The following is a 56,642-nucleotide window of genomic DNA, read 5'->3' as shown; positions in this document are numbered from 1 at the left end:
TGCACGCGCTGGCCTCGCAATCGCGGGAAGCCGCGCAGCCGGTGGGCCGCCGCGCGCCAAGCCCGGCAGACCTGGCCGCCGCCGCGTTCAAGGTGCCGGAACGGCGCCGCAGCGTGCGCGAACGCAGCGTTGGCGTGCCACCGTTGAAACTGTTCATCCGCCAGCCGTTCACAGAGTCCGATGCGCGGCAGCAGCGCATGATTGCAGACATCCTGACCCTGATCGATACGGCCAACGGCATTCCGTACCCGTTCCGCTACCTGACGGGGACCGAAGCGGAAAGCGCGGACACGTTCCGCTCCTCGTTCGAGCGCAATTATAACCAGCCGTTTACGCCGAAGAACTTCCGCCGTCACCGCCTGGCGCTGCTGGACCAGGCCGACGTCATGATCAATATCCGCGTCGGCATGAGCGAGTCCAGCGCGTTCGAGCTGGCGTATCACATCTTCAAGGGACGGCGTACGCCGGTGCTGTTCCTGGTGTGGAAAGGGGCGCCCATCAAGACCACGCTGCTGCGCGAGCTGGGCGACATGGTGGACGTCACCTACATCGAGTTTGACGAAGTAGAAGAGCTGAGGGGGGCAATCCACCGCTTCTTCAGTGGCAAATCCCTGCAAGTCCTCGAGGCTTGCAGCTAAAACAAGGAGTAAGAAATGCTGGCAAATTTCAAGATCAAGAACCTGGTGATCGGCGCACTGGGATTCCTCAGTGTGCTGATGCTGGTGATGGGCGTGATGGGTATCTATGGCGCCAATAAATCGGTGGCCATGCTCAATGATGTGACGCTCAATGACCAGCACAACACGACCGAGCGTACCGCGATCCGGCTCGACATGGAAACCAACCGCAGCCAGATCCTGCAGGCGCTGCAGCATAATCCCGGCTTCGACTGGTCCAAGCTGCATGACCATCCGCTGACGAACCACTGGACCATCATCGACACCACGTCGGCGCGCCTGGCCAAGAACTGGGACGCTTACCTGGCCGGCATCAAATCCGAAGAAGAGCGCAAGCTGGCGCAGGAGTGGTATGCGAAGAGCGCGAGCCTGGGCCTGGAACACATCAAGGCCGCCGCCGCCGCCATCAAGGCGGAGCAATGGGATGACGCGGAAATGGTATTGATCAAGAAGATCAATCCGACCTACCGCGTGGGCGACGAAGCCCTGAAAGCGTTCACCGCGTTTTCCGACAAGCGGGCGAAGGAAAATGAAGAAGCCGTGCAAGCGAGCCTGGCGTCGACCCGCAACACCATGATTGCCGTGGTGATCGTGGGCGCCTTGCTGGGCCTGTTTGCCGGCGCCGCTGTCGTGGGCGCGATTTCCGCACCGCTGAAGCAGGCGATGGACGTGGCGCACCGTGTGGCGGAAGGCGACCTGACGGGCAAATCGGAAGTGGTCAGCGACAATGAAATCGGTTCGCTGCTGCGGGCGCTGGACAAGATGAAAGCCAACCTGGCCGACATCGTGGGTGAAGTGCGCGGCAGCACCGACGTGATTTCCAGCGCATCCGGCCAGATCGCGGCCGGCAACATGGATTTGTCGAACCGCACCGCGCAGCAGGCGGCTTCACTGGAGGAAACCGCGTCGTCGATGGAAGAGTTGACGGGCACCGTCAAGCAGAACGCCGAACACGCGCGCCAGGCCAACCAGCTGGCGCAGTCGGCATCGGAAGTGGCCAGCCGTGGCGGCCAGGTGGTGTCGCAAGTAGTCGACACCATGGGTTCCATCAACGATTCGTCGAAGAAGATTGTCGACATCATCGGCGTGATCGACGGCATCGCATTCCAGACCAACATCCTGGCGCTGAATGCCGCCGTGGAAGCGGCGCGTGCCGGTGAACAGGGCAGGGGCTTTGCCGTGGTGGCGTCCGAAGTGCGTTCGCTGGCGCAGCGTTCCGCCGCGGCGGCCAAGGAAATCAAGGCGCTGATCGACGATTCCGTCGACAAGGTCGATTCCGGCGCCAAGCTGGTTGACCAGGCTGGCGCGACGATGGAAGAAATCGTCACCAGCATTGGCCGCGTGGCGAGCATCATGAGTGAAATCACGCAGGCCAGCCAGGACCAGACGGCGGGCCTGGACCAGATTCACTCCGCCATCAGCCAGATGGATGGCCTGACCCAGCAAAACGTGGCGTTGGTGGAAGAAGCGTCGGCAGCCGCCGATTCGCTGTATGAACGGGCTGCCGGTTTGCAGCAGGTGGTCAGCGTGTTCAAGGTGGACAATGCGCCGCAGCAGCTGGCCGCGCCACGCGCACCGATCAAAGCCAAGCCTGCCGCAAAACCCGCCGCCAAGGCCAGCGCTGTGCGCCAGATCGCCGGCCGTTCCGGCAAGCCAGCGCCGGCGCCGAAGAAAGCCCCGGTGGCCAGCGGCGCCAACGACGACTGGGTGGAATTCTGACCGTGTCTCCTCCGGCTGCCTCCCCCGGTGGCCGGTTTCACGGCTGCGCGCTCCCCGCGCAGCCGTTTATTTTTTTAGCGCTTCAATTTATGGCGCCAGCTGTTCCCAGGCCACCTGCCAGTAACCGTTGCGGGTGGCCGTCTTCGCCTCCAGCACGGCGGCCGGCAACTTGACGTCCAGCGCGGCGATGCGGTCCGGGTCGAGCAGGACGGTGGGCTTTTCCTGGCGCAGGATCGGCAGCAGATCCGGCTTGGTGTGGAATTTCAGGATCTTGGCGGCCTGCTGGCCGGCCAGCGCACCCACCTTGCCGAATTCCGCGCCCACGTACAGCGCCGCGCCGGGCACGCGCACCATGGCCAGGGTCACCACCGGCACCTTGTTTTCCTTGCCGTATTCGCCCAGGTCGATGGCCGCTTCATAGCGGTGCAGGCCGTAATACGTGTCGAGCGGGACGGCGAACATGTCGACGCCGTTGCCGCCTTCGTGCAGCGCCTTCAGCGACGGGATGATGCTGTCGGTCTTGGCCACCTGTTTTGCTGTCACGGCCATGCCCAGCGGTTTGGCGCCGACGGCGGCGGCCGCCACGTTGGCCACGCCGTTTTCATCGTCGGTGTGGATCATGCCGATCTTGCTGGCGTTGGGGAAGATCTTTTGCACCATCTTCAGCGAATCCTGCATGCTGGTGTACAAGGTCGATCCCGTCACACCGGGACCGCCGTCCACCAGCGACACGCAGCCGGCGTCCTGCGGGTGGGCCACGGCCGTGAAGACCACGGGGACCTTGGCGTCTTCCAGGATGCCCCGCGCATACTTGGTGGCGGGCGTGCCGATGGTCAGCACCAGGTCGGGCTTGACGGCCGCCATGCGCACGGCTTCCTGCCGCACCTTCATCAGCGCGCCGACGCGGTTCCAGAAGCCGCCCCGCTCGATGTCGAAGTCCACCTTGACGCGGTTGACCTTGAGGTTCTTGCCGGCCGCGATACCTTGCTCTTTCAGCGTTTCCAGGAAGCCGTTGTACGCTTCCTGGTACGGTTCGATATCCGTCACCTGCAGCACTTCGACGCGGTATTCATGGGGCGTTTCCATGGTTTCCAGCGGCAGCGGCTCGATGGCGAAAGAAGGGGCGGCGGCAAAGGCGGCTGCCACGGCCAGGGACACGGCGAAGGGAAGGGCGAGTTTTTTCATGGTGCGGTTGCGGTGAATGTCGATGCCTTATTTAAGCAGGAAACAATGTATTTTCTGCAAGTATCGACAGACTTCGCGAGCCAAACTGCATTCCAGCCCGGCCACCGTTGTATTCATGACGCAGGCGCCGGCGCCTCCAGCAATTCCCGCATGATGCCGAGAAACACCTGCAACACCGGCGACGCATCGTCCTTGCGATAGGTGGCGTACAGCGTGGTGGACGGTGCGCCCTGCGCCAGCGGGCGGTACACCACGCCTGCGTGGCCGAACTGGCCCGTCGATTCCGGCAGCAGGCCGATGCCCAGGCCCGCGCGCACGAGACTGAGCAACGTCTGCACTTCCACCACCTGCTGGTAAATGGTCGGCGTGAAGCCCGCCTCGATGCAGCTCTGGTACAGGTAATGGGCGAACTGCGACTGGTCCAGCTTGAACGAGATAAAGCGTTCGCCCGCCAGGTCGCGCAGCGCGATACGCGACCGGCGCGCCAGCCGGTGGCCTTGCGGCAGCACCACTGCCACCGCTTCGGTCGACAGCGGTTCGCTGACCAGTTCCGCGTCGGTCTGGCCCATGCGGTAAAAACACAGGTCCAGCCGCCGTTCCTTCAGCGCCGCCTGCTGCGCGGCCGGCTGCATTTCGTGCAAGGTCCACTTGACGTCCGGATAGCGGTCCTGGAAGGTGCGCAGCGCCTGCGGCAGGATGCCGACCATCAGCGAACTGATCATGCCGATCTCCAGCGTGCCCCAGTGTCCGCGGCCCGCCTGCCGCGTCAGGTCGATGGCGCGCTCCATTTGCTGGAACACCAGCGCGGCCTGCGCCTTCAGCGCCTGGCCGGCCGCCGTCAGTTCCACGCGGCGCTGCGTGCGCAGGAACAGCGGCGTGCCCAGTTCCGCTTCCAGCAGGCGGATTTGCTGGCTCAGCGGCGGTTGCGACATGTGCAGCCGGGTGGCGGCGCGGCCGAAATGCAGCTCGTCGGCCAGCACGGAAAAGTAGCGCAGCAGGCGTAAATCCATATTCTCTGAATATCAATCAATGCTCAAGAATATATTGTACAAATGATTCGCCGCTAACGATACTGGATTCCACAGTCATCAAATAATAAGGAGGAGACGATGGAACTCAATGTCAACGGCCAGCCGCACACGGTGGCCGCCACGCCGGACACACCGCTGCTGTGGGTGCTGCGCGAACAGCTGGAACTGACGGGCACGAAATTCGGCTGCGGCGCGGCGCTGTGCGGCGCCTGCACCGTGCACCTGGACGGGGAACCGGTGCGCTCGTGCAGCACGCCGGTATCGGCCTGCAAAGGGCGCCAGGTCACAACCATCGAAGGCTTGTCGGCGCAGGGCGACCACCCGCTGCAGCAGGCGTGGGTGGCCGAGGACGTGCCGCAATGCGGCTATTGCCAGTCGGGCCAGCTGATGTCGGCCGCCGCGCTGCTCAAGCGCACGCCGCGTCCCACCGATGACGACATCCTGAACGCCATGTCGGGCAATATCTGCCGCTGCGGCACCTATGAACGCATCCGCCGCGCGATCCATGCCGCCGCCACGATGCAAGCGGCCGTATAAGGAGAACGCCATGGCCCCAATGTCCCTGCGTTCTCCAAAGTACCCGAACCTGTCGCCGCTGTCGCAGCGCCGCCGTGGTTTCCTGAAATCCGCCGCCGTGCTGGGCGCCGGCCTGGCCGTCGGCCTGCGCCTGCCGGGCGCCGCCGCCCAGCAGGCGGCGTCCGGCGCGCTCCAGCCCAACGCATGGGTGCGCATTTTCCCCGACAACAGCATCCGCTTGGTGGTGCACAAGCACGATTCGGGGACCGGCACGCGCACGTCGCTGGGCCTGCTGCTGGCCGAAGAACTGGAAGTGGATTTGCAGCAGGTGGAAATCGTCACGCCGGAACACCCGTTCTTCAAGGATTACATGCACCCGCAGTGGCACGTGTTTTCCACCGGCGGCAGCACCAGCGTGATGCTGGAATACGAACCGCTGCGCAAGGCTGGCGCCACCGCCCGCGTGCTGCTGGTGCAGGCGGCGGCCAACCGCTGGCAGGTGCCGCTGTCCGAATGCCGTGCGCAGGGCGGCCAGGTGGTGCATGGGCCCAGCGGCCGCGCGCTGCGCTATGGCGCGCTGGCGGGCGACGCGGCGCAATTGCCCGCGCCGAAGGACGTGCCATTGAAGGCGCCGTCGGAATTCCGGCTGATCGGCAAGCTCAATCGCAAGCTCGATGCGCAGGCCAAGGTCACGGGGCGCCACCAGTACGGCATCGACGTGAAATTGCCCGGCATGCTGGTGGCGGTGATCCTGCACGCGCCGGTGGTGGGCGGCAGGGTGCGCAGCATCGATGCGAAGAAGGCGCTGGCGACTCCCGGCGTGCGGCAGGTGATCAAGGTACCCGCGTCGCCACCCGGCCTGCTGGGCGGCAACCAGGAAGGCGTGGCCGTGCTGGCCGACGGCTACTGGGCCGCAAAAAAGGGGCGCGACGCGCTGCGCGTGCAGTGGGTCGATGGCGCATTCGCCCGCTTCAACAGCAAGGACGTGCCGGCGCAGCAGCGCGCGTTCCTGGCGCGTCCCGATGCGCCGCTGGTGCGCACCATCGGCATCGGCGACGCGGCGCAGGGGCTGAAACAGGCGGCCAGGGTGCTGCACGCTGAATACACGATGCCGTACAAGGCGCAAAACCCGCTGGAACCCCAATGCGTGGTGGTGGAATTGCGCGACGGGCAAATCCATTACTGGGGCGGGCTGCAAGTGCCCAGCAACGTGCAGTTGGCGGCGAAGGAAATCGCGGGCCTGGCCGAAGACAAGGTAGTGCTGCACGAATTGACGGGCGGCGGCAGCTTCGGCGCCCGCGAAGCGCGCCACTGGCTGCTGGAAGCCACGTTCCTGGCCAAGGCGGCGGGACGGCCCGTCAAGCTGATGTACAGCCGCGAAGATGAAATGCGCCAGCTGTTTTACCACGCGGCCAGCTACGGCAAGCTGTCCGGCGGCCTGGATGCGGACGGCAACCTGCTGATGCTGGCGATGCGCGCCGTGTCGCCCGCGTCGCCGGAAGAGTGGGAGCCAGGCTACAACGAGCGCAAGGACAAGATGGATTACAGCACCACGGAATCGATCTGCATCTGGGATTACGCCTACCGCGCGCCGCACATGGACATCGGGTGGGTGCGGCATGAAACGTCGATGCCAACTGGCTGGTACCGCGCCGTGAGTTTCATCCCGAATGTGTTTGCCACGGAAAGCTTCATCGACGAACTGGCCCACGCGGCGGGCAAGGATGCGCTGGCATTCCGCATCGCGCACATGCAAGAGCGCCCGCGCCACGTGGCCGTGTTGGAACAGGCTGCGCGCAAGGCCGGCTGGGGACAGGCGTTGCCACCCAACCGCGCACTGGGGATCTCGACCAACCAGGCTTACAACAGTTACATCGCCATCGTGGCGGAGCTGGAAAAGCAGGGTGGCGCGGTGACGGTGCGCAAGATCACGTGCGTGGCCGATTGCGGTCTGGCCGTGCATCCGGGCAGCGTGCGCGAACAGCTGTATGGCGGCATCCTGTGGGGCCTGGGCCACGCGCTGTATGACCGCATCGATATCGACAAGGGGAAAGTCGTGCAGTCGAACTTCGGCGATTACCCGGTGATGCGGATGTCCGACATGCCGGACATCGACATCACCATCGTGCAGGGCGACGTCAACAAGCCCAGCGGCGTGGGCGAATTGTCGAACCCCGGTGTGGCGCCCGCCATCGCCAATGCGCTGTTCCGCCTGACGGGCAAGCGGCAGCGCAGCACGCCGTTCACCTTCACCGCCTGAGGAGCGCGCCATGGCGAAACGGCTGGTGGTGGCGCTGACCGGCGCCAGTGGCGCCATCTACGGCGTGCGGATGCTGGAAGCGCTGCGCCGGGCGGACGGGTGGGAAAGCCACCTGGTGATATCGCCGTCCGGCGCGCTGACGGCCATGCACGAACTGGGGCTGCACCGCGCGCAGATCGAGGAACTGGCCGATGTCGTGTACAGCGCCAGGGATATTGGCGCCGCGATTGCCAGCGGTTCCTTCCTGTGCGAAGGCATGGCGATCGCCCCGTGCTCGATGCGCACGCTGGCCGCCGTGGCGCACGGCATGGCGGACAACCTGGTGACGCGCGCGGCCGACGTGATGCTCAAGGAACGCCGCCGCCTGGTACTGCTGGCGCGCGAAACGCCGCTGAATCTCGCGCACCTGCGCAACATGACCGCCGTGACGGAACTGGGCGCCATCGTGTGCCCGCCCGTCCCGGCCTTTTATACGAAACCGCAATCGCTGGAAGAGATCGTGGCCCACACCGTGGGCCGCACGCTGGACCTGTTCGGCGTGCCGCACCAGGACATGGTACGGCGCTGGCAGGGTATCACTGCATAACAATGGAGACAAAATGGATCACAATGACATGATGCATGGCGCCGTTGGCGCAGCAAGCCCCTTTGCAGCAAAACCCTCGCAGATTCCCGTCACCATCCTGACGGGCTTTCTCGGCGCCGGCAAGACCACCTTGCTGAACCATATCCTGACGGCCCGGCATGGCATGCGTATCGCCGTCATCGAAAACGAATTCGGCGAAGTGGACGTGGATTCCGACCTGGTGGAAACGTCCAGCGAAGAAATCTTCCAGATGACCAACGGCTGCATCTGCTGCGTGGTCGACGTGCGCACGGACCTGGTGCGCATCCTGCAAACGCTGCTGGCACGTCCGGAAAAATTCGACGCCATCCTGGTGGAGACCAGCGGGCTGGCCGACCCCATGCCGGTGGCGGCCACGTTCTTCATGGACAACGACGTGGCGCGCCAGGTGCGGCTCGACGGCGTGGTGACGCTGGTCGACGCGCTGCACGTGGAAAGCCACCTGGACGACCCGCAACTGAAGGGAATGGACAACCAGGCGGTCGACCAGATCATCGCGGCCGACCGCATCGTCATCAACAAGACGGACCTGGTCGACATGGCCGATATCCGGCGCCTGCAGCAGCGCATGCGCGACATCAACCAGGGCGCGCAAATCCTCGTGTCGTGCCATGCCCAAGTGGACTTGGGACAGATCCTCGGCATCGGCGGCTTCGAATCGGGCGTCGCGCTGGCCGATGATCCGCTGTTCTTCGGCAGCCATGACCACGGCCACGAACTTGAGCACGAACATGACCATGCCTGCGACGAGCATTGCGCCCATGACCACGAACATGGGCGCGGCGCGCCGGCCAGCGTTTGCGAACAGACGGCCGCGCCGGGACACCAGCACGACCCGTCGGTGTCGTCGGTTTCGCTGACGTTTGCCGCGCCGTTCGACCGCTGGCACTTCGATATCTGGCTCAAGCAATTGCTCGATGCGCAGGGCGACGACCTGTTCCGGCTGAAAGGCATCGTCGCGTTCGCGGGCGAGAGCCGGCGCCACGTGCTGCAGGCCGTGCACCGCATTGTCGACCTGCGCCCGGCCGATGACTGGCGCGCGGACGAAGCGCGCATCGGCAAGCTGGTCTTCATCGGGCGCAACCTCGACGCCGACACGCTGAAAGCGGGGCTGGACTGGTGCCTGGCCGCGCCGGTGCACGCCGCGCACGAGCATCGTTTGCTGGAGGCCGCGACATGAGCAAGAACACGAGCACGAACACGAGCATGCGCGCAATCCACCACCACGCTGGTCCGCGCCTGGAGCTGCGCGGCATCAGCAAGGCCTATCCCACCGTGGTCGCCAACGACGATATCGACCTGGTGGTGATGCCGGGAGAAATCCACGCGGTGCTGGGGGAAAACGGCGCCGGCAAATCCACGCTGATGAAAATGATCTACGGCGTGACGCAGCCAACTGCGGGCACCATGCGCTGGGAAGGGACGGACGTGCGCGTCACCAGTCCCGCCCATGCGCGCAGCCTGGGCATCGGCATGGTATTCCAGCACTTCTCGCTGTTCGACACGCTGACCGTGGTGGAAAACGTGGCGTTGTCGCTGCCGGGCAAGCCGGACCTGGCCGACCTGGCGCGCCGCATCAGCGCCGTGTCGGAGCGCTATGGCTTACCGGTCGACCCGGCGCGGCTGGCCTACGGCCTGTCGGTCGGGGAACGGCAGCGCGTGGAAATCATCCGCTGCCTGCTGCAAAACCCGAAGCTGCTGATCATGGACGAACCGACGTCCGTGCTGACGCCGCAGGCGGTGCGCACGCTGTTTACCACGTTGCGCCAGCTGGCGGACGAAGGTTGCAGCATCCTGTACATCTCGCACAAACTCGATGAAATCAGGGAACTGTGCCACCGCGCCACCGTGCTGCGTGCCGGTAAAGTCAGCGGCGGCTGTATTCCGTGCGATGAAACGCCGGCATCGATGGCGCACCTGATGATCGGCAAGGAATTGCCGGCCTGCCAGCGCGGCGGGGGGCAATCGGACGGCGAGGTGCGGCTGCAGGTGACGCGCCTGTCGCGCCAATCGGCTGATCCGTTCGGCGTGGCCTTGCGCGACGTGTCGCTGGAAGTGCGGGCCGGTGAAATCGTCGGCATTGCCGGCGTGTCCGGCAACGGGCAGCAGGAATTGCTGGCGGCGCTGTCCGGTGAAACCACCTGCGCCGACGCGCGCACGGTGCGCATTTGCGGCGTGGCGGCGGGCCGCATGGGTCCCGCCGCCCGGCGCCGCCACGGGCTCGGCTTCGTGCCGGAAGAGCGGCTGGGACGGGGCGCCGTGCCGCGCATGTCGCTGGCCTGGAATGGCTTGTTGACGGCGCACGCGGGCGGCTTGCTGCGGCGCGGCATGGTGCGCCTGGGGGCGATGCGCGAGCTGGCGCAGCGCTGCATCGCGGCCTACCACGTCAAGTGCGGCGGGCCGGACGCGCCGGCCAACTCGCTGTCCGGCGGCAACCTGCAAAAGTTCATTGTCGGTCGCGAAATCATGCAGCAGCCGAAATTGCTGGTGCTGGCGCAGCCGACGTGGGGTGTCGACGTGGGCGCGGCCGCGTTCATCCGGCAGTCGCTGCTGGACTTGCGCAGCGCGGGGACGGCCATCCTCGTGGTCTCGGAAGAACTGGACGAATTGTTCGAGATCAGCGACCGGATCGCCGTGATTGCCGGCGGCAGGCTGTCGCCGGCCGAACCGGCGCAGGACACCAGCGTCGAGCAGGTGGGCCTGCGCATGAGCGGCATGTGGGCCAGCGAAGAGGCGCCGGCGCTGCCGACCGCGCATGAAGATTGCCACGCGCATGGCCACGCGCATTGTCCTGATGAGGTGCACCATGCTGCATGACTGGTCCGTCCAACTGGAAGCGCGTCCCGCCGCGTCGGCCCGCATGCGCTGGCTGTCGCCGCTGGCGGCCGTGTCCCTGACACTGGCGTGCAGCCTGCTGTTGTTCGCCGCGCTGGGCAAGGACCCGGTGGCTGGATTCACGGTGTTCTTTATCAACCCGTTGAAAGACGGTTACGCGCTGTCCGAGCTGTTGCTGAAGGCGGCGCCGCTGATGCTGATTGCGACCGGGCTGGCGATCGGCTACCGCGCCAACATCTGGAATATCGGCGCCGAAGGTCAGTTTATCGCCGGCGCGATCGCCGCCACCGGCGCCGCGCTGGCGGCCGGGGAGCAGCCGGGACCTTGCATGTGGGTGGTGATGATGGTGGCCGGCGCGCTGGGCGGCATGGCGTGGGGCGCGCTGCCCGCGCTGTTGCGCACGCGCTGCAATGCCAATGAAATCCTCGTCACCCTGATGATGGTGTATATCGCGCAACTGGTGGCGTCGTGGCTGGTGCACGGCCCGTGGAAAAACCCGGAAGGGTTCAATTTCCCGCAAACGCGCTTGTTTGCCGACGGCGAACTGTTGCCGATCCTGGTCGACGGCACACGGCTCAATGCCGCGCTGCCGGTGGCGCTGACGGTGCTGGCGGCGGGCTACGTGTTCATGGAGCGCAGCTTTTACGGCTTCCAGATGCGGGTGGCGGGCGAGGCGGAAGCGGCGGCGCGCTATGCTGGCTTTTCCGCCCATGGCGCGGTCTGGGCCGGCATGCTGGCCGGCGGCGGCATGGCGGGCATTGCCGGCATGGCGGAAGTGGCGGGACCGATGGGCCAGCTGACGGAATCGATTTCCAGCGGCTACGGCTTTGCCGCCATCATCGTGGCCTTCGTCGGCCGCCTGCATCCGCTGGGCATCGCGCTGGCCAGCCTGCTGATGGCGCTGCTGTTCCTGGGCGGTGAACAGGCGCAGCAATTCATCAACCTGCCGGCGTCGATCTCCAAGGTGTTCCAGGGGATGCTGCTGTTCTTCCTGCTGGGCGCGGACCTGTTCATTGCCTACCGCCTGCGCATCGTGCGCGGCGCCACCCCCGGAGGCCGGATATGGAAAACATGCTGATCACATCGATACTGGCCGCGACCATCGTGTCGGGCACGCCGCTGATCCTGGCGGCCATGGGCGAGCTGGTGACAGAAAAGGCCGGCGTGCTGAACCTGGGGGCCGAAGGCATGATGTCGATCGGCGCCGTCACGGCGTTTGCCGTCGTGTATTCGGGCGGCAGCCCGGCGCTGGGCGTGGTGGCGGCCATGCTGGCGGCCTGCGCGATGGCGCTGGCGTTCGGTTTCCTCACGCTGACGATGCTGGCCAACCAGGTGGCGTCCGGCCTGGCACTGGCGCTGTTCGGCGTGGGCCTGGCCGCGTTCATCGGCAAGCCGTTCGAAGCGGCGCCGCTGCCGCACATCGCGCCGCTGGCGATTCCGCTGTTGGACCGGATTCCCGTGATCGGCCCGGCGCTGTTCCGCCAGCAATCGATGGTGTACGTGTCGTGGCTGGTGGTGGCTTGTGTGCTGTGGTTCCTTTACCGCAGCCGCTGGGGCCTGGTGCTGCGCGCTGTCGGCGAATCGCCGTCGTCGGCCCACGCGGTCGGCTACCGCGTGATCGCGCTGCGCTATGCCGCCGTGGCTTTTGGCGGCGCCATGGCCGGCATGGGCGGCGCGTTCATGTCCGTGTTTTACACGCCGCTGTGGGCCGAAGGCATGGTGGCGGGGCGCGGCTGGATCGCGCTGGCGCTGGTGGTGTTCGCCACGTGGCGGCCGATGCGGGTAGTGGCCGGCGCTTACCTGTTCGGCGGCGTCATGGTGGCCCAGCTGTTTGCCCAGGGCGCGGGCCTGAAACTGGACGTGCCGTCGCAACTGATGTCGGCGCTGCCCTATGCCGCCACCATCGCGGTGCTGGTGATTATTTCGCGCAACGCCAGTGCGATCCGGCTGCATTCACCCGCATCGCTGGGCCAGCCGTTCCGCGCCGACGCCTGACGGCCACGCGCTGTTCCGTACCGCTTGTTTCACCGCTGTTGTCATACCACACCTATAAGGAGACGCAACATGTCGTTTGAAGCCCGCAGTCCGCTCTACCAACGCAATGTCATACGGCTGTCCGCCGCAGTGGCGCTTGCCGCCCCGGCCGCGCAGGCCGGCGCAGCCGAACCGCTGAAGACGTGCTTTTTGTATTCCAACCCGATCGGCGAAAGCGGCTGGACCTACCAGCACGAACAGGCGCGCCGCGCGCTGGCTTCCGCCATGGGAGACCGCATCGTCACGCGCTACGTGGAAAACGTGGCCGAGGGCCCGGATGCGGAACGCGTGATCCGCAACTTCGTGCAGGAAGGCTGCAAGCTGATCTTCACGCCGTCGTTCGGCTTCATGGAACCGACCATCAAGGTGGCGCGGCAGGCGCCCAAGGTCATCTTCATGAACGGTACCGGATATAAAACCGCGCCCAACGTGGGCGCCTACAACGCCCGCTATTACGAGGGACGCTACCTGGAAGGCGTGCTGGCCGGGCACCTGAGCCGCAAGGGGCTGGCCGGCTACGTCAGCGCCTTCCCGATTCCCGAAGTGCTGCAGGGCGTGAACGCGTTCACCCTGGGCATGCGCAGCGTGAATCCCAACGCGCAGGTAAAGCTGATCTGGGTCAACGCGTGGTACGACCCGGGCAAGGAACGCGACGCGGCCAATACGCTGGCGACGCTGGGCGTGGACGTGCTGACGTACGACACGTCGTCGGTGGCGGTGGTGACGGCCGGCGAGGAAAAGGGCATCCCCACGTTCGGCTATTACTCGGACATGTCGCGCTTCGGCCCGAAAACCAACCAGACGTCCGTGGTGCAGACGTGGACCGGCTATTACACGCAAGTGGTGGAAGACGTGCTGGCCAACCGCTGGAAGCCGGGCCATACGGTGGGGGGATTGCGCGAAGGGATGATCAGGATGGCGCCGCTGAACGCCAGCGTGCCGCAGGACGTGCGCGACAAGTTTGCCGCCGCGGAAAAGGATATCGCGGAAGGGCGGCTGCATCCGTTCGCCGGTCCCATCGTCGACCAGGCGGGCAAGCAGCGCGTGGCGGCCGGGCAGGTGCTGGCCGGCGCGGACCTGGACCGCATGAATTACCTGGTCAGCGGCATCGATGGCGCGCCGCCCAAATGAAAGGCTGCCCATGAACAAACAATTTCTCATCAAGGATGCGCACGCCGTGCTGACCGGGGCGGCGGGTGATGCCGCGCGCAGCCCGGCCACCGATATCCGCATTGCCGATGGCGTCATCACGCAAATGGGATGCGGGCTGTTGCCGCAGCCCGGCGAGCGGGTGCTCGATGCGCGCGACTGCGTGGTTTATCCAGGCTGGGTCAATACCCATCACCACTTGTTCCAGTCGCTGCTCAAGGGCGTGCCGGCCGGGATCAACCTGACGTTGAGCCCGTGGCTGCAGGCGGTGCCGTTCATTTACCGCAAGGCCTTCGACGAGCGGCGGCTGCGGCTGGCGGCGCGTATCGGACTGGTGGAATTGATGCTGTCCGGCTGCACCACGGTGGCCGACCACCATTACATCTATTACCCGAACATGGGGTATGACGCGTCGGCCGCGTTGTTCGACGAAGCGGACAAGCTGGGTGTGCGCTTCATGCTGCAGCGGGGCGGCGGCACCGTCACGCGCAAGCTGGAAGCGGACCAGTCTACCTACGTGGAACCGGAAACCCTGGACGGCATGATGGGCGACGTGGAACGGCTGGCCGCACGCTACCACGGGCGCGGCGCCCGCCCCATGACGCGGGTGGCGCTGGCGCCGACCACGGCTACCGTGTCCGTGCCGCGCGGCGAATTGCGGCAGATCGCCGGCGCGGCGCGCCGCCTTGGCATCCCGCTGCATACGCACATGTCGGAGACGGTCAGCTTCATGGAGCACTGCCGCGCGGAATTCGGCTGCCTGCCGATCGAATACCTGGCCGAACACGACTGGCTGGGCAAGGATGTGTCGCTGGCGCACCTGACGCACCTGACGGATGGCGAACTGGCGTTGCTGGCGCGGACCGGCACCGGCATGGCGCACTGCCCGCAAAGCAATGCCCGGCTGGCCGATGGCGTGGCGCGCGCGCCGGACTTGCACCGGCTGGGTGGCGCCGTGTCGCTGGGCGTCGACGGGGCGGCGTCCAACGAGGCGGCCGACATGCTGTCGGAAGTGCATTTCTGCTGGCTGATGCACCGCGCCCACGCGGGCGCCGCCACGCGGCCCCGGCCCGACGGCGCGGGCGAGGCGGGGGCCGACAGCGTATCGGTGGAACAGGTGGTCAACTGGGCCAGCGATGGCGGCGCGCGCGTGCTGGGATTCGACGGCGTGGGCGTATTGGCGGTGGGGCAGGCGGCCGACCTGGCGGTATACGACCTCGACTCGCCCCGTTATTTCGGCTTGCACGACATGGCGATCGGGCCGGTGGTCGCGGCGGGCAGGCCGCGCCTGAAATGGCTGCTGGCGGCGGGACGGGTGGTGGTCGAGGACGATGCGATTCCCGGTGTCGACATGGCCGCGCTGCGCGCCGAGGCGGCGGCCGACGTGCTGCGGCTGGCAAGGGAAGTGTAAGGGAGGTGCAATCCTAAAAAAATGTGTTGACAGTAGTATGAGATAAACAGTATAAATAGTTTTAATCAAGTGGGTAGAAGCGTTCAGTTCCCGGGTTGCGCAGTCAGGCGCCGGGAGCAGGAGATTGCCCGCTGGCGGAAGCACCGCCAGTGGCCATTCGCGAACGCTCAGGTAAGTGGCCCTGGCAGTGCTCCGGCAAGCGTAGCGCACAGCAATGTGCGTCTTCCCAACCTGTAGCATTGTGAGGAGCATTCCCATGATCATCGACACCAGCTGCTATCCGACCAACCTGGTCGACCTGGCCTGGCGCCACGATGGCGAACCATTCACCGGCGAACGCCTGATCCAGATGATGGACGGCCCGTACATGGTGAACGGCAAACCCCGCCGCATCGACAAGGCCTTCATCCAGCCGCCGCAAGGCAATACCATCTACACGTGGACCGACGGCGAAAAGACCGGCCGCGAATCCATCGACGCCTACATGGCGTACACGCTGGAACTGGTCCAGCGCTATCCCGACCGCCTGATCGGCTGTTTCGTCTACAACCCCCGCTGCGGCGTGCAGAACGGCGTGGAAGCCATCGAACGCTATGTCAAGGAGCATGGTTTCAAGATGGTGCAGTTCCAGGCCAACATGCACGCTTACCGTCCGGACCGTGCGCTGGACTGGCTGCGCCCCGCGCTGCAAAAGTGCGCGGAACTGGGCGTGCTGGTCAAGCTGCACACTGGCGACGGCCCGTACAGCATCCCCACCGAGTGGGTGCCGATGATCAAGGAATTCCCGACCGTGAACTTCATCATGGCGCACTTCGGCGTGCAGACGGGCGGCGTGTATTGCTTCGAACCGTTCCAGCTGGCGATGGACTTGCCGAACGTGTATTGCGAATCCGGCTGGTGCCTGCAATCGCGCATCGTGGAATTCGCCAAGGTCTTGCCCAAGCGCAAGATCCTGTACGGCTCCGATACGCCGCCGAATGAACCGGGAATGTGGCTGCGCCTGCTGGAAGTGCTGTGCTTCGAGCCGCCGCAGGGCCTGAACCTGGACGAAGACACGCTGGAAGAGTACCTCGGCAACAACGTGGCGCGCATGGTGGGCCTGGAAACCAGCCCGCCGCCCCGCAGCGTCGACGAAGCGCAAGCCTACCTGCGCGCCCACCGCACCAACAACCATGACACCCGCTAACCGGAGTACCGCACTATGATCATCGATACCCACCTGCACCCCACCAACCTGGTCGACGAAGCCTGGCGCCACACGGGCGAACCGTTCACCGGCGAGCGCCTGCTGAAAATGATGGACGGCCCCTACATGATCAACGGCAAACCGCGCCGTGTCGACATGGGTTTCATCCAGCCGCCGCCCGGCAATACCGGCTACCGCGATGGTAACCGCCGCGGCCGTGACGGCATCCGCGATTACATGGCGTACATCGCGGACCTGTGCCAGAAGTACCCGGACCGTTTCATCGGCAATTTCACGTTCAATCCCCGCTGGGGCCCGGAAGAGGGCGCGCTGGAACTGGAATTCCACGTCAAGGAATACGGCTTCAAGATGCTCAAGCTGCACGCCAACATGCACGGCTACCGCCCGGACCGCGCGCTGGACTGGCTGCGCCCCGCCATGAAGATGTGCGCCAAGTACAACATCGTCGTGCTGATCCACACGGGCGACGGCCCGTACACGATTCCGACCATGTTCTATCCGATCATCCGGGAATTCCCGATGGTGAACTTCATCATCGGTCACTTCGGCATCCAGACCGGCGGCAATTATTCGTTCGAAGCGTTCTGGATGGCGATGGATACGCCGAACGTCGTGTGCGAATCGGGCTGGTGCTTCCAGTCGCGCATCGTGGAATTCGCCAAGCAGCTGCCGCGCAACAAGATCGTGTTCGGCACGGATTCGCCGCCGAACGAGCCGGGCATGTGGCTGCGGGAACTGGAAGTGCTGTGTTCCGCGCCGCCGCACGGCATGGGCCTCGATGAGGACGGGCTGGAAGACTACATGGGCAACAACATCGCCCGCCTGGTCGGCATCGAAACCACGCCGCCGCCGCGCACGCAGGACGAAGCGCTGGCGCGCCTGAAGGATACCTATGCGGGACTGAGATAGTCATACTGCCGGTAGGGCGGGCTGTAGGGCGGTAAGCCGCAGGCTTGCCGCCATTGCATGCGGACCAGTGCTGCTGGCGCCAGCGGCGGCGCATGCATGGCGGCTTCCGCGAAGCGGAAACCGCCCTACGTGTGTGGCACGTGGATTGCAGTGGCGGCAGCCACCAATCAAGGAGAACAAGATGACGAATTACCATGCGGCCGCCGGCCAGGATTTTCACCGCTTCCTGGACTGGTACCGCGAACTGTACGCCGATGACGTGCTGGCGGTGAAGGAGGAACTCGGCGCCGACCAGGATGCCACGGCGCTGGTGTGGCAACTGGCGGCGCAGGGCCGCCATCCGCTGCTGTGGTGCGACAACGTGCGCGGACTGGGCGCGCGGCTGGCGACCAACGTGTTTGCCTGCCGCACCCGCGTGGGGCGCATGCTGGGCGTGCCGCCGGAAGGCATCCATGCGGAATACCAGGCGCGCAGCCGGCGCCTGCTGGAACCGCGCATCGTCGGCAACGGCCCGGTCCTGGACAGCGTACAGACGGAGGGCATCGATTTGCGCACGTTGCCGATGCTCCGGCACTTCGCCACCGACCGCGGCCCGTACATCACCAACGCGATCTTCATCGCGGAACACCCGGATACGGGGGCCGGCAACATGAGTTACCACCGTTCGATGCTGCATTCGCCAACGGAAATCGCCACCAGCCTGCATTCGCGGGGACACTTGTGGCGCCTGCTGCAACTGGCGAAGGAGCGGGGCAGGCCGCTGCCGGTGGCGATGGTGATCGGCGCGCATCCGCTGTTCATGCTGGCCGGCGCGGCCAGGGTGCCGTTCGGTGTCGACGAGCGCCACGTGGCGGGCGGCTTGCTGGGCGCGCCGCTGGACGTGGTGCGCACGCCGGTGCACGGGCTGGCGGTGCCGGCCCACGCGGAAATCGTGCTGGAAGGCGTGATCGACCCGGACGCGCAAGTGGAAGAAGGGCCGTTCGGCGAATTTTCCGGCTATTCGTCCGACCGCTCCACCAATAACCTGTTCCGCGTGCAGGCCGTGCTGCGCCGGCGCGACGCCATCCTGGTCGATGTCGTGGGCGGCAATTCCGCCGAACACTTGAACCTGGGGCGCATTCCCCGCGAATCGGAAATGGTGGAAAAACTGCGGGAACGCTTTCCGAGCGTGACGGCCGTGCACTACCCCAGTTCCGGCACGCACTTCCATGCCTACGTGGCGGTGAAGCAGATGCGGCCCGGCGAAGCGCGCCAGGTGATGCTGGGATTGCTGGGCTGGGACCCGTACCTGAAAACCGTGGTGGCGGTGGACGACGACGTCGACGTCACGCGCGACGAGCAGGTGTTGTGGGCCATGGCCACGCACATGCAGCCGCACCGCGACGTGGTGGTGGTCGACGGCTTGCCGGGCAGCGCGCTCGATCCGTCCGCGTCCGGCATCGGCACCACGTCGCGCATGGGCATCGACGCGACCCGGGGGGCGGACTTCGATGGCGTCCGCGCGCTGGTCGGCGCCGACGCGATGGCCAGGGCGGCGGCCATGCTGGCGCGCCACCTGTAACCGTGGGTAAATTTGCAACAGTGTGGGGCCCGATCTGGTAGCATGCGGGGTTTTCCGGGCGGCGTATCCCGCCGCCTGGCGCGACCCGATACCAACAGGAGCTTCCATGCATTTCATCACTTCGCTGGCCGGTGCGGCCGTTATTTCCCTGGCGGCCTTTGCCTCCGCGACCGCCGGCGCCACGGCACCGGCGGCGCCGGCTCCGGCCGCCGCGCCCGATGCGGCCGCCGTCAAGGCTGCACAGGAGTTATTGGCCGCCATGCAGGCGGAAAAACTGGTGCGCTCGGTGGCCGGCGCCAGCCGCTTCCCGAACGAGCAGGCCCGCGTGGCCGCCATGGCCAAGGTGGACAAGCTGACGCAGACGCCCGCCAATGTCTACCAGCGCCTGTCCGCACCCATCGCGAAATTGCTGTCGGCGGACACCGTGACGGAAATGACGCGTTTCTACCAGTCGTCGTATGGCCAGAAAGTGCTCAAGGAAAAGTACAACAGCCATGCGCGCCTGGGCGGCGAGACGGCGCCGGAAGCCACCAAGGAAGAGAAGGCGGCGCTGAAGAAGCCCGCCTACCTGAAGGCGAGCAAGGAGTTCGACGCGGCCGAGCCGGCCATCCGCCATGAAGTGTTCGTGCTGGTGAAGAGCGCGCTGGCGTCGGCATGACGGTCCTGCCCACCACGGAAGCGCACTGGCCGCAACTGAAGGCGACGCGGCTGGCCGCGTTGCTGGATGCGCCCACGGCGTTTGGTGTCACGCATGCGCAGTCGTCGGCCAACACGGACGACGACTGGCGCGCCCACGCGGCGGGCCGCAAGGGCATCGCATTTTTCCTCGCATGGGACGGCGAAGACGCGGTGGGCATCGCGGGTGGTGTGACCGGCGGCGATGGCCGGTACCAGCTGATCGCCATGTGGGTGCGGCAAGACCATCGGGGTTCCGGCGTCGCGGCGCAACTGGTCGATGCCGTCAAAGCCCACGCTGTCGCTGCGGGGCATACGCGCGTGGCGCTCGATGTGTCGCCGGACAATGCGCCGGCGGCGCGGTTTTACCAGAAGCAGGGTTTTGTGTTCCTGCCACAGTGGGAGCCGCTGGCCAGCCACCCGCACATCCAGGTGCAGGCGATGGCGTGGATGGCGAACTGACTGACGGTCAGACCGCCATCGGCGCCGTGATCGGCGCGTGGTGCTGGTAGCCTTCCAGCGAAAAGTCGGACGGCTCCACTTTTTCCAGCCACTCCGGCTGGTATTTCCCCGTCTTGGCAAAATCCGGCACGCGGTCGGAGATCACCAATGTCGGCGCCGGGAACGGTTCGCGTTTGAGCTGTTCCCGCACCATGTCCAGGTGGTTTTCATAGATGTGGGCATCGCCGATGAAGTAGCTGAACCAGCGCGGCGTGTAGCCCGTCAGGCGGCCCACCAGCGCCAGCAGCGCGGCGCCCTCGGCCAGGTTGAATGGCGTACCGAGGCCGATGTCATTGCTGCGCACGTACAGGCACAGGGAAATCTCTTTGGTGGTGGCGTTCGGGATGAACTGGTAGAGCAAGTGGCAGGCCGGCAGCGCCACCTGGTCCAGCACGGCCGGGTTCCAGCCATGGAACAGGATGCGGCGGCTGCCCGGGTTGTTGACGATGGTGTCCAGGCATTCGCGCAACTGGTCGATGGCCTTGTACATCAGGACTTTATCCACGCCGTCTTCCGTCAGCGGCGCCACGATACGGAAGCCGTTCTTTTGCGCGTCGGCGATTTGCGCCTCGGCGGCGGCGTCGAGCAGCTTGTAGCCAGGCCACTGGCGCCATTGTACGCCATAGACCGGGCCCAGGTCATCGGTGCCGGTGCGGTGCGGATTGTCCAGCCACTGCTGGTTTTCATTGGCGTTCTGGTCCCATACCTTGCAGCCCAGTGCGCGGAAGTCCGCTGCACTGCGCGACGCGCGCAGGAACGCGCACAGTTCGCCGACCACGGATTTGAATGCCAGCTTCTTGGTCGTCACTGCCGGAAAACCATCCTTTTGCAGGTCGAACCGCATCATGGCGCCTGGCACACTGAGGGTGCGGATGCCGGTGCGGTTGTCTTGCCAGCTGCCGGTGTCGAGGACGGTGCGGATCAGGTCCAGGTATTGCTGCATTCAAATCTCCAACGGGTGCGAAATGTTCCAGTAAGCCTGCGATTGTAGCAGGTGGCGCTGACGGCTGTTTAACGCTTGGGGCGCTTGCCGCCGTCGCGCGCGGTGGCCTTGGCCGCCGCTTTGGCGGCGGATTTCGCGCCCCGTCCACCGGTGACGACCACCGCGCCTTTCGGTGCGCCGCCTGCCGCGTTGCTGGCGCCACGCGGACCTCCGGCGCGTGCCGGGCCATTGACCGGCCGTCCGCCCTGTCCGGACCGGCCTTGCGCTGGTTTTGCCGCGCGCGGTGTCGATGCGGAAGCGGGAAAGTCGCCATCGAGGTCGTTGCGGAAGCGGGGATCGGCGCTCAGTGGCTGGTCCGGATCGGCATTGAGTTTGGCGGGCGCCTTGCGCTGCGCGGCGCCATCCTTCTTCGCCGGCTTGGCGGCCGCCTTGGGCGCCGGCGCTGTTTCCGGCACGCGGTGCTCCGCTTCAAAGCCCGCCACCTCGGTACGGGGCAGGATTTGCTTGGTGAGTTTTTCCAGCGCGCGCAATGGTTCGACTTCGTCGGCGCACACCAGCGACAGCGCTTCGCCCTCCATGCCGGCCCGGCCCGTACGGCCGATGCGGTGCACATAATCTTCCGCCACGGTCGGCAAGTCGAAATTCACCACCAGCGGCAGCGCTTCGATATCGAGGCCGCGCGCGGCCACGTCGGTGGCCACCAGCAACTGCACCTGGCCCGCCTTGAAGCGTTCCAGCGCGCGCAGGCGCGCATGCTGGGCCTTGTCGCCGTGGATGACATCGGCCTTGAAGCCCTGCGATTGCAGTTGCTCGACCAGCACGTCGGCGCCCTTGCGGGTTTTCACGAACACCAGCACCTGCTCCCAGTCTTTCTTTTTCAGCAGGTGCACCAGCAGGGCCGCCTTGCGGCGCTTGTCGGTGGTGATGGCCCACTGGCGCACGGTGGCGGCGGCCTTGTTGCGCGGGCTGGCCTGGATCGTGACGGGATCGTTCAGCAGCACTTGCGCCAGGTCGCGGATCACTTGCGGGAACGTGGCGGAAAACAGCAGGGTTTGCCGGTCGTCCGGCAGCGCCAGCAGGATCTGTTCGAGGTCGTTGGCGAAACCCAGGTCCAGCATGCGGTCCGCTTCGTCCAGCACCACCGCCTGCAACTGGTCGAACTGCACTTCGCCCTGGCCCATCAAGTCCAGCAAACGGCCCGGCGTGGCCACCAGTACATCGAGGCCCTTGCGCAGCTTGGCGATCTGCGGTTCGATCGGCACGCCGCCATAGGCAACAAAGGCGCGCATCGGGATATTGCGGCCATAGCTGCGGAAGCTTTCGAATACCTGTTCGGCCAGTTCGCGGGTCGGCGTCAACACCAGGCAGCGCACCATGCCGGGCGCGGCGCGCTCGCCCTCGGTGGCCAGGCGCTGCAGCAGCGGGATGGCAAAGCCGGCGGTCTTGCCGGTGCCGGTCTGCGCGGCGGCCAGTACGTCGCGGCCTTGCAGGATGGCGGGAATCGCCAGTTGCTGGACCGGCGTCGGTTCGGTATAGCCGACCGTGGCCAGCATGCGCAGCAACGGGTCGATCAGTTCAAGTGAAGCAAAAGTCATAGGGTCTTTCAGAGTTCGTTACACCACAGTGTCAGGGCCTCGTGCAGGCGCGTATCGTCCAGCGCCAGCAGGTTGTCACCCACGTACCATTCGGTGACGCTGTGGCCCGGCAATTGCGCGTGGCCGGCGCGGTTGAACAGCCACACGCCGTGCTGTTCCGCCACCTTGATACGCAGCCCGACGGCGCGGTCACGGCTGATGGGCATGTGCACGTGCAGCATGTTGGCCTGCGGCGCGGCGGGATTCGGCGTCAGTTGCGGGAAGGCGCGCAAGGTTTCATACAGCGCCCGCGTGCGGCGGAAGTAATCCGGCATGGCTGCCAGGCGCGCATCGAGCTGCATGGCCGCCGCCACGATATACGGCGAGCGGTGGATCACATTGCCGCCGGAGCGGCGGAACCATTCCGCCGCCACACCGACAAACGATGGGCTTCCCAGCAGCACGGCGCCGCCCAGGCCGCCGATACCCTTGTACATCGACACATAGACGCTGTCGAAACCCGCGCAAATGTCGTGCAGCGACTTGCCATACGCGGCGGCGGTTTCCCACAGGCGCGCGCCATCCATGTGCAGGTGGATGCCCTGCGCGCGGCAATACGCCTTGATGGCTTCCAGTTCGTCCCAGCCCGGGCACTGGCCGCCGATTTCGCGGGCCGGCAATTCCAGCACCACGGCGCCCAGCTTGTCGGGAATGGCTTTCAGGTCGTCCAGCGTCCACGGGCGCTGCGGGTCGCCGATTTGCAGCGCATCGAAGTGGCCGAGCAACTGATGGTTGCCCCGTTCATGCCTGAAGATGTGCGCGGTGGGATGCAGCGCCACCAGCCGGCTGCCCCGCTCGGCGCATGCCAGGCGCAGCGCCGTCACCTGCGTCATGGTCCCGGTGACGCAGAACACCCCCGCGTCAAAACCCAGCAGCGCCGCGATTTTCGCTTCGAACGCCTGGATCAGCTCCCCCTCGCCGTAGACGTCATGCGTCACGTTGTGCTGAGCACACCAGGCGCCCATGGCGGAAAACAGTTCGGCAGGGGTTTGCTGGCGGTGGCCGGGCAGGACGGTATGGCAGCGCAGGCGCAGTTCGGCGTCGGTCACGGGAGTCTCCTGAAAGGATGGCATTGTACCCGACGGCACTGTGGTTAAGTCCCGGTTACTTCCTGTGTCTTTAAGTTACACCTGTTTTATATTTTCTTTAAATCAAGTAACATTAACTTAAAGAAACAAATATTTTTACAATTCTTACAGGGGTTATGATGAAAAACGTTGTCAGGGCGGTATTGTTTGCTTCGCTGGCTTTCTCATGCGCCGCACAGGCGATGGTGGTGCGCGGCACTGGTTCGGGCGCATTGCGCGGCGGGGATTTGACCGACCCGGAAAACAATGGCAACGCATCGTCCTACCTCAATTACAACGCGACGTTCCGCTCCAGCGTGGAACCGTTCTTTTACAGCGAAGGCGCCTTCAATGTGTTCGACAACGTGGTCGGCGGCGGCGATGCCAAATGGTGCTGCGACGCCGGCAATGTCTGGGTCGAGGCGGATTTCGGCACCAAGCGCTACGTGCTGACGGGTTTTACGGCAACGTCCGGCAACGATGCGACGGACCGCGATTCGGATAACTGGAAAATCCTGGGCTCGAATGACGGCGTCAATTACACGACGATCTTTGCGTACGACAAGCCAGGCGTGTCGGCGTGGGGCAATACCCGCCTGCAGGTGAATGAATACCTGGCCAACGTGGACTTCGTCACGCCGGCCGCCTACAGCATCTTCCGCTACCAGTCGACCCACACGGTGGGCAACTACATGCACCAGATTAATGAACTGGAATTCTTCGGCAACCAGGCAACGGTGCCGGAACCGGCAACCTTTGGATTGCTGGGTCTGGGACTGGCGGGCATCATCGCGGCGCGCCGCCGCAAAGCTAAGCAGGTTTGAGCGAAGAAGGCGCGCGGCGCGACAGCGCCAGCAAGCCGGCAATCCCGCCGGCTGTCATCGCCAGCGCGATGGCTTCCGCCTGCGTCGCATGGAAAACGCCAAAGTCCAGCACCGGATTGACGCGGATTTGTTCAATGGCCAGGCGCTCAAGTCCCGCCAGCACCAGGTACAGGGAAAACAGCCAGCCTTGCCGGAACGCGTGCCTGCGCAACGCCCACAGCAGCAGGAAAGCGCCCAGCGCCATCACGATTTCATAGACGGGCGCCGGATAGACACCCGGCGCGGCAATGACTTCGCCGAAAATATTGTTGGTGTAAGTCTGGGCCCAGAACCACGTCGGCAACCAGTCCGGTTTCAACGCCATGTCCGCCACGCGGCCCCAGTCGCCATCGCCGGAAACCTGGCAGCCGATGCGGCCGATCGCATAGCCCAGCATCATGGCCGGGGCCACCGCATCCAGCATCGGCCGCGCGGGCAAGTGCCAGCGGCGGATAAACCACAGTCCCGCGACGGTGCCGAACAGCAGTCCGCCCAGTACGCTGAGACCTGAGCGGCTGAAAATCATGTCCGATGGGTTGACGGCAAAGCTGTCCAGGTGTTCAAAAATATGGAACACGCGGGCGCCGGCCACGCCGGCAAACATGGCCAGCAATGTGAGGTTGGGGACGACGTCGTGCGGTGCCATGCGCAGCGTCACGCCGCGCTGCGCGCGCCAGGCCATGGGCAGCATGCCAGCGCCGTGCAGGCGCCGCATTTCTGCCGACAGACAACTGGACGCGTCCAGCAGGGCCACTGCCACCATCAGGCCGAAGGTGGCGAAGGGCAGCGGTAGTTGGTATCCGGTGAGGGCAAAGACGACGTCGCTGAGGTAGGGATAGGACATTATCCGGTGCTCAGTGCACCACTTGCACGTTATGGAACTGCAGTGCCGCCAGATTCGCATAAATGCCACCCAGCGCCACCAGGGTCGCGTGGTTGCCGGTTTCCACGATCTTGCCGTCTTCCATCACGATGATGCGGTCGGCGCGCTGCACGGTGGCCAGGCGGTGCGCGATGATGACGGTGGTGCGGCCTTTCATGGCCGCTTCCAGCGCGCCCTGCACCAGGCGTTCCGATTCCGCGTCCAGCGCGCTGGTGGCTTCGTCCAGCAACAGCAGCGGGGGATTTTTCAGCAGCGCGCGGGCAATCGCGATGCGCTGGCGCTGGCCGCCGGACAGGCGCACGCCGCGCTCGCCGAGGAACGACTGGTAGCCGTTCGGCAGGCGCTCGATGAATTCGTGGGCGGCCGCCATCTTCGCGGCCTGGATCACTTCCTCGTCGGTGGCGTCGGCGCGGCCATAGCGGATGTTTTCCATCGCGTCGGTCGAGAAGATCACCGTATCCTGCGGCACGATGCCGATGGCATTGCGCAAGGTATGCAAGTCCAGCTGGCGGATGTCGACGCCATCGAGCTTGATCGAGCCCAGTTGCGGGTCGTAGAAGCGCAGGAACAGCTGGAACAGCGTGGTCTTGCCGGCGCCGGACGGGCCGACCACGGCGATGGTTTCGCCCGGCTTGATGTCCAGCGACAGGTGCGCCAGCGCCGCCGTGTCGGGACGCGACGGATACGAGAATGTCACGTCGGCCAGCGTCAGCGCGGCGCCGTTGGCGGCGCGCGGGGGCAGCGCCAGCGGGTGGGCAGGGGACTGGATGTCCGATTTCACGGACATCAGTTCCAGCAGGCGCTCGGTGGCGCCGGCCGCGCGTTGGGCTTCGCCCATGACTTCGGACAGGGCGCCGATGGCGCCCGCCACCGTGGTGGCGTACAGGATGAACTGGCCCAGCTCGCCGCCTGTCATGGCGCCTTCCAGCACCGCATGGGCGCCCAGCCACAGCACGAACACGATGGTGCCGAACACCAGCACGATGGCCAGCATGGTCAGGAAGGCGCGGGCGCGGATGCGTTCCATGGCCGTCTTGAACGCGCTTTCCACGGACGCGCCGAAGCGGTCCGTCTCGATCTTTTCATGGGTGAACGCCTGCACGGTCGGCATCGCGTTGAGAATTTCACCGGCGACGGCGGACGCGTCGGCAATCCGGTCCTGCGACGCGCGCGACAGCTTGCGCACGCGGCGGCCGAACATCACGATCGGCACCACGGTCAGGACCAGCAATCCGATAATGATGGACGACAGCTTGGCCGACGTCACGAACAGCATGGCCAGGCCGCCCAGGAACAGCAACACATTGCGCAGCGCCATCGAGATACTGGTGCCGACCACCGCCTGGATCAGCGTGGTATCGGTGGTGATGCGGGACAGCACTTCGCCGGTCTGCGTGGTTTCAAAGAATTCGGGGCTTTGCGTGACGACGTGACGGTACACGGCGCTGCGGATATCGGCCGTGACGCGCTCGCCCAGCCACGACACCGTGTAAAAGCGCGCGGCAGTGGCCAGCGCCAGCACGGTGGCCACGCCGAACAGCGCCAGGAACACGGCGTTGACATGCTCGATATGGTTGCCCGCGGTACCAGCCGCGCCAAAGCCCATGTCGATCATTTGCTTGAACGCGACGGGAATCGCCAAGGTCGCACCGGCGGCCACCACCAGCGCCACGCCCGCCATGGCGAATTGTTTCTTGTAGGGGCGCAGGAAGGGCAGCAAGCCTTTCAGGGCGGCCAGGCTGCCTTTTTTCATGTCGCGCGCGTCGGAATTGGCGGGGGCCGGCGCCGTATTGGAACTGTCGGCCGGGGTGGAGTTGCTGTTGCCTGCGATGCTGTTATTCATTGGAATTTCTAGTCTTTACAGTTTCATGGGCCGTACATAGCCTGTCAGCTCCAGGTAGCCTTTGCCCACCTGGGCGCCATCGCGCCGCACCGTCACGGCGCCTTCCCAGTACACCGCGCCCGTGCTGCGGCGCGAATCGAGCTCCTGGTCGTCCTGCAGGGGCGCGATCTGCCACAGGATATCGCCTGTGGCAAGCTGGGTGGCAACGGGATACTCGGCATTGGTGCGGGGCGAACGCCACCGCCTTTGCGGGGTAAAGCTGACCTGGTCCTGCGCGTAATGCGTGATCTTACCGGATGCGTCACGCCATGTCGCGTGCGCCCACAGTTTACCACCTGTCTTGCTACGCATATGAAAGCCCATCAGAGCGCCGCCGTCGTCCAGGTTGATGCCGACCCAGTCCCAGCCCGCCGCGTCCTGGTCCAGGTAGGCGCTCGACCATTCGTGGTCCAGCCACGTGACGCCGGTGACCGCCATCGGCACGGCTTTGGCGCCGCCCCGCGCGGCGGTGACGGTGATGGTGCCGGTGGTGTCCAGTTGCGGTTCGCTATAGTAATAGCTGGCGCTGAGCGGATCGGGGCTCTTGCGTGAAAAGCCGTTTTCCCCCTGCAGCATGACGCTTTGGCGCGGACGCAGCGTCAAATCCAGCGTAAAACCGGTGGCGGGAAGCTTGACGTGATACGCCCCGTCCTGTGTCCGCACCATGCGCCAGTCGTCCAGCTTCACGTCGGTGTCGCCGGCTTTCGCGTAGGCCAGGCCAAAGCCTTCGCGGGCGGAGCGCTGGTCATGCCGCAGCTTGCCCACTGCGGGATCGGACAGCGCCGCGTGGCCGATGATCAACTGGTGCGGTGCGAAGCGGCTGGGATTGGCCGTGTCGTGCGGCGGCGCGGCGCGGAAGAACGTGACCTGGTAGCCCAGTTCCTTGCCGTCCGGCGTTTTCACCCAGCCGGTCGCGTACCACCATTCGGTTTTATAGGCGGGATGGGCGCCATAGTCGCGGGGGAATTGCAGCGTTTGGCCGGGGGGCAGGGGCGTGACCGGCGGATAGACGGGCGGCGCCGCGTGTGCGGCAAGGCCTGCCGATGCCAGCAACATGGCGGTTACGGCATGTAAAACCCGCTTCATCACCAATCCTCCCTGACGGCCCGGATCGGCGCCCCGGACAGCGCCCGCCGCCCCGACGCCAGCGCCGTCAGGGCGGACGCGGCCAGCAGCGCGGCGGCCACGCTGCCCAGCAAGGTCCACGGCAAGTGCAGTTGCATGGTCCAGTGGAACGATTGCGGATTGACGATAAACACCAGCACCAGGCTGATGACCCAGCCCAGCACGAAACCGGTGGCGATGCCCAGCCCCGTCAGCGCGCCGCCTTCGATGGACAGGATGGCGAGGATTTGCCGGCGCGTCACGCCGATATGGCGCAGCATGCCGAATTCGCGGGCGCGCGCAAAGGTTTGCGCGGAAAAGGTGGCGGCCACACCCACCAGGCCGATGACAATGGCGATCAGTTCCAGCAGATACGTGATGGCAAAGCTGCGGTCGAACAGTTTCATGCTGAGGGTGCGGATTTCAGACAGTTCATTCAATTCCAGGGATGCGCCGAACGGCAATGCCTTCAGCGCGCGCTTCAATTCGTCCATGCGGGCGCCGCCGGCAAGCCACAGCGCCACGTTGTTGATATCCATGTCGCCCGTCAGCGCCTGGTAATCCGACAGGCGGATCTGCACGGCGCCGTGCGTGCGCGCATAGTCGCGCCAGATGCCGGCCACGAAGAAATCGCGGGGTACGCCAGCCAGCGGCAACGTCAATGTGGCGCCAGGGTGCACGTTATACAAGTCCGCCATCGGTTCCGATATCCACGCGGGTAAACGGCCCGCCGGGACAGGCAATGCGGGACCGGCCATGGCCAGCACGGATTCCGGCTTTGCCGCATCGACGTTGCGGGCCATCAGCAGTACGGGCGGACGGGCCGGATCCAGCTGCAAGGGTTTGGCGCGCAGGAAATCCGCCTTGGCGATGCCGGGCAGCGAGCGCATTTGCTGCTGTTCGTCCGGTGTCAGCCCCGCGGTGCCGCCGCCGGTGGCGCTGGCCGCATACAGGTCGGCCGGCAGCACGTCGAGCAGCCACTGGTCGACCGACACGCGGAAGCTGGCCACCATGATGGCCATCGCCACCATCAGGCTGAAACTCGACAGCACGCCGCCCAGCGCCATGCCGGCCTGGCCCGGTGCGTTGGCGAGGCGGGACAGGGTCAACGCCATCACCGGCGACGACTGGTCGTTACGGCCCGGTCCCCGCTGCCACACCGACGCCAGCTGGCGGAACACCAGTCCCGCCAGGCGTGGCATCAGGGCAATGGCGCCGACCAGCATCAGCGCGATCGACAGGTAGCCGAAAATCGGCAATTCCCACAGCGGCGGCAATTGCGACAGCAGCGCCGCCAGCGCCAGGCACACGAGACCCGGCCAGGCCGGGGCGAAGCGCGCCAGCGCCGCTTCTTCCGCACCGGCTTTCAGTGCAATGGCGGGACGGGCACGCGCCGCTTCCATGGCCGGCGCGGCGCTGCCCAGCACCGAGACACCGACACCGAGCGCGAAATACACGAGGGCCGCCACCGGCGTGAATTGCACTTCCGGCTGCACGCCGGAAAACAGGCCCGCCCCCAGGTCGCCGCCGAACAGTTGCAGCACGCCGGCCGCCAGCCCGTAGCCGGCCGCCACGCCCAGCACACTGCCGGCCACGCCCAGCGACAGGCCTTCCACCATCACCTGGCGCAGCAACTGGCCCCGTTCCAGTCCCAGCACGCGCAACAGCGCGAACTGGCTGCGGCGCCGGATCACCGACAGCGCCTGCGTGGAAAACACGAGGAAGGCGCCCGTGAACAAGGCCACCAGCGCTAGCACGGACAGGTTGACGCGGTAGGCGCGGCTCATGTTGTCGTTGCGGCTGTTCTGGTCATCGTCGTTCGGGCTGCCGACGTGGAAGCGGCCCGGGTACGCGCGCTCCAGGTCGCGCGCCAGCGCTTCCTTGAACGTGGCGCGGGCGACGCCGTCGCGCAGTTTCAAATCGATGCGGGTCAGTTTGCCCAGCCGGTTGAAGCGCCACTGCGCCGTCCCCAAGTCCATCACGCCCAGCCGCTGCCCGGCGCGGGCGCGGGCCAGGGGGCCCGCCACCCGCAACGTCAGCGGCTGCGTGCCGGCCTGCAGGCGCACCGTGCCGCCGGGTGGCGCATTGAGCCACGTTTGCGCGGCGGCCGACAGGAACACCGTGTCGTCGGCCAGCGCATCCATCGGATGGTCTTCCGCCGGGATGCCCATCAAGTCCGGCGTGATCGATCCGGCGCGGAACATGTCGATGCCGAGGATTTCCAGCGGCGTGCGCTGGCCGGGCACCGACGCGTGGATTTGCAGCACCGGCGATGCGACGGCCACGCCATCCCGTTGCGCCAGGGTGGCGTAGATCGCTTCGTCGAAATTGCTTTCCGTGCCGCTCACTTGCACGTCGGCCTGCCCGGACAGGCTTTTCACGGCGGTCGAGAATTCATTGAAGGCGGCGGCATTGATCAGGTGGATCGCGAAACCCAGCGACACGCCGATGGCGATCGCCACAATGGCGGTCAGGGCCCGTATCGGGTGCGAGCGCCACTCGCCAAACAGCAACCAGCCAGCCAGGCGCCGGCGCTGCACGCCGCCGCGGCTTACAGGGGAATCCGTCATCAGCCCGGGCACTCCAGCGCCAGCTTGTCGGCGGCGCGCTGGGCACGCGTCTTGGCGCGGTCCAGGTTTTGCACCAGCGCACCGCGCACTTCGTCATCGGCCCATTTCTTTTCCAGTTTCAGCTTCGCGCACTGCTTGTGGCGCGCCTGCGCCGCGCGGGCCGCCTGTTGCTGGGCGCGGTCGTCGGCTGCTTCGCGCTTGTGGCGTTCGCGTTCCAGCGTGCTGGCTTCCTTTTGCATGCGTTTCAAGTCGGCGGCCGCATTGGGATTGGGCTGCGGGGCTTCGGGGACGGCAATCACGGCCGCCGTGCCGGCCTGGCACGGCTGCTCCGTGTACGTGACCTTGCCGTCCACCGTGCATTTGTGCACGGTTTGCGCGTGGCTGGCGCCACCGGCCAGGAGGATCAACAGCAGGGCGGTGCGCGGCAGCTTCACAGGATTTTCCCCGGGTTCATGATGTTGTGCGGATCGAGCGCCTGCTTGATGGCTCGCATCAGGTTCAGTTCGAGCGGCGATTTGTAGCGCGCCAGTTCGTCGCGCTTGAGTGCGCCGATACCGTGTTCGGCGGAAATCGAGCCGTCGAAATGGTCGACCGCATCGTGCACCAGCCGGTTGACTTCGGCCTGGTTGGCCAGGAAGGCATCATGGCCGATGCCATCCGGCGGCGCCACGTTGAAATGCAGGTTGCCGTCGCCCAGGTGGCCGAAGCACACCAGCTGGCAGCCGGGAAAGGCTTGCTGCAGGCGCGGCGCCGTCTGCGCGATAAAGGCCGGAATCGACGACACGGGCAGTGAAATGTCGTGCTTGATGTTCTTGCCGGCCTTGGCCTGCGCCAGCGGGATATGTTCGCGCAATTGCCACAGCGATTGCGATTGCGCGATGGACGTGGCCACCACGGCGTCGGCGATGATGTGGCGCTCCAGCGCCGCGCCAATGGTATGTTCCAGCAGCGCCACCGCGTGGGTTTCCGATTCGCTGCTGGACAATTCCAGCAGCACATATTGAGGATGGGCCGCCGTGAACGGCTGCGGCAACTGGGGAAATTGCGTGCGCACCAGGTGCAGGCAAAACGCCGACATCAGTTCAAAACCGGTCAGGCTGGCGCCGCAGCGGTCTTGCGCCAGTTTCAGTAAGTCCAGCGCCGCTTCCGGCGACGGCAGCGCGGCCAGCGCCGTGATGCACGCTTTCGGCTGCGGATACAGCTTCAGCACCGCGCCAGTGATAATCCCCAGCGTGCCTTCCGCGCCGATATACAGGTCGCGCAAGTCATAGCCCGTGTTGTCCTTGCGCAGCGCGCGCAAGCCATCCCACAGTTCACCCTGCGGCGTCACGACTTCCAGCCCCAGACACAATTCGCGCATATTGCCATAGCGCAGGACGGCGGTGCCGCCCGCGTTGGTGGCCAGGTTCCCGCCGATGGTGCAACTGCCTTCCGCCGCCAGCGACAGGGGGAACAAACAGCCATGCTCTTGCGCCGCCTGCTGAACGATTTGCAGGATGCAGCCGGCATCGACGGTGATGGTGCGGTTGAACGGGTCGACGTTGCGGATGCGATCCAGCCGCGCCAGCGACAGCACGATGGCGGTTCCCGTGCCGTCCGGCACGCTGCCCAGCACCAGCCCGGTTTTGCCGCCCTGCGGCACGATGGGCACGCGCCACTGGGCGCAAGCCCGCACCGTATCGGCGACTTGCTGCACGGAACCCGGCCGCAGCACGGCCAGCGCGCTGCCGGTGAAACGTCCCCGCCAGTCCGTCAAATAGGGCTCCATTTCACCGTCACGCGTCAGCACGTGCGCATCGCCCAGCAAGGTACGGCAGTGGGCCAGGAAGGCGTGGGCGGCGGCGGTCGGCAGGGCGGTGGCGTGGGTCATGGTGTCATTTTGCAGTCGTATTGACCTTGTCCAGCAAGTCCTTGGCGATCTTGCGGGCCGCCTGCTTGTAGGGGCGCACGTACATGACGGCGCAAATGAAGTACACGATGACGATGGCGGCTTCGCCCCAGCCCAGCCACGACGACGTGGCGCCGAGGTCGCTCCAGCCCCGCACCACGCCTTCCGCGAAGTACAGCAAGACCATCATCGATGTCCATTGCAGCGTATAAATGTCGCGTTTCAGGATGCCGGCCAGCGGGAACAGCAGCGGCGCGGCTTTCAGCGCCAGCCACGAACCACCCGGCTTCAGCGGCGCGATCAGGGTTTCCCAGGCGACGCACCACAGGATCAGCAATCCCATGCTGGCGACCGCGCCGATATGGAAGAACTTCTGCTTGTTATCGTTCATTGGCTTGATTATCGGGTCGGTCATGATGCGCTCCGCAATTTCCAGGCGGTTTCCGCCAGCCGCTTGCCCTGCGATACGGCGAGCTTTTTCTCATCATCCGTCAGCGTCCGCTTGCCGTCCAGTCCCGCCCAGTGCGTGGCGCCATACGGCGAGCCGCCGCTGGACGTCGTCATCAGTTCGGGATTGGTATAAGGCAAGCCCATCACCATCATGCCGTGGTGCAGCAGCGGGATCATCATGGTCAGCAACGTGGATTCCTGGCCGCCGTGCAGGCTGCCGGTCGACGTGAAGACACAGGCCGGTTTGCCTGCCAGCGTGCCGGACACCCACTCGGCCGACGTGCCATCCCAGAAATACTTCATGGCCGACGCCATGTTGCCGAAGCGGGTAGGGGAGCCCAGGGCCAGCCCCGCGCAATCCCTTAAATCGTCCAGTTCCACGTAGGGGGCGCCGTCATCCGGCACATTCGATGCCGTTGCTTCCGCTACACTGGACACGGCCGGCACGGTGCGCAGGCGCGCTTCGCAGCCCGGCACACTGTCGATGCCTTGGCCGATCAGCTCGGCAAGACGGCGGGTGGCGCCATGGCGGGAGTAATATAAGACAAGAATGATGAGGTCTGGTGTGGTCATTGCATTATTATATGGGCCACACGATTTTTAGACAGCTTCATGGTTAACAAGATTATCTCCCCGTTGATTTCCCCCTTGCTGGCGTCGGTCTCGCGCAATGTGCAAGATGGCGTCGGCGCCGTCCGTTCGCTGTCATGGCGCGAAATCCGCGACATGCTGCGCTTTGCAGGCCGGCGCCTGCGCGAAGAAAGCTTGCCGCAGGTGGCAGGCAGCCTCACCTTTACCACCGTGTTTGCGCTGGTGCCGCTGGTCACCATCGCGCTGGCGATTTTCACGACCTTCCCTATGTTTGCCGTGCTGCGCAAGGCGCTGGAAGCGTATTTCGTGCAAAACGTGATGCCGAAACAGATCGCCACGCCGATCCTCAACAATGTCACGATATTTGCCAGCAAGGCCACGCGCCTGTCGGCGGTCGGTGCGGTGGCGCTGGTGTTCACGTCGGTGGCCATGATGGGCACCATTGAAAAAGTGTTCAACCGCATCTGGCGGGTCAAGGCGGAACGCAGCTGGACGCGCCGTATTCTCGTGTACTGGGCGCTGCTGACCCTGGGGCCGGTGCTGGTGGGCGTGTCGCTGTCGATGTCGACCCAGGTGTACATGGCCACCAGCGACCTGGTGGGCGACGTGCCGGTGCTGGGCGCCATCTTGTACACGCTGCTGTCGCTGTCTGCCACCACGGCAGGGTTCACGCTGATGTACACCGTGGTGCCGAACCGCCAGGTGGACTGGCGCGATGCGCTGTGGGGCGGCTTGCTGGCGGCGCTGTTCTTCGAGCTGGCCAAGCGGGGTTTTGCCGTGTTCATCACGCAATTTCCCACGTATTCGAAGATTTACGGCGCGCTGGCGGCCTTGCCGCTGTTCCTGATCTGGATTTATTTGTCGTGGCTGATCACCTTGATCGGCGCGCTGTTCGTCGCGGCGCTGCCGGTCGTGAAATATGAACGATGGTGGCACGAAGCGCCGCCGGGCGGGGAATTCGTCGATGCCATGGCCATCCTGAAAGTGCTGTACGCGGCGTCGCGCTATGGCGACACGGCGCTGGTCAGTGCGGCGGCGATCCGCGCGTGCACGCGCATCGGCTTCGATGAAATGGATACGTTGCTGGAACGGATGGCGGCCCAGGGCTGGGTCGGCAAGGTCAAATCCGATGCGCCGCCCCGCGTGCAGTGGGGCAAGCGGGTCAGCGAAGGGATCGATAACTGGGTATTACTCGCCAATGTCGAGCGCCTGACCCTGGCCGATGTGTACCGCGTGTTCGTGTTCGGCGGCATGGCGATCAATGCCGGCGCGGCCGGCGACAGCGATGACGAGGCGGACCGCCTGGCCGCCGTCGAGGCGGCGCAGCTGGCGCGGCACGTGGAAGGGGCGGTCGAGCAGGGCTTGCAAGTGAGCCTGGTGCAGCACTTCGAGGGCGCCGCCTGATCCCTGGTATCCGGTGCGGATCAGGCGGCGGGCAGGTCAGCGCAGGAAAGCCGCCAGCGCGTCCAGCACGGCGTCCGGCTGTTCCTGCATCATCGCGTGGCCCGCATCGACGGTGATGGTTTTCGCATGGGGCATGGCCGCCAGCAAGCCTTTGGCCGACTTCGGCGGCGTCATCACGTCTTTCGCGCCAAGCACGAACAGGACGGGACAGCCCACGGATTGCGCGGCAATCTCGCCGTTCGCATAGGCGTTGCAGGCAAAGAAATCCGTATAAAACAGCTGTTCCGGATTGATCTGCGACATGCGCTGCATCAGCCGCCGCGCGCCGCCCATGACGGAAAAGCCGGGGCCGGGGCACGACGGTTTTTGCGCCATCGACGAATGGGAAAAGATATTGACCATGTCGATGGCCGCCTGTTCGTTGTCGCGCGATGTGCCCAGCAGCGCATCCGACACCTTCATGGGGAAGGTGGAACCCAGCAGCGCCAGTTTCGTCACGCGGTCGGGCGCCTTATGTGCGGTTTCCAGCGCAATCAGCGACCCCATGCTGTGGCCCACCAGCGCGGCCCGGGTGACGCCGGCGGCCGCCAGCACCACCAGCAGCCAGTCCGCCATCTCTTCCACAGTGCGTTTGGCGGCGCCCTTGCTGCGGCCGTGGCCCGGCAAGTCCACCGCCAGCACGCTGTAGCCGTGGTGCGCCAGGTAGCGGCTTTGCAGCGCCCATACGGAATGGTCGTTTTGCGCGCCGTGGATGAACACCACGGTGGGCAGGTCGGGATCGAAGGCCTTGCCGCCGGTATAGGCGTAGGCGGGCACGCCGTGAATATCGACAATCATCTCACGCTCCTTTCTGCGCCAAGGCGGTAGCCAGTTTCAATCCGCGCGCCAGGTCTTCCAGCAAGTCCGCCGGATCTTCCAGGCCCACCGACAGCCGCATCGTGCCTTCGGCGATGCCGGATGCTGCCAGCTGGTCGGCGGGAACGCGGAAGTGCGTGGTGGAAGCGGGGTGGATCACCAGCGACTTCGCATCGCCCACGTTGGCCAGGTGCGAAAACACCTTCAGCCCATCGGCGAAGCGACGGCCCGCGGCGCGGTCGCCCTTCAGCGTGAACGAAAACACGGCGCCGCAGCCTTTCGGCAGCAGGCGCTTGGCCAGTTCGTAATCCGGGTGCGACGGCAGCTCCGGGTACGACACGGATTCCACGGCCGGGTGCGACACGAGGAAGTCCACCACCTTGCGCGTATTGGCCACGTGGCGTTCCATGCGCAGGCCCAGCGTTTCCACGCCTTGCAGGATGGCGAACGCGTTGTGGGGGCTCATGGCGGCGCCAAAGTCCCGCAAACCCTCGCGGCGCGCGCGCAGCGCGAACGGCGCCACGGTGGATTCTTCCGCGAACACCATGCCGTGGAAGCCGTCGTACGGTTCGCACAGTTCGGCAAAGCGGCCGGTTTTATCGTAGGCCGCCTGCCAGTCAAAGGTGCCGCCGTCGACCAGCAAGCCGCCGATGGCCGTGCCGTGGCCGCACAGGAACTTGGTGGCGGAGTGGAATACCAGGTCGGCGCCCAAATCGAACGGGCGCATCAGGTACGGAGTGGTGAAAGTGGAATCCACCATCAGCGGCAAGTGGTGTTCGTGCGCCAGCGCCGCGACGGCGGGGATGTCGAGCACGTCGAGGCCGGGATTACCCAGCGTTTCCGCGAACAGGACTTTGGTTTCAGGGCGGATCGCGGCGCGCCACGCATCGAGGTCGCGCGGATCGACGAACGTGGTCTCGATGCCGAAGCGCTTCAGCGTGTAGCCGAGCAGGTTGTGCGAACCGCCATACAGCGCGCGCGACGCCACGATGTGCGAGCCGGCGCCGGCAATGGTGGCCAGGCCCAGGTGCATGGCGGCCTGGCCGCTGGCGGTGGCGATGCCCGCCACGCCGCCTTCCAGCGCCGCGATGCGCTCTTCCAGCACGGCATTGGTGGGATTGGAAATGCGCGAATACACGTGGCCTGCGCGTTCCATATTGAACAGCGACGCCGCATGGTCGGAATCGCGGAACGCAAACGACGACGTGAAATGAATCGGGGTGGCACGGGCGCCGGTGGCCGGATCGGGCGCGGCGCCTGCATGCAAAGCAAGCGTATCGAAACCAGGGTATTGGGGACCGCTCATGATGGCTCTCTTGGGTGGATTGAGAAGGTTGAGTTGCCGGAATCGTACTCTGAAATTTATTCTCTGAACAACAGCGTTGCAAAGAGTGAAGATTTCATTCAGTGCAATACTGGATTTTTTCCTATCCATACGTTACATTCGGTCTTAAGGCTAACGATGAACCCCCCGATTACGAATAACAGGACGGCCCAAAATGAAAGTCTCCGAAATTCTGCAAGTTAAAGGCAATATTCTTTACACCATTACTCCCGACCAGCCGCTGGTGGAAGCCGCGAAAACCATGGCGGAAAAGGATATCGGGTCGCTGGTGGTGATGGAATTCGGCGACCTGGTCGGCATGCTGACGTTCCGTGAAGTGCTGAAAGCGCTGCACGAAAACGATGGCTCGGTTGGCGGCGGTACCGTGCGCAAGCACATGGAAGACCACCCGATCACCGTGACGCCGGATACCGAAGTCAATGAAGTGCGCCGGATCATGCTGGAAAAGCATGCCCGCTACCTGCCTGTCATGAATGCGAAAACCCTGCTGGGCGTGATTTCGTTCTATGACGTGGCGCGCGCCGTGCTGGAAGCGCAAAGCTTTGAAAACCGCATGCTCAAGGCATATATCCGCGACTGGCCCGCCGAAGCGGAACAACCGGCCGATTAATTCCGGCCCGCCCCAATAAAAAAACGCTATCCCACCGATAGCGTTTTTTATTGGGCGCTTGAATTTCGCGAATTACGCCACGCCCGCCAATGCATCGTTGCTGAGCCAGCCATTCAATGCATCGGCTGTCATCGGGCGGGCAAACAGGAAGCCTTGCGCCAGCGGGCAGCCCAGGGATTGCAGGATTTGCGCCTGGCGTTCATCTTCGACGCCTTCGGCGATCACGGCCAGGCCCAGGTTGCGGCCCAGTTGAATCACCATTTCCGCAATCGAGCTGCCCCGTGCCGAGCCGGTAATTTCCGTGACAAAGGCGCGGTCGATTTTCAGGCGGTCGATTTGCAGGCGCTGCAGGTACGACAGCGACGAGAAGCCCGTGCCGAAATCGTCGATGGCGATCGACACGCCGGTCTGCTTGATCTGCGCCAGCATTTTAATCAGCAGGTCCGGCTCTTCCATGGCCATGGATTCCGTGATTTCCAGTTCGACGAATTCCGGCGGCGCGCCGGTGTCGGCCAGCGCGCGGCGCAGCATTTCCAGGAAATACGGATGGCGGAACTGCACTTGCGACACGTTGATCGACATCGTGAAGTTGTCGTGGCCCGCGGCGCGCAGACCCACCAGTTCGCGGCACGCCGTGCGCATCACCCATTCGCCCATGTCGATGATCAGGCCGGAGTATTCCGCGATCGGGATGAACTTGTCGGGCGAGACGAATTTGCCGTCGGCCGTTTGCCAGCGCAGCAGCGCTTCCGCGCCAACGGGGCGGCGCGTGACCAGGTCGATTTGCGGCTGGTAGACGACGAACAGCTGGTTCTGGCCAAATGCCGTGCGCAGCGCGTGCATCATGCGCACGCGTTCGCGGATCTCCACGCCCATGCTGCGCGAATAATAGAAGTGGCCGGCGCGCTGCATGGATTTCGCGCGCTTGAGCGCAATATCGGCGTCCTTCAACGCGTCGGCGCCCGTGCCTTCGTGTTCGGCCAGCCGCACCAGGCCCAGGGTGGCGGACAGTTGCACGTCCTGGCCTTCGATGCTGAACGGGACCTGGAACAGGCCCAGGATGGTGGTCGGGTTCACTTGCGCCGCGTCGCCCAGCACGCAGAAGATGTCGCCGCCGAGGCGGGCCACCGTCAAATGCTGGCCCAGCCGCGATTGCAGGCGTTCCGCGACGGCGACCAGCAATTCGTCGCCGAACTGGTGGCCCAGCGCATCGTTGGTTTCCGCGAAGTGGTCCAGGTCGACCAGCGACAGGGTGGCGTCGTCCTTGCCGGGACCGGAGAGGGCGGCATCGAGGATTTCCACCAGGCGGGTACGGTTCGGCAGCTTGGACAGCGAGTCGTAAAACGCCGCGTTATGCAGGTGCGATACCAGTTCCACGTTATCGAGGCCGACCGCCACATTGCTGCAAAAGACTTCCAGCAAGCGTTGTTCGATTTCCGTCAGCGTACGGGTAGTGTGCAGGAACGCCACAAACGCCCGGCTGGCCTTGCCCGCGAAATACAGGGTGACGGCATCGTCTTCGTAATGGTTGCGCCGCTCCGCCAGCGTATGTTCCATCGCGGTGACGATGCGGGGCTCCGTGCTGCACGTCAGTTGCGTGTTGTTGTGCTCCACGTATTCGCCGGCCGCCGCCATCACCACCAGTTCGTGGCAACCGTCTTCCGGGCATTCCTGCACGCACAGCACGCCATTGGTTTCCTGGCCCAGCAGGTGGGCAATTTGCGTCAGCACGCCGGCCGCGAAGTTTTGCACGCCGTGCAGCGACATCAGTTCCGTACTGGCGTGCACGATGCGGTCCAGGCCGCGGCGGCTGTCATTGATCTTGCGGATTTGCTCGTACGACCGGATCGCCGCCGTCACCGTCGTGAACAGCTTGATGCGGGTGAGCTCGGACTTGGTCTTGTAATCGTTGATGTCGTAATCGCGGATGGCGTCGATTTCCGGTGCATAGCCGGGCTGGCCGGTGCGCAAGATGATGCGGACATCGGCCAGTTTCAGCGTTTCACGGATATAGCGCACCAGATGCAGGCCGGCGTCGTCCTGCTCCATGACGACGTCCAGCAGGATGACGGCGATTTCCTCTTCGTGGCGCAACATTTCGCGCGCCTGGCCGGCCGAATACGCGTGCACGAACTCGAGCGGCCTGTGCTGCATGTCCAGGTTGCCCAAAGCAAACGTGGTGGTGGAATGGACGTCTTCGTCATCGTCGATGATCATCACCCGCCATACTTCGCGGGGTGCGTGCGTGGCCGGTGCAGCTGGATGCTCCTCGAGGAATACCAGATCGTCTTGATCGTCCTTGGCGGGGACGTGATTCTCAAGGGATTGGGGCATGTGTCGCTTCTCCGGAAATCGCGGGTGTTCTTGAATCAAGTATATAGCGAATTGTTAAAGAGAACGATCATTTCAACGTTTTCCCGTAGCCAATAAGTCGCAAATTGCAAGGGATGTAGCGCGGCGTGCCACAAATTATTCGGAGGGTAAGAAATGTGTTAAATATTCGATGATTCGTGGAAATTTTATTTGCAATCTTTTTATAATTTCTACCGGACTTTTAGTACTAATAGGAACTATTTTGGCTTCGTGGCAACGGTGAGGGCCGATGACTGGTAAAATCAGCGTTCCCCCAGTTTTTCACATCTCTACTGACATGTCCGGCAATTCATTTGGCAAGCTGTTTTCGGTAAGTACTTTTGGTGAATCGCACGGCGTGGCGATCGGTTGCGTGATCGATGGCTGCCCGCCCGGCATGCCGCTGTCCGAGGCGGATATCCAGCCCGAGCTGGACCGCCGCAAGCCCGGCACGTCGCGCCACGTGACGCAGCGCCAGGAACCGGACCGCGTGGAAATCCTGTCCGGCGTCTACCAGGGCGTCACCACCGGTACGCCGATCGCGCTGATGATCCGCAACGAAGACCAGCGCAGCAAGGATTACGGCAATATTGCGGAAAGTTTCCGCCCCGGCCACGCCGATTATACGTACTGGCACAAATACGGCGTGCGCGATCCGCGCGGCGGCGGCCGTTCGTCGGCGCGCCTGACGGCGCCCATCGTGGGCGCCGCGGCGATTGCGAAAAAATGGCTGTTGCAGCAATACGGCACGGTCTTCAGTGGTTGCATGAGCCAGCTGGGCGAAATCGGGATTCCATTTGAATCGTTCGACCACGTGCCGAACAACCCGTTCTTCGCGGCCACCGCCGATGCGGCGCTGATCGCCCGCCTGGAAAGCTACATGGACGACTTGCGCCGAGATGGCGATTCCATCGGCGCCCGCATCAACGTCGTGGCGAAAAACGTGCCGGTGGGCCTGGGCCAGCCGATTTACGACAAGCTCGATGCCGACATCGCGTATGCCATGATGGGCATTAACGCCGTGAAGGGCGTGGAAATCGGCGCCGGCTTCCAATCGGTATCGCAGCGCGGTTCGGAGCATGGCGACGAGCTGACGCTGCAAGGTTTTGTCGGCAATAACGCCGGCGGCGTGCTGGGCGGCATTTCCACCGGCCAGGACATCACAGTCTCCATCGCCATCAAGCCGACGTCGTCGATCCGCACGCCGCGCCGCTCGATCGACAAGGACGGCAATCCCGTGATGGTGGAAACCTTCGGCCGCCACGACCCGTGCGTCGGCATCCGCGCCACGCCGATTGCCGAAGCCATGCTGGCGCTGGTCTTGATGGACCACGCGCTGATGCACCGCGCGCAGTGCGGCGATGTGAAAGTGGCGACGCCGGATATCGCCCGCGCAAAATAAGGTGTTACAGGGCGGCTCGATGAGCCGCCTTTTTAGTTTATGCCCACCCAGTTCTTCAATTACTCCGCCTTCCTGTTTTTCTACTACGCCCACGCGGGCACGTTCTCCAGTTACGCCAGCCTGTTTTACGCCGACAAGGGCATGACCGTGGCCCAGATCGGCGTGCTGATGGCGCTGATCCAGGTGATGCGGATTTTCGGTCCCAATGTCTGGGGCTGGGTCGCTGACAACAGCGAACACCGGGTGCGCGTGCTGCGCATGACGGGGCTGGCCGCGCTGGCGGCGTTTTCCGGCTTTTTTATCGGCACCGGATTTGCCCACTTCTTTGTCGCCATGGTGGTGCTGAACCTGTTCACCAGCGCGCAGGGCCCGCTGTGCGAAGCGCTGATGCTGTCGGAAATGCGTGGCGACATGACGTACTACGGCCGCATCCGGCTGTGGGGGTCGATCGGCTTCATCATCATGATGATGGCCACCGCCTACCTGATGGACTGGCTTGGCACCCGGGCGCTGCCCTGGTCGGCCGGCGCGCTGTTGCTGTGCACGTGGATGGCGGCGCTGCGGCTGCGCGACGTGCCGCGCCAGCAGCATAAAGGGCCGGCGCCCGCGCTGCTGGCCGTGCTGCGCAAGCGGGAAGTCATTGCATTCTTCGTGTCGTCCGCGCTGGCGATTGCCGCCCACATGGCGCTCTACACGTTTTATTCGCTGTACCTGGCGCGGCATGGCTACAGCAAGGCGCTGATCGGGACCATGTGGTCGCTGGGCGTGGTGGCGGAAGTGGTGCTGTTTTATTTCCAGGGGCCGTTATTGAAACGCTGGGGCGCGCGCCGCCTGCTGATGCTGTGTTTCGCCGCGGGCGCCGTGCGCTTCGCCATGATCGGCGCCGGTGCGCAGTGGATCGCGGTGCTGGTGGCGGCGCAATTGCTGCACGCGGCCACGTTCGCGCTGCACCATTCGGCCAGCGTGCTGGCCATGCAGCGCTGGTTTGCCGGGCCGTTGCAGGCGCGCGGGCAGGCGCTGTATATCAGCCTGTCGTATGGTGTCGGGGGATCGCTGTCCGGCGTGGCGCTGTCCCGCTGCTGGGAGCGATTCGGGCCGGAATCGATTTATATGGTGGCGGCGGTGCTGTGCGTGCTGGCGGCGATCGCGTCGGCGCTGTCATTCCACTGGCAGCGCACCGACCATCCGCCGTCAGGCGACCTTGTTGCTGACCGCCTCTAACTGGTGGCGGCGTTCGATGGTTTTCACCACCAGCGAACGGATATCGTTGAGCAGCGTGAATTCGTTCTGGCTCAGCTGGATCGGCGGGAACGATTCATCCCAGTCGCCATACAGGAAACCGGCCGGCTGTGAATTGGCCAGCAGCGGCAACACCACGAAGCTGCGCGCTTCGCTCAAGGTGTCGCGCCACCAGCTTGGCAGCTTGGCGGCGAACTTCGGGTCCCTGGCGTTTTCAATGAAGATCACGCGGTCGCTGTTGAGCGCCGCATGGAACACGTTCGGTTCGTAGGCATCGGAGAACGTCATTTCGCCCAGGCGCTCGCGCACGCCATCGCCAAAGCTCATGCGGGCCGCATAGGTGCCTTCCCGGCGGTTGCGGACAAACGCCACGGCGCGGGAAAATTCCAGGCCCTGGTAAATGGTTTCCAGCGCGATCGACACCATCTGGCCCGGCATGGCCGTGGCGGCCATGTCGCGCATGTCGTTGACGCCGCTTTGCAGGATCTTGATGCCTTCGGCGCGCTGGCGCGTCTTGGCCAGCGCCTTGGCGCGGCGCTCGGCCGGCTTGGACAGCGGGGCGATGGTGAGATCGGCGGCCGCCACCGCCTTGGCCTTTTCAATCGCCGCATCCATCTGTTCTGGATCGACGCCCAGCATGGCCGAGTAACTGGCCGTGATGCGCTTGACTTCCTGCGCGCCTGCTTCGTCGTCATTCCACAGCGAATCCGCGCACTGCGCGGCCATGGTCGACAGGCCGGCGATCCAGTCGGCGCTGGTGACTTCCTGGCCTTCCTCGAATGGGCCCACGTTGCGCATGCCGCTCACGAGGTTTTTCGGCAGGCCCCAGTGCGCCGCCGCCGCGCTGCCGATTTCTTCCAGCGACAGGCCCAGGATGTCGAGCGCCGCGTCGTCTTCGCGGCCTTCGCCTGCCTGCTGCTGCATTTGCGCCCAGCGTTCCGGCATGTAATACGTGATCATCATGCGGCCCAGCGTGTGCAGCATCGAGCACACCACGGCTTCTTCCGCGTGCACGCTGGCCGCGCTTTCCGCCACTTGCTGCGCCACCATGCCGGCCAGCACGGCTTTTTCCATTTCAATGTGGGCGATGCCGGAATTGGGCGATGTGGTGGTCATTTCCTCCACCAGTTTCAAGCCCAGCGCCAGGTGGCCGATGGCGTCGGTCCCCAGCACCAGTACGGCCTTGCTGACCGTGTTGACGTGCTGGCCGAAGGCGGAATACATGCCGCTGTTGGCCAGGCGCAGCACTTTTTGCGTCAGGACGGGATCCGACAGCACGGTGCGCGTCATGTTGAATTCAACGTCGTCCTCGCCGCGCATGGCCGACAGGATGGCCGTGATGGCCTTGGCGAAGCCCGGCATGTCGCCCTGCATGCGGGTACGGTCCCACAGCAGGGATAAAGTCTTGCCGCCGTCGGCTTTGCCGGTTGCGCTCATGCGCCCACCTGTTTCAGGTCGGCCGGCATCAGGCTGGCATAGGTGCGCTCGCGCAGTGCCGCCAGCGCGGTGGACGCCGCCATCGGCTTGCCGGTCAGGTAACCCTGGATATATTTACAGCCGCGCTGTTCCATGTACGCCAACTGTTCGTCCGTTTCCACGCCTTCGGCCACCACGGACAAATCCAGGTGTTTCGCCAGGTCCAGCACGGCATTGCAGATGGCGCCGTCTTTTTGGGAGCCGGGCAGGTCGCGGATGAAGGCGCGGTCGATTTTCAGGACGGAAATAGGGAAGCGCTTCAGGTAAGCCAGCGACGAATAGCCGGTGCCAAAGTCGTCGATGGCGATACGCGCCTTGCGCTCCGCCATTTTGGTCAGGATCGTCTCGGCATGGGCCGGGTCGATCATCAGGGTGCCTTCTGTAATCTCTAAAACCAATTGCTCACCAGGTAAGCCGGAAAACGCGATGGCGTCGTCCAGCACGTCGAGGAATTTATCGTTGCGGAATTGCCGGGGGCTAATGTTAACAGAAATATACAAATTCCGCTTTGCAACTTCCTGAAACTGCTTCAGCTGCACGCAGGCCGACTTCAGCGCCCACGCGCCCAGCAGGTTGATCAAGCCATTGGTTTCAGCGATCGGCACGAATCGGCCGGGCGGCACCATGCCCAGGGTCGGGTGCTTCCAGCGCATCAGGGTTTCGAACCCTTCGATTTCGCGCGTGTGGGCATCGACGATGGGTTGGTAATACAGCATGAATTCGCCTTCGCGCACGGCCGAGAACATGGCCGCTTCCAGCGAAATATCGTGTTCGGGCGGCCCGCTGTGCTGCGGGTTGTAGACCACGGCGCGCGCCTTGCCCGTGACCTTCGCGCGCGACAGCGCCGCGTCGGCCATGGCCACCAGCCGCACTTCGTCTTCCGCGTGCTGCGGATAAACCGCCACGCCGACCGAAGCGCCGATATAGATGGTGTGGCCTTCGATTTCAAACGGCGCCTGTAACGTCGCCAGCAGGCGGCCGGAGACCAGCTTGATTTGCGCTTCCGTATACGTGCCCGGCAAGACCGCGACGAATTCATCGCCGCCCACGCGCGCCAGCGTATCGCTGTCGCGCAAGGTCTTGCGCAGGCGAGCGGCGGCCATGCGCAGCACCGCGTCGCCGATCGGGTGGCCCAGGCCGTCATTGACTTTCTTGAACGCGTCCAGGCCGATGCTGGCCACGGAAAAGCCCTGGCCGGAACGGCGCGCCTGGGCGATCGTCATGCGGATGCGGTCGGCCAGCAGCAGGCGGTTCGGCAATTCCGTCAGCGCATCGTGCGTGGCCATGTGGCGCAGCCGTTCTTCCGTCGCGTGCTGCGCCGTCAGGTCGCGTCCGATGACGAGCAGTTCCTGTACCGCTCCCCGGCTGTAGAGCGAAATGCGCAATTCAAACCAGATGTCGGTTTCGTGCACGCGGAAACGCGCTTCGACCCGGTCCGCCACCCCGGATTGCTGGACGGCCGCCAGCGCAGCGCGCAGTGGCGCCTGGTCGGGGTCGTAAGCCAGCGCGGGGAGCAGTTGTCCGAAAAGCGAGGGCATTTCGGCCATCATGCACGCGCGGCGGTTGGCGTACTCGATGTGGCCGGATAATTGCAGGCGGAATACGATGTCACCAGCCTCTTCAAGCAGGCTGTCCATGTCGTTTTGGCTGTCGCGTAGCGGCACGGCGGAAGGGCTGGGTAACATCGTCACGATCAAATTTATGGGGGCGCAGGGCAAAGCCCGGCCTATTGTTGCAAAACCAGAACGAAATGTATCACCGATGCGCCATTTAAAAAATGAAATATGACAACTTTTAGCGGTGTTTTGAGAAAAACACGCGCCATGGGCGCCAAAAAACATCGATGAGCCCAATCCACAGGGTAGCAGATGGCAATCATAGTCGTACAGTAAGAGGAAATAATCTGCGGCGAATCTGCGGCGCAATTTCCACGAATAATTTATTCAAGCATATGCTTGATATTTTGCCGCAAGCGCATTACGCTGCATGAATTGATATTTTGGGAGCATGCAATGGATAACCCGATGGACCGTGCATTTGAAACGCACCAGGTACTGAATCAACCTGGCGCGTTCGGGGACGTCAACCTGTACCAGGCCGATATGGCATTGCGCGAAGCGGTGGCGCGCGAAGGCGGCGAGGGCCACGACGAAATGCTGGCCAGTCTCGGCGAAATGCTGGGCCGCGCCGAGACGCTGGACCTGGCGCGCCTGGCCAATGCCAACAAACCGGTGCTGCATAACTTTGACCGCACCGGGCGGCGCATCGACCAGGTGGAGTTCCATCCGGCATGGCACCGCCTGATGCAACAATTGATTGAAAACGGCGCCCATGCGTCGGCCTGGGATGGTACGCCGGGTGCGCAAGTGGTGCGCGCCGCAAAATACATGTTGTTCGGGCAGGTGGAAAATGGCGCCCAGTGCCCGGTGACGATGACGTATGCGTCGGTGGCGGCGCTGCGCCATGCGCCGGCGCTGGCCGATAAATGGCTGCCGAAGATCCTGTCGCGCGAATACGATCCCCGCCCGTTGCCCCTGGCGCAAAAGCGGGGCGCGCTGATCGGCATGGGGATGACGGAAAAGCAGGGCGGTTCCGACGTGCGCGCCAATACCACGCGGGCCGAACCCGTGCTGCCGTCCGAAGCGCGCGCCGTGTTTGGCGACGACAGCGATGGCGTCTACCGCATCGTCGGCCACAAATGGTTTTATTCGGCGCCGCAATGCGATGCGCACCTGGTGCTGGCGCAGACGGAACCGGGCGGCAGCGCCGGCCTGAGCTGCTTCCTGGTGCCGGGCTACCTGCCGGACGGTCAGCGCAACCAGGTGCGGGTGCAGCGCCTCAAGGATAAATTGGGCAATTGCTCGAACGCGTCGTCCGAAGTGGAATTCACGGGCGCCTATGGCTGGCTGGTGGGGCAGGTGGGGCGGGGCATTCCCACCATCCTGGAAATGGGCAGCCTGACGCGCCTCGATTGCGTGATCGGCAGCGCCTCCACCATGCGCGCCGCGCTGACGCATGTGCTGCACCATGCGCGCGGACGCCGCGTGTTTGGCAAGCTGCTGTCGGAGCAGCCGTTGATGCAAAACGTGCTGGCCGACATGGCGCTGGAATCGGAAGCCGCCACCGCGCTGGCGCTGCGCCTGGCGCGTTGCTTCGACCACCCGGACCATCCGCAGGAAACCACCCTGGGCCGCATCCTGACGCCGGCCGGCAAATACTGGGTCTGCAAGCGGGGTATCACGCTGGGCGCGGAAGCGATGGAAGTCATCGGCGGCAGCGGCTATGTCGAGGAAAGTCCGCTGGCGCGCATGTACCGCGATTTCCCCGTCAATTCGATCTGGGAAGGGTCCGGCAACATCATGTGCCTGGACTTGCTGCGCGCCTTCGGCAAGAGCCCGGCGGCTGGCGATGCGCTGGCGGCGGAACTGGCGCTGGCCGGCGACGGTGACGCGCACTTCAACCGCTACCGCGCCGCGTTGCTGGCGGATCTGAAAGCGATGGCGGGGCAGGCGCCCGATGAATTCGGCGCGCGCGTGCTGGCCGAGCGCATCGTGCTGGCGGTGCAGGCGGCATTGCTGCTGCGCCATGCGCCGGCATACGTCAGCCAGGCCTTTGTCGCGTCGCGCATCGCGCGCGAGCCGGGCGGGGTGTTCGGCCGGCTGCCGGCCGGCACCGATTGCGCGGCGATCCTGGCGCGTGCGATGCCGGCGTAACTAATTCACGTCTTTCGGCAATTTAGCCATTCCCCAGCCCGCTCAGGGCTGGGATAATGCCGGGTATAACCATATACATATGAGTCCCCCGACATGAAACAAGATCCGCGCTTCCCCAACCTGTTCATTACCGACCACCCGCTGATCCAGCACAAGCTCAGCCACATGCGCGACAAGGCCACGTCGACCCGCACGTTCCGTGATCTGCTGAAGGAAATCACCCTGTTGATGGGTTATGAAATCACGCGCGACCTGCCGCTGACCACGCGCGAAATCGAAACCCCGCTGATGACGATCCAGGCGCCCGTGATCGCCGGCCGCAAGCTGGCCATCATTCCCGTGCTGCGCGCCGGCATCGGCATGAGCGATGGCTTGCTGGATTTGGTGCCGTCGGCCCGCGTTGGCCACATCGGCGTGTTCCGCGACCCGGAAACCCACCAGCCGGTCGAATACCTGGTGCGCCTGCCGGACCTGGAAGAGCGCATGTTCATCCTGTGCGACCCGATGGTGGCGACCGGGAACTCGGCCGTGCACGCGGTCGACGTGTTGAAAAAGCGCGGTGTGGCGGACGACCAGATCGTTTTCCTGTCGCTGGTGGCGGCGCCGGAAGGCATCACCGTGTTCCAGAACGCGCATCCGGGCGTGAAAATCTATTGCGCGTCGCTGGACAGCCATTTGAACGACCATGCTTATATCGTTCCAGGCCTGGGCGACGCGGGCGACCGCATTTTCGGCACCAAATAAAGTCATGGCGCCCGTCCAGGATCCGAATTTCCGCGACCGCCTGAACGCCCTGTCGGAGAAGTACGGGGCGACGATTCCTGCCACGATGGCGGCAATTGCTGCCGCGTTGTCGCATTGCCGCAACGCTGATGCTGATGAGCAATCGCTGCATCGGTTGCACGAATTGCTGCACGGCGTGGCCGGATCGGCCGCCACTTTCGGTTACCCTGTACTTGGTACCGAAGCCCGGCGCCTGGAGCAGGAAGTCCGGCCACTACTGGGGAAACGCCCGGTTGAGGTCGCTGACTGGGGCGCGCTGGAAGGCATGGTTGCGCAGTACTTGTCCTGGGCGGCCATTGACCCCAAGGCGACCGAATACAAGGTTTGAGTTCTCATTCCAGTGTCGTGCGGATGACGCACGAATGATATTCCTCAACCCTGTTCTTAAAATTTTGTCTATAGTGGTAGTCATGCCGCGCGAAACACGTGCTCGGACGACGAATTACGCAACAAACGTCATCTCCCTGCATTTATTTTCGTGGAAACGGGACAACCCGGTTTTATTCGGTATAATGCGGGATCGTTAGATTCAGAGTAGTGCAGCTTCGCTGGCTTACTTGCTTCAAACGATATCACGGGCGCAAGCCCAATTTAACTGAAATAGGAATTGTAATGGCAACTGGTATCGTAAAATGGTTCAATGATTCGAAGGGTTTTGGCTTCATCACCCCTGACGAAGGCGGCGAAGATCTGTTCGCTCACTTCTCGGCGATCCAAACCCAAGGCTTCAAATCTCTGCAAGAGAACCAGCGCGTATCGTTCGACGTAACCGCTGGCCCAAAAGGTAAGCAAGCATCGAACATCCAACCGCTGTAATTCAGCGCTGGATCCAACGATAAGAAAATCCTCGGTCGCCGAGGATTTTTTTTCGTCTAATGCTTTTGCATCAGGTGGCCTTGCGCCAGTAGCCGGGCTGCGCATAGGTGCGGCGCAGGAAGTCGACAAAGGCCCGTATCCGCAGCGGCAAGTGGTTGCGCTGCGCAAACACCGCATAAATATCGTTGCCGGGCGCCGCATAGTGCTCCAGCACCGGCACCAGCCGGCCCGCTTCCAGGTCGGCGCCCACTTCCCACATCGACCGCCACGCCAGCCCCTTGCCGGCCAGCACCCATTCGTGCAGCACGGCGCCGTCATTGCAGCCCATGTTGCCCGACACTTTCAGTGTCGTGATCTTGCCATCCACCTTGAAGGTCCAGCCGCGCTGGCTACCGTCGCTGCTGATGGCCAGGCAATTGTGCTTGGCCAGGTCGTCCAGGGTACTCGGCGTACCATGCCGCTTCAGGTAGGCGGGGGTGGCGACGATGACGCGATGGTTGTCGGCCAGCTTCACGCCCACCAGGCTGGAATCCTGCAGCGACGCGATGCGGATCGCCACGTCGACCCCTTCGCCGATCAAATCCACCACCCGGTCTGACAGGTTCAGCGTGGCGCGCACGTCGCGGTGCTCGGACAGGAATGATGGCAGCAACGGCGCCACGTGCTGCCGTCCAAACCCCGCCGGCGCCGACACCAGCAAGTGACCTGTTGCGCGCGCGCTGCGTTCGGCCACCGCCGCTTCCGCATCTTCCAGTTCCGTCAAAATGCGCTGGCAATCTTCCAGGAACGCGGCGCCTTCGTTGGTCAGGGCCAGTTTGCGCGTGGTGCGCTGCAATAGTTTCACTCCCAGCCGCTGCTCCAGCGCATCGAGCCTGCGCCCAATAACGGCGGGCGCTATGCCTTCCGCGCGGGCGGCGGCGGACAGGCTGCCTTTGGCGACAACATCGACGAACGTGGAGATTTGCCTGAACTGACCCATTCAACTGTTCCTTTTGATTTGTGCAAAAAACGCATAGATGATGTGATTTTTAGTCTTGTTTCCATAACTTATTAGTGAATATACTGCAAAAACGATGTGGGCGTAAAAGCCTATACTGAGGATTCCATCAATACGAAACAACGGAGATCACATGTCGCAAGCCACCATTCAATTGCCAGCAGGTATGGAAATCACGGGCGCCATCAAGCCCGGCTACGAAACGGTACTGACCCCTGACGCGCTGGCCCTGGTGGCCAAGCTGTCGCGTGCATTCGAGCCGCGTCGCCAGGAATTGCTGGCCGCCCGCGTGGCCCGCGCCAAGCGCCTGGATGAAGGCGAGCGTCCGGACTTCCTGAAGGAAACCGCTCATATCCGCGAAGGTAACTGGACTATTGCACCGATCCCGAAGGCACTGGAATGCCGCCGCGTGGAAATCACCGGCCCGGTCGACCGCAAGATGGTGATCAACGCCCTCAATTCCGGCGCCGACAGCTACATGACCGACTTCGAAGATTCGAACACGCCGAACTGGGATAACCAGATTTCCGGCCAGGTCAACATGATTGATGCAGTGCGCAAAACCATCTCGCTGGAACAGAACGGCAAGTCGTACAAGCTGAACGACAAGACCGCGACCCTGGTGGTGCGTCCGCGCGGCTGGCACCTGGATGAAAAGCACGTGCTGGTCGACGGCAAGCGCATTTCCGGCGGCATCTTCGACTTCGCGCTGTTCATGTTGCACAACGCGAAAGAACAGCTGGCCCGCGGCGCCGGCCCATACTTCTACCTGCCGAAGATGGAATCGCACCTGGAAGCGCGCCTGTGGAACGACATCTTCGTGATGACGCAAAACGAACTGGGCATTCCACAAGGCACGATCAAGGCCACGGTCCTGATCGAAACCATCCTGGCAGCGTTTGAAATGGATGAAATCCTGTACGAACTGCGCGAACACAGTTCGGGCCTGAATGCCGGCCGCTGGGATTACATCTTCTCGTGCATCAAGAAATTCAAGCTGGACAAGGACTTCTGCCTGGCCGACCGCGCCAAAGTCACGATGACGGCGCCATTCATGCGTTCGTACGCGCTGCTGCTGCTGAAAACCTGCCACAAGCGCAATGCCCCGGCCATTGGCGGCATGGCGGCCCTGATCCCGATCAAGAACGATCCGGAAAAGAACGAAATCGCGATGGGCGGCGTGCGCAACGACAAGGCGCGCGACGCCACCGATGGCTACGACGGCGGCTGGGTGGCGCACCCGGGCCTGGTGGAACTGGCCATGGGCGAATTCAAGAAAGTGCTGGGCGACGCCCCGAACCAGATCAGCAAGCAGCGTCCGGACGTTAATGTGGCGGCCGCCGACCTGCTGAACTTCCAGCCGGAAGCCCCGATCACGGAAGCAGGCCTGCGTTACAACATCAACGTGGGTATCCACTACCTGGGCAGCTGGCTGGGTGGCAACGGTTGCGTGCCGATCCACAACCTGATGGAAGATGCGGCAACCGCGGAGATCAGCCGTGCGCAGGTATGGCAGTGGATCCGTTCCACCAAGGGCGTGCTGGACAACGGCGACAAAGTCACCGCCGAGCTGGTACTGAAGATGATTCCGGAAGAATTGCCGAAGGTGAAGGCTTCCGCACCGGACGGCAGCAGCCCGAACTACGACCGCGCCGCGAAAATCTTCGCCGACATGTGCACGTCGGACGCGTTCGCGGAATTCCTGACCCTGCCGCTGTACGAAGAAATTTAAGTCAGGCCACACCGTCCCTATGGAACGAAACACGGTTCCGTAGGGCGGTTTCCGCGCAGCGGAAGCCGCCAAGCATGCGCCAACGGGGCGCAAGCAGGCGGCTTTGTAAAATCCGCCCTACAGCTTGCGCTGCGACAGTGCTGGCTTATCCAGGTACGCCTGCAACGCCGCTTCATCGATCCGGTTGCCCGCGATCCGCCACAGCAGCGAATCGATCCGGTCCGCGCCCCAGAAGTATTCCCCTTCAAATTCAAACGTCGGCACGCCGAATATGCCGCGCCCGATGGCCATTTCCGTGGCGGCCGCCAGTTGCTGCTTGACTTCCGGCGTCACGGCGGCCTGCGCCAGCGCTTCGCCGTCGAGTTCGCATTCGTTGGCCAGTACGATCAGCACATCGGCCTGCGACACATCCTTGCCCCGTTCCCAGCACGCCGCATACATGGCGACCACGAAGCGCTTGCGCTGTTCCGGATCGGTGATGGCGGTCGCCATCCGCAGCGCCATCAGCGGATTGAACGGGTGCCCCGGTGGCCCCACGAACTTCAGCCCCATCTCCGCCGCCAGCCGCATCACGTCGCGGAACGTATGGACCCGCTTGGCGGGGATTTCCGCCGGGCCCTTGTTGCCGTGCGCCGTCAGCATGGCGGCAAACAGGATGGGTTCGAATTCGACGCGGCAACCGGCGGCTTCGATGCAGCCGATATCCTTGGTCGCCAGCCAGGCAAAGGGACTGATGGGGTCAAAATAGAACTTCACCAGCGGCCGTTCGCTCATATTGCCTCCTCAGAAAGTGTTTTTCCATTGCCTTAGGGCGGCAAATACCGCCGCCGGGCTTTCCCCGCCGTGCAATTTTCCTGCAGTAAGTAATTGTGCCGCGATTTGCGGTTCGGCATAACGCAGGAACGGATTGGTGTTGCGTTCCAGCCCGATCGTGCTGGGCACCGTCGGCTGGCCCCGGTCGCGCGTGCGGCTGTCCGCCTCCATGCGCGCCTGCAACGCCATATTGCCAGGCTCCACGGCCAGCGCGAAACGCAGGTTGGACAGCGTGTATTCATGGGCGCAAAAGACTTTCGTCTCGGAAGGCAATGCCGCCAGTTTCTCCAGCGACGCCGCCATTTGCGCCGGCGTTCCTTCAAACAGGCGGCCGCAGCCGCCTGCAAACAGCGTGTCGCCGCAGAACAGCCACGGCTCGCCGTCGTCGCGCACATAGGCGATGTGGCCCCGCGTGTGGCCCGGCACGTCCAGCACACGCAGGCGCAGCGGCAAGCCCGGCACGTCGACCACATCCCCTTCGGACAACGGCTGCGTGACGGCGGCGATACCGTCGTGGCGCGGGCCGAATACGGGAACCGCGTAATGCTGCAATAATGCAGGTACGCCTCCGGTATGGTCGGCATGGTGATGGGTGAGTAAAATGGCGGTAAGCGCCAGGCTATTTGCCTGCAAGGCGGCCAGGATGGGTTGGGCGTCGCCGGGATCGACCACGGCGGCATGGACGCCATCGTGGATCAGCCACAGGTAATTGTCGTTAAAGGCCGGTACGGTGAGGACGCTGAGCTTTTGATTCATCTTGTCGGGGAAAGTGGCATGGATAGCGCCGCATCTGAAAAATCCATTATAGCGCTGGACTCCTGGCTGCAAACGCCGGCCGGGGCCTACGTGCGCGCATGGGAACAAGCGCAGCTCGATGCACTGACCGCCGACATTTTCGGTTATAACGCGCTGCAGATCGGCTTGCCGCAAATCGATGCGCTGGCCGCCAACCGCATGCCGCGCAAGTGGCTGGCGGACCTGCGCACCCGTCCACGGCTGGATAATGTGACGGAATTGCGCCAGGTGGCGGTGACGTTCGATTACGCGGAACTGCCATTCGCGTCGCAAAGCCTGGACCTGGTGGTGTTGCCGCACGTGCTGGAATTCGCGGCGGAGCCGCACCAGGTGCTGCGCGAAGTGGAGCGCGTACTGATTCCCGAAGGGCAGGTGATCATTTGCGGCTTCAATCCGGCCAGCCTGTGGGGGCTGCGCCAGGTGACGGGGCGGCTGACGGGATCGCACTTCCTGCCGCCCGCCGGCGAATTCATTTCTATGCCGCGCATGCGCGACTGGTTAAAATTATTGAATTTGGGCGCCACCACCAGCCACTTCGGCTGTTATGCGCCCGCATGCCGTACTGAAAAGTGGCTGCAGCGCTATGCCTTCATGGACCGCGCCGGCAGCCGCTGGTGGCCATACCTGGGCGCCGTGTACATGGTGCAGGCAATCAAGCGTGTCAAAGGCATGCGGCTGATCGGTCCGGCATGGACAAAGAAACGCGCGGCGGCCCCGGTGGCCGTACCAGCAACGAATAAAACACGGGAAACACAGGATGGACAAGGTTGAGATTTTTACCGACGGTGCATGCAAGGGCAATCCAGGCACCGGCGGGTGGGGCGCATGGCTGGTCGCAGGCGAAGCACAAAAGGAAATGTTTGGCGGCGAGTTGAACACCACCAATAACCGCATGGAATTGACGGCGGTGATCGAGTCGCTGAAGGCGCTGAAGCGTCCGTGCGAAGTGGTGCTGCACACCGACTCGCAATACGTGCAAAAAGGCATCAGCGAGTGGATCCACGGCTGGAAGCGCAAGGGGTGGGTGACGTCGACCAAGGAACCGGTGAAAAATGCCGACCTGTGGCAGGCGCTGGACCAGATCCAGGCCACGCACAAGGTCGACTGGCGCTGGGTGCGGGGCCACAACGGCCATCCGGGCAATGAAAAAGCCGACCAGCTGGCGAACATGGGCGTCGAGTCCGTTCGCCGCAAATAACACCATCAAGCCGCCGCCGGCCCTCTGCTATACTGCCGCCCGTCCGTCAGCCCTCGTAAAATCACCATGCGTCAAATCGTTCTCGATACTGAAACCACCGGCATCAACCCCAAGCAAGGCAACCGCGTCATTGAAATCGGCTGTGTCGAGCTGGTCAACCGCATGTTGACGGGCAATAACTTCCACGTTTACATCAATCCCGAGCGGGATTCGGAAGAGGGCGCACTGGCGGTCCACGGCCTGACCACGGAATTCCTCAGCACCAAGCCGAAGTTCGCGGAAATCGCCGACGAGTTCCGCCAGTATATCCAGGGCGCCGAACTCATCATCCATAACGCGCCGTTCGATATGGGCTTCCTGAACCACGAGTTCAACCTGCTGAAATTGCCGGCGTTCGACAGCCACATCCACGGTGTCATCGATACGCTGGCCCAAGCCAAGGAAATGCGTCCGGGCAAGCGCAATTCGCTGGATGCGCTGTGCGATCACTTCGGCATCTCCAACGCGCACCGTAAACTGCACGGCGCGTTGCTGGATGCGGAATTGCTGGCCGATGTCTACCTGGCCATGACGCGGGGCCAGAACAGCCTCGGCATGGACGTGGAAGAAGAAGTCGTCGCGCACGACGGCGCGCTGGTAGAGGTGGCGATGGGCGACATAATCGTGCTGGCCGCTTCGCCGGAAGAGCTGGCCGCGCATGAAGACGTGCTCAATGCGCTGGACAAGGGTGTGAAAGGCACGTGCGTCTGGCGCACGGTGCCGGAGCCTGCTCCGGCAGCCTGATACGACAAGCCGTCACCACGACGGCTTTTTTATGGTTCTTCACGGATTGCCGGGATGAGCATGCCGTAAACGCAAGAGAGCAGTAAGGAAGAGTTATTGTGTTTGTGCGACCAAACCCAAAAACTAAACCACTGCTCTCATGGCAAATCATAGTCTCAG

The 56,642-nt window shown here is 64.1% G+C and carries 51 protein-coding genes (1 of these 51 running past the window's edge); 30 read left to right on the top strand and 21 right to left on the bottom strand.

The annotated features are described in order from the left end of the window. Both carB and GJ700_RS36145 read left to right on the top strand, forming a co-directional pair. On the top strand, nucleotides 1-638 hold the 3' portion of the coding sequence (gene carB / locus GJ700_RS23625; RefSeq protein ID WP_154378545.1) for a carbamoyl-phosphate synthase large subunit. Its footprint begins 3,199 nt before the window's first position; 638 of the gene's 3,837 nt are visible here — the last part of the coding sequence; its start codon lies beyond the left edge, outside the window; the stop codon is at nucleotides 636-638. 15 nt (nucleotides 639-653) lie between these two features. Continuing rightward, a complete protein-coding gene (locus tag GJ700_RS36145) occupies nucleotides 654-2,396 on the top strand; it encodes a methyl-accepting chemotaxis protein (protein WP_154378543.1) in 1,743 nt (580 codons plus the stop codon). A gap of 87 nt (nucleotides 2,397-2,483) precedes the next feature. Here GJ700_RS36145 and GJ700_RS23615 read toward each other — a convergent pair whose 3' ends face one another. Further along, on the bottom strand, nucleotides 2,484-3,581 hold the full coding sequence (locus tag GJ700_RS23615; RefSeq protein WP_154378541.1) for an ABC transporter substrate-binding protein: 1,098 nt from the start codon (nucleotides 3,579-3,581) through the stop codon (nucleotides 2,484-2,486). Between the two features lie 113 nt (nucleotides 3,582-3,694). Beyond that, nucleotides 3,695-4,591, bottom strand: a complete 897-nt coding sequence (locus GJ700_RS23610; RefSeq protein ID WP_154378539.1) for a LysR family transcriptional regulator — start codon at nucleotides 4,589-4,591, stop codon at nucleotides 3,695-3,697. 99 nt (nucleotides 4,592-4,690) lie between these two features. Between GJ700_RS23610 and GJ700_RS23605 the strand changes: the two genes are divergently transcribed. The 14 genes from GJ700_RS23605 to GJ700_RS23540 all read left to right on the top strand — a co-directional run bounded on the left by GJ700_RS23605 (nucleotide 4,691) and on the right by GJ700_RS23540 (nucleotide 20,256). Next, a complete protein-coding gene (locus GJ700_RS23605) occupies nucleotides 4,691-5,149 on the top strand; it encodes a (2Fe-2S)-binding protein (protein ID WP_154378537.1) in 459 nt (152 codons plus the stop codon). A gap of 10 nt (nucleotides 5,150-5,159) precedes the next feature. Then, nucleotides 5,160-7,388, top strand: coding sequence for a xanthine dehydrogenase family protein molybdopterin-binding subunit (locus tag GJ700_RS23600; RefSeq protein ID WP_229507206.1), 2,229 nt, complete (start codon nucleotides 5,160-5,162; stop codon nucleotides 7,386-7,388). Between the two features lie 10 nt (nucleotides 7,389-7,398). Beyond that, entirely contained in the window at nucleotides 7,399-7,974 is a 576-nt protein-coding gene (locus tag GJ700_RS23595; RefSeq protein WP_154378535.1) for a UbiX family flavin prenyltransferase, read from the top strand. Between the two features lie 31 nt (nucleotides 7,975-8,005). Beyond that, entirely contained in the window at nucleotides 8,006-9,193 is a 1,188-nt protein-coding gene (locus tag GJ700_RS23590; RefSeq protein ID WP_154378809.1) for a CobW family GTP-binding protein, read from the top strand. Beyond that, entirely contained in the window at nucleotides 9,190-10,830 is a 1,641-nt protein-coding gene (locus GJ700_RS23585) for an ABC transporter ATP-binding protein (RefSeq protein WP_229507205.1), read from the top strand. The genes GJ700_RS23590 and GJ700_RS23585 overlap by 4 nt, the downstream gene beginning before the upstream one ends. Then, nucleotides 10,820-11,926, top strand: coding sequence for an ABC transporter permease (locus GJ700_RS23580; protein WP_229507204.1), 1,107 nt, complete (start codon nucleotides 10,820-10,822; stop codon nucleotides 11,924-11,926). The genes GJ700_RS23585 and GJ700_RS23580 overlap by 11 nt, the downstream gene beginning before the upstream one ends. Continuing rightward, a complete protein-coding gene (locus GJ700_RS23575; protein ID WP_154378533.1) occupies nucleotides 11,911-12,843 on the top strand; it encodes an ABC transporter permease in 933 nt (310 codons plus the stop codon). Before GJ700_RS23580 ends, GJ700_RS23575 begins: the two co-directional genes overlap by 16 nt. A gap of 69 nt (nucleotides 12,844-12,912) precedes the next feature. Continuing rightward, nucleotides 12,913-14,013, top strand: coding sequence for a BMP family ABC transporter substrate-binding protein (locus GJ700_RS23570; RefSeq protein WP_154378531.1), 1,101 nt, complete (start codon nucleotides 12,913-12,915; stop codon nucleotides 14,011-14,013). A 10-nt stretch (nucleotides 14,014-14,023) separates the two neighbouring features. Further along, on the top strand, nucleotides 14,024-15,442 hold the full coding sequence (locus tag GJ700_RS23565; RefSeq protein ID WP_154378529.1) for an amidohydrolase family protein: 1,419 nt from the start codon (nucleotides 14,024-14,026) through the stop codon (nucleotides 15,440-15,442). A gap of 256 nt (nucleotides 15,443-15,698) precedes the next feature. After that, a complete protein-coding gene (locus GJ700_RS23560) occupies nucleotides 15,699-16,628 on the top strand; it encodes an amidohydrolase family protein (protein WP_154378527.1) in 930 nt (309 codons plus the stop codon). 15 nt (nucleotides 16,629-16,643) lie between these two features. Further along, nucleotides 16,644-17,558 carry an amidohydrolase family protein gene (locus GJ700_RS23555; RefSeq protein ID WP_154378525.1) on the top strand — a complete coding sequence of 305 codons (915 nt, stop codon included), beginning with the start codon at nucleotides 16,644-16,646 and terminating at the stop codon, nucleotides 17,556-17,558. A 181-nt stretch (nucleotides 17,559-17,739) separates the two neighbouring features. Continuing rightward, nucleotides 17,740-19,119 (top strand): UbiD family decarboxylase, encoded by a 1,380-nt coding sequence (locus GJ700_RS23550; protein WP_154378523.1) that lies wholly within the window; start codon nucleotides 17,740-17,742, stop codon nucleotides 19,117-19,119. 106 nt (nucleotides 19,120-19,225) lie between these two features. Next, entirely contained in the window at nucleotides 19,226-19,777 is a 552-nt protein-coding gene (locus tag GJ700_RS23545; RefSeq protein WP_154378521.1) for a hypothetical protein, read from the top strand. Continuing rightward, on the top strand, nucleotides 19,774-20,256 hold the full coding sequence (locus tag GJ700_RS23540; RefSeq protein ID WP_195763991.1) for a GNAT family N-acetyltransferase: 483 nt from the start codon (nucleotides 19,774-19,776) through the stop codon (nucleotides 20,254-20,256). The genes GJ700_RS23545 and GJ700_RS23540 overlap by 4 nt, the downstream gene beginning before the upstream one ends. 7 nt (nucleotides 20,257-20,263) lie before the next feature. Here GJ700_RS23540 and GJ700_RS23535 read toward each other — a convergent pair whose 3' ends face one another. The 3 genes from GJ700_RS23535 to GJ700_RS23525 form a co-directional block, all read right to left on the bottom strand. Next, entirely contained in the window at nucleotides 20,264-21,238 is a 975-nt protein-coding gene (locus GJ700_RS23535) for a thymidylate synthase (protein WP_154378519.1), read from the bottom strand. A 68-nt stretch (nucleotides 21,239-21,306) separates the two neighbouring features. Beyond that, nucleotides 21,307-22,833, bottom strand: coding sequence for a DEAD/DEAH box helicase (locus tag GJ700_RS23530; protein WP_154378517.1), 1,527 nt, complete (start codon nucleotides 22,831-22,833; stop codon nucleotides 21,307-21,309). Nucleotides 22,834-22,841: 8 nt separating this feature from the next. Beyond that, the gene (locus GJ700_RS23525; protein ID WP_371868093.1) at nucleotides 22,842-23,921 is read right to left on the bottom strand and encodes a threonine aldolase family protein; all 1,080 of its coding nucleotides are present in this window, start codon (nucleotides 23,919-23,921) and stop codon (nucleotides 22,842-22,844) included. Nucleotides 23,922-24,076: 155 nt separating this feature from the next. On the opposite strand from GJ700_RS23525, the gene GJ700_RS23520 reads away from it, so the two are divergent. Next, a complete protein-coding gene (locus GJ700_RS23520; protein WP_154378513.1) occupies nucleotides 24,077-24,763 on the top strand; it encodes a discoidin domain-containing protein in 687 nt (228 codons plus the stop codon). On the opposite strand, the gene GJ700_RS23515 is transcribed toward GJ700_RS23520, so the two are convergent. The 8 genes from GJ700_RS23515 to wrbA form a co-directional block, all read right to left on the bottom strand. Further along, nucleotides 24,750-25,646 (bottom strand): prolipoprotein diacylglyceryl transferase, encoded by an 897-nt coding sequence (locus GJ700_RS23515; protein WP_154378511.1) that lies wholly within the window; start codon nucleotides 25,644-25,646, stop codon nucleotides 24,750-24,752. The two genes, GJ700_RS23520 and GJ700_RS23515, sit on opposite strands and share 14 nt — an antisense overlap. Before the next feature lie 10 nt (nucleotides 25,647-25,656). Beyond that, complete coding sequence (locus GJ700_RS23510) at nucleotides 25,657-27,438, bottom strand: ABC transporter transmembrane domain-containing protein (protein ID WP_229507216.1); 1,782 nt, start codon at nucleotides 27,436-27,438, stop codon at nucleotides 25,657-25,659. Nucleotides 27,439-27,543: 105 nt separating this feature from the next. Then, nucleotides 27,544-28,653 carry a lipocalin-like domain-containing protein gene (locus GJ700_RS23505; protein WP_154378507.1) on the bottom strand — a complete coding sequence of 370 codons (1,110 nt, stop codon included), beginning with the start codon at nucleotides 28,651-28,653 and terminating at the stop codon, nucleotides 27,544-27,546. After that, nucleotides 28,653-31,241, bottom strand: a complete 2,589-nt coding sequence (locus tag GJ700_RS23500; protein ID WP_154378505.1) for an FtsX-like permease family protein — start codon at nucleotides 31,239-31,241, stop codon at nucleotides 28,653-28,655. The genes GJ700_RS23505 and GJ700_RS23500 overlap by 1 nt, the downstream gene beginning before the upstream one ends. Beyond that, nucleotides 31,241-31,675, bottom strand: a complete 435-nt coding sequence (locus GJ700_RS23495; protein WP_371868092.1) for a DUF4124 domain-containing protein — start codon at nucleotides 31,673-31,675, stop codon at nucleotides 31,241-31,243. The genes GJ700_RS23500 and GJ700_RS23495 overlap by 1 nt, the downstream gene beginning before the upstream one ends. Beyond that, a complete protein-coding gene (locus tag GJ700_RS23490; protein WP_154378503.1) occupies nucleotides 31,672-33,111 on the bottom strand; it encodes an FAD-binding oxidoreductase in 1,440 nt (479 codons plus the stop codon). The genes GJ700_RS23495 and GJ700_RS23490 overlap by 4 nt, the downstream gene beginning before the upstream one ends. Nucleotides 33,112-33,115: 4 nt before the next feature. Further along, the gene (locus GJ700_RS23485; RefSeq protein WP_229507203.1) at nucleotides 33,116-33,544 is read right to left on the bottom strand and encodes a DUF2069 domain-containing protein; all 429 of its coding nucleotides are present in this window, start codon (nucleotides 33,542-33,544) and stop codon (nucleotides 33,116-33,118) included. Continuing rightward, the gene (gene wrbA, locus GJ700_RS23480) at nucleotides 33,541-34,152 is read right to left on the bottom strand and encodes an NAD(P)H:quinone oxidoreductase (RefSeq protein ID WP_154378501.1); all 612 of its coding nucleotides are present in this window, start codon (nucleotides 34,150-34,152) and stop codon (nucleotides 33,541-33,543) included. The genes GJ700_RS23485 and wrbA overlap by 4 nt, the downstream gene beginning before the upstream one ends. A 39-nt stretch (nucleotides 34,153-34,191) precedes the next feature. On the opposite strand from wrbA, the gene GJ700_RS23475 reads away from it, so the two are divergent. Further along, nucleotides 34,192-35,574, top strand: a complete 1,383-nt coding sequence (locus GJ700_RS23475) for a YihY family inner membrane protein (protein WP_154378499.1) — start codon at nucleotides 34,192-34,194, stop codon at nucleotides 35,572-35,574. Nucleotides 35,575-35,610: 36 nt separating this feature from the next. Here GJ700_RS23475 and GJ700_RS23470 read toward each other — a convergent pair whose 3' ends face one another. After that, nucleotides 35,611-36,411 carry an alpha/beta fold hydrolase gene (locus GJ700_RS23470; protein WP_154378497.1) on the bottom strand — a complete coding sequence of 267 codons (801 nt, stop codon included), beginning with the start codon at nucleotides 36,409-36,411 and terminating at the stop codon, nucleotides 35,611-35,613. A 1-nt stretch (nucleotide 36,412) separates the two neighbouring features. Further along, the gene (locus GJ700_RS23465) at nucleotides 36,413-37,735 is read right to left on the bottom strand and encodes an O-acetylhomoserine aminocarboxypropyltransferase (RefSeq protein ID WP_154378496.1); all 1,323 of its coding nucleotides are present in this window, start codon (nucleotides 37,733-37,735) and stop codon (nucleotides 36,413-36,415) included. A 193-nt stretch (nucleotides 37,736-37,928) separates the two neighbouring features. Here GJ700_RS23465 and GJ700_RS23460 point away from each other — a divergent pair, with 193 nt between their 5' ends. Next, complete coding sequence (locus GJ700_RS23460) at nucleotides 37,929-38,384, top strand: CBS domain-containing protein (RefSeq protein WP_154378494.1); 456 nt, start codon at nucleotides 37,929-37,931, stop codon at nucleotides 38,382-38,384. A 72-nt stretch (nucleotides 38,385-38,456) separates the two neighbouring features. Here GJ700_RS23460 and GJ700_RS23455 read toward each other — a convergent pair whose 3' ends face one another. Further along, nucleotides 38,457-40,718, bottom strand: a complete 2,262-nt coding sequence (locus tag GJ700_RS23455) for a putative bifunctional diguanylate cyclase/phosphodiesterase (RefSeq protein WP_154378492.1) — start codon at nucleotides 40,716-40,718, stop codon at nucleotides 38,457-38,459. A gap of 316 nt (nucleotides 40,719-41,034) precedes the next feature. On the opposite strand from GJ700_RS23455, the gene aroC reads away from it, so the two are divergent. Next, on the top strand, nucleotides 41,035-42,138 hold the full coding sequence (aroC, locus tag GJ700_RS23450) for a chorismate synthase (protein ID WP_154378491.1): 1,104 nt from the start codon (nucleotides 41,035-41,037) through the stop codon (nucleotides 42,136-42,138). 39 nt (nucleotides 42,139-42,177) lie between these two features. Further along, a complete protein-coding gene (locus GJ700_RS23445; RefSeq protein ID WP_154378490.1) occupies nucleotides 42,178-43,359 on the top strand; it encodes an MFS transporter in 1,182 nt (393 codons plus the stop codon). On the opposite strand, the gene GJ700_RS23440 is transcribed toward GJ700_RS23445, so the two are convergent. Together GJ700_RS23440 and GJ700_RS23435 are read right to left on the bottom strand one after the other, a co-directional pair. After that, nucleotides 43,330-44,814 carry an HDOD domain-containing protein gene (locus GJ700_RS23440; RefSeq protein WP_229507202.1) on the bottom strand — a complete coding sequence of 495 codons (1,485 nt, stop codon included), beginning with the start codon at nucleotides 44,812-44,814 and terminating at the stop codon, nucleotides 43,330-43,332. The two genes, GJ700_RS23445 and GJ700_RS23440, sit on opposite strands and share 30 nt — an antisense overlap. Continuing rightward, entirely contained in the window at nucleotides 44,811-46,490 is a 1,680-nt protein-coding gene (locus GJ700_RS23435; protein WP_229507201.1) for a putative bifunctional diguanylate cyclase/phosphodiesterase, read from the bottom strand. Before GJ700_RS23435 ends, GJ700_RS23440 begins: the two co-directional genes overlap by 4 nt. On the opposite strand from GJ700_RS23435, the gene GJ700_RS35050 reads away from it, so the two are divergent. From GJ700_RS35050 to GJ700_RS23415, 5 genes are all read left to right on the top strand, one after another. Continuing rightward, nucleotides 46,489-46,641, top strand: coding sequence for a hypothetical protein (locus GJ700_RS35050; protein ID WP_195764000.1), 153 nt, complete (start codon nucleotides 46,489-46,491; stop codon nucleotides 46,639-46,641). The genes GJ700_RS23435 and GJ700_RS35050 overlap by 2 nt on opposite strands. 224 nt (nucleotides 46,642-46,865) lie before the next feature. Then, complete coding sequence (locus GJ700_RS23430) at nucleotides 46,866-48,566, top strand: isovaleryl-CoA dehydrogenase (RefSeq protein WP_371868090.1); 1,701 nt, start codon at nucleotides 46,866-46,868, stop codon at nucleotides 48,564-48,566. Between the two features lie 93 nt (nucleotides 48,567-48,659). Further along, nucleotides 48,660-49,310 (top strand): uracil phosphoribosyltransferase, encoded by a 651-nt coding sequence (gene upp, locus GJ700_RS23425; protein ID WP_154378489.1) that lies wholly within the window; start codon nucleotides 48,660-48,662, stop codon nucleotides 49,308-49,310. 4 nt (nucleotides 49,311-49,314) lie between these two features. Beyond that, entirely contained in the window at nucleotides 49,315-49,677 is a 363-nt protein-coding gene (locus GJ700_RS23420) for an Hpt domain-containing protein (RefSeq protein WP_154378488.1), read from the top strand. Nucleotides 49,678-49,961: 284 nt separating this feature from the next. Then, nucleotides 49,962-50,165 carry a cold-shock protein gene (locus tag GJ700_RS23415; protein ID WP_154378486.1) on the top strand — a complete coding sequence of 68 codons (204 nt, stop codon included), beginning with the start codon at nucleotides 49,962-49,964 and terminating at the stop codon, nucleotides 50,163-50,165. Nucleotides 50,166-50,235: 70 nt separating this feature from the next. On the opposite strand, the gene GJ700_RS23410 is transcribed toward GJ700_RS23415, so the two are convergent. Next, nucleotides 50,236-51,144, bottom strand: coding sequence for a LysR family transcriptional regulator (locus tag GJ700_RS23410; protein ID WP_154378484.1), 909 nt, complete (start codon nucleotides 51,142-51,144; stop codon nucleotides 50,236-50,238). 151 nt (nucleotides 51,145-51,295) lie between these two features. On the opposite strand from GJ700_RS23410, the gene aceB reads away from it, so the two are divergent. Further along, a complete protein-coding gene (gene aceB, locus GJ700_RS23405) occupies nucleotides 51,296-52,894 on the top strand; it encodes a malate synthase A (protein WP_154378482.1) in 1,599 nt (532 codons plus the stop codon). A 117-nt stretch (nucleotides 52,895-53,011) separates the two neighbouring features. On the opposite strand, the gene GJ700_RS23400 is transcribed toward aceB, so the two are convergent. After that, nucleotides 53,012-53,668 carry a 2-hydroxychromene-2-carboxylate isomerase gene (locus GJ700_RS23400; RefSeq protein ID WP_154378480.1) on the bottom strand — a complete coding sequence of 219 codons (657 nt, stop codon included), beginning with the start codon at nucleotides 53,666-53,668 and terminating at the stop codon, nucleotides 53,012-53,014. 9 nt (nucleotides 53,669-53,677) lie between these two features. Next, entirely contained in the window at nucleotides 53,678-54,463 is a 786-nt protein-coding gene (gloB, locus tag GJ700_RS23395; protein ID WP_154378478.1) for a hydroxyacylglutathione hydrolase, read from the bottom strand. 18 nt (nucleotides 54,464-54,481) lie between these two features. Between gloB and GJ700_RS23390 the strand changes: the two genes are divergently transcribed. The 3 genes from GJ700_RS23390 to dnaQ all read left to right on the top strand — a co-directional run bounded on the left by GJ700_RS23390 (nucleotide 54,482) and on the right by dnaQ (nucleotide 56,483). Beyond that, the gene (locus GJ700_RS23390; RefSeq protein WP_154378476.1) at nucleotides 54,482-55,273 is read left to right on the top strand and encodes a class I SAM-dependent methyltransferase; all 792 of its coding nucleotides are present in this window, start codon (nucleotides 54,482-54,484) and stop codon (nucleotides 55,271-55,273) included. Beyond that, nucleotides 55,260-55,700 (top strand): ribonuclease HI, encoded by a 441-nt coding sequence (gene rnhA / locus GJ700_RS23385; RefSeq protein WP_154378474.1) that lies wholly within the window; start codon nucleotides 55,260-55,262, stop codon nucleotides 55,698-55,700. Before GJ700_RS23390 ends, rnhA begins: the two co-directional genes overlap by 14 nt. Nucleotides 55,701-55,766: 66 nt before the next feature. Beyond that, nucleotides 55,767-56,483, top strand: coding sequence for a DNA polymerase III subunit epsilon (gene dnaQ / locus GJ700_RS23380; RefSeq protein ID WP_154378472.1), 717 nt, complete (start codon nucleotides 55,767-55,769; stop codon nucleotides 56,481-56,483). Nucleotides 56,484-56,642 lie beyond the last annotated feature (159 nt).

It is taken from the genome of Pseudoduganella rivuli (genome assembly GCF_009674485.1).
Taxonomy (GTDB): domain Bacteria; phylum Pseudomonadota; class Gammaproteobacteria; order Burkholderiales; family Burkholderiaceae_D; genus Rugamonas; species Rugamonas rivuli_B.
This window is presented reverse-complemented; position numbering and strand designations above follow the sequence as displayed.

Excerpts from the sequence above, each read along its gene's own strand:
- GJ700_RS23570 (WP_154378531.1), top strand. The coding sequence starts at position 12,913 with ATGTCGTTTGAAGCCCGCAGTCCGCTCTACCAACGCAATGTCATACGG.
- gloB (WP_154378478.1), bottom strand. The coding sequence starts at position 54,463 with ATGAATCAAAAGCTCAGCGTCCTCACCGTACCGGCCTTTAACGACAAT.
- GJ700_RS23565 (WP_154378529.1), top strand. The coding sequence starts at position 14,024 with ATGAACAAACAATTTCTCATCAAGGATGCGCACGCCGTGCTGACCGGG.
- GJ700_RS36145 (WP_154378543.1), top strand. The coding sequence starts at position 654 with ATGCTGGCAAATTTCAAGATCAAGAACCTGGTGATCGGCGCACTGGGA.
- GJ700_RS23435 (WP_229507201.1), bottom strand. The coding sequence starts at position 46,490 with ATGGACAGCCTGCTTGAAGAGGCTGGTGACATCGTATTCCGCCTGCAA.
- GJ700_RS23600 (WP_229507206.1), top strand. The coding sequence starts at position 5,160 with ATGGCCCCAATGTCCCTGCGTTCTCCAAAGTACCCGAACCTGTCGCCG.
- GJ700_RS23490 (WP_154378503.1), bottom strand. The coding sequence starts at position 33,111 with ATGACCCACGCCACCGCCCTGCCGACCGCCGCCGCCCACGCCTTCCTG.
- aceB (WP_154378482.1), top strand. The coding sequence starts at position 51,296 with ATGTCGCAAGCCACCATTCAATTGCCAGCAGGTATGGAAATCACGGGC.
- GJ700_RS23485 (WP_229507203.1), bottom strand. The coding sequence starts at position 33,544 with ATGACCGACCCGATAATCAAGCCAATGAACGATAACAAGCAGAAGTTC.
- GJ700_RS23615 (WP_154378541.1), bottom strand. The coding sequence starts at position 3,581 with ATGAAAAAACTCGCCCTTCCCTTCGCCGTGTCCCTGGCCGTGGCAGCC.
- GJ700_RS23605 (WP_154378537.1), top strand. The coding sequence starts at position 4,691 with ATGGAACTCAATGTCAACGGCCAGCCGCACACGGTGGCCGCCACGCCG.
- GJ700_RS23575 (WP_154378533.1), top strand. The coding sequence starts at position 11,911 with ATGGAAAACATGCTGATCACATCGATACTGGCCGCGACCATCGTGTCG.
- GJ700_RS35050 (WP_195764000.1), top strand. The coding sequence starts at position 46,489 with ATGTCGTTTTGGCTGTCGCGTAGCGGCACGGCGGAAGGGCTGGGTAAC.
- GJ700_RS23550 (WP_154378523.1), top strand. The coding sequence starts at position 17,740 with ATGACGAATTACCATGCGGCCGCCGGCCAGGATTTTCACCGCTTCCTG.
- aroC (WP_154378491.1), top strand. The coding sequence starts at position 41,035 with ATGTCCGGCAATTCATTTGGCAAGCTGTTTTCGGTAAGTACTTTTGGT.
- GJ700_RS23390 (WP_154378476.1), top strand. The coding sequence starts at position 54,482 with ATGGATAGCGCCGCATCTGAAAAATCCATTATAGCGCTGGACTCCTGG.
- GJ700_RS23610 (WP_154378539.1), bottom strand. The coding sequence starts at position 4,591 with ATGGATTTACGCCTGCTGCGCTACTTTTCCGTGCTGGCCGACGAGCTG.
- GJ700_RS23590 (WP_154378809.1), top strand. The coding sequence starts at position 8,006 with ATGCATGGCGCCGTTGGCGCAGCAAGCCCCTTTGCAGCAAAACCCTCG.
- GJ700_RS23465 (WP_154378496.1), bottom strand. The coding sequence starts at position 37,735 with ATGAGCGGTCCCCAATACCCTGGTTTCGATACGCTTGCTTTGCATGCA.
- upp (WP_154378489.1), top strand. The coding sequence starts at position 48,660 with ATGAAACAAGATCCGCGCTTCCCCAACCTGTTCATTACCGACCACCCG.
- GJ700_RS23510 (WP_229507216.1), bottom strand. The coding sequence starts at position 27,438 with ATGAAAAAAGGCAGCCTGGCCGCCCTGAAAGGCTTGCTGCCCTTCCTG.
- GJ700_RS23540 (WP_195763991.1), top strand. The coding sequence starts at position 19,774 with ATGACGGTCCTGCCCACCACGGAAGCGCACTGGCCGCAACTGAAGGCG.
- GJ700_RS23555 (WP_154378525.1), top strand. The coding sequence starts at position 16,644 with ATGATCATCGATACCCACCTGCACCCCACCAACCTGGTCGACGAAGCC.
- GJ700_RS23410 (WP_154378484.1), bottom strand. The coding sequence starts at position 51,144 with ATGGGTCAGTTCAGGCAAATCTCCACGTTCGTCGATGTTGTCGCCAAA.
- GJ700_RS23520 (WP_154378513.1), top strand. The coding sequence starts at position 24,077 with ATGATGAAAAACGTTGTCAGGGCGGTATTGTTTGCTTCGCTGGCTTTC.
- GJ700_RS23500 (WP_154378505.1), bottom strand. The coding sequence starts at position 31,241 with ATGACGGATTCCCCTGTAAGCCGCGGCGGCGTGCAGCGCCGGCGCCTG.
- GJ700_RS23545 (WP_154378521.1), top strand. The coding sequence starts at position 19,226 with ATGCATTTCATCACTTCGCTGGCCGGTGCGGCCGTTATTTCCCTGGCG.
- dnaQ (WP_154378472.1), top strand. The coding sequence starts at position 55,767 with ATGCGTCAAATCGTTCTCGATACTGAAACCACCGGCATCAACCCCAAG.
- GJ700_RS23470 (WP_154378497.1), bottom strand. The coding sequence starts at position 36,411 with ATGATTGTCGATATTCACGGCGTGCCCGCCTACGCCTATACCGGCGGC.
- GJ700_RS23440 (WP_229507202.1), bottom strand. The coding sequence starts at position 44,814 with ATGAGCGCAACCGGCAAAGCCGACGGCGGCAAGACTTTATCCCTGCTG.
- GJ700_RS23445 (WP_154378490.1), top strand. The coding sequence starts at position 42,178 with ATGCCCACCCAGTTCTTCAATTACTCCGCCTTCCTGTTTTTCTACTAC.
- GJ700_RS23560 (WP_154378527.1), top strand. The coding sequence starts at position 15,699 with ATGATCATCGACACCAGCTGCTATCCGACCAACCTGGTCGACCTGGCC.
- GJ700_RS23455 (WP_154378492.1), bottom strand. The coding sequence starts at position 40,718 with ATGCCCCAATCCCTTGAGAATCACGTCCCCGCCAAGGACGATCAAGAC.
- GJ700_RS23535 (WP_154378519.1), bottom strand. The coding sequence starts at position 21,238 with ATGCAGCAATACCTGGACCTGATCCGCACCGTCCTCGACACCGGCAGC.
- wrbA (WP_154378501.1), bottom strand. The coding sequence starts at position 34,152 with ATGACCACACCAGACCTCATCATTCTTGTCTTATATTACTCCCGCCAT.
- GJ700_RS23420 (WP_154378488.1), top strand. The coding sequence starts at position 49,315 with ATGGCGCCCGTCCAGGATCCGAATTTCCGCGACCGCCTGAACGCCCTG.
- GJ700_RS23530 (WP_154378517.1), bottom strand. The coding sequence starts at position 22,833 with ATGACTTTTGCTTCACTTGAACTGATCGACCCGTTGCTGCGCATGCTG.
- GJ700_RS23515 (WP_154378511.1), bottom strand. The coding sequence starts at position 25,646 with ATGTCCTATCCCTACCTCAGCGACGTCGTCTTTGCCCTCACCGGATAC.
- GJ700_RS23460 (WP_154378494.1), top strand. The coding sequence starts at position 37,929 with ATGAAAGTCTCCGAAATTCTGCAAGTTAAAGGCAATATTCTTTACACC.
- GJ700_RS23400 (WP_154378480.1), bottom strand. The coding sequence starts at position 53,668 with ATGAGCGAACGGCCGCTGGTGAAGTTCTATTTTGACCCCATCAGTCCC.
- GJ700_RS23475 (WP_154378499.1), top strand. The coding sequence starts at position 34,192 with ATGGTTAACAAGATTATCTCCCCGTTGATTTCCCCCTTGCTGGCGTCG.
- GJ700_RS23505 (WP_154378507.1), bottom strand. The coding sequence starts at position 28,653 with ATGAAGCGGGTTTTACATGCCGTAACCGCCATGTTGCTGGCATCGGCA.
- GJ700_RS23595 (WP_154378535.1), top strand. The coding sequence starts at position 7,399 with ATGGCGAAACGGCTGGTGGTGGCGCTGACCGGCGCCAGTGGCGCCATC.
- GJ700_RS23585 (WP_229507205.1), top strand. The coding sequence starts at position 9,190 with ATGAGCAAGAACACGAGCACGAACACGAGCATGCGCGCAATCCACCAC.
- rnhA (WP_154378474.1), top strand. The coding sequence starts at position 55,260 with ATGGACAAGGTTGAGATTTTTACCGACGGTGCATGCAAGGGCAATCCA.
- GJ700_RS23580 (WP_229507204.1), top strand. The coding sequence starts at position 10,820 with ATGCTGCATGACTGGTCCGTCCAACTGGAAGCGCGTCCCGCCGCGTCG.
- GJ700_RS23415 (WP_154378486.1), top strand. The coding sequence starts at position 49,962 with ATGGCAACTGGTATCGTAAAATGGTTCAATGATTCGAAGGGTTTTGGC.
- GJ700_RS23430 (WP_371868090.1), top strand. The coding sequence starts at position 46,866 with ATGGATAACCCGATGGACCGTGCATTTGAAACGCACCAGGTACTGAAT.